Origin of the sequence: Limnohabitans sp. JirII-31 (assembly GCF_002778315.1) — a bacterium.
GTDB lineage: Bacteria > Pseudomonadota > Gammaproteobacteria > Burkholderiales > Burkholderiaceae_C > Limnohabitans.
The window spans coordinates 109,572-164,086 of sequence record NZ_NESA01000004.1; the positions used below are offsets into that span (position 1 = coordinate 109,572).

Annotated in this window: 58 protein-coding genes and 1 pseudogene (1 of these 59 only partly in view); 33 read left to right on the forward strand and 26 right to left on the reverse strand. The window is 59.3% G+C overall.

What is annotated here, in order from left to right; genetic code table 11:
- Window positions 1–350, forward strand: the 3' portion of a protein-coding gene (locus B9Z41_RS07115) for a hypothetical protein (protein ID WP_100146354.1). The gene continues 100 nt to the left of window position 1, outside the view; 350 of the gene's 450 nt are visible here — the last part of the coding sequence; the start codon falls outside the window, past its left edge; it ends in the stop codon at window positions 348–350.
- Between the two features lie 92 nt (window positions 351–442).
- On the opposite strand, the gene B9Z41_RS07120 is transcribed toward B9Z41_RS07115, so the two are convergent.
- Window positions 443–640 carry a hypothetical protein gene (locus tag B9Z41_RS07120; RefSeq protein WP_100146355.1) on the reverse strand — a complete coding sequence of 66 codons (198 nt, stop codon included), beginning with the start codon at window positions 638–640 and terminating at the stop codon, window positions 443–445.
- A gap of 38 nt (window positions 641–678) precedes the next feature.
- Between B9Z41_RS07120 and B9Z41_RS07125 the strand changes: the two genes are divergently transcribed.
- The 3 genes from B9Z41_RS07125 to ccmB are packed head-to-tail and all read left to right on the forward strand — an operon-like array spanning window position 679 to window position 2,928.
- Window positions 679–1,602: a GNAT family N-acetyltransferase gene (locus B9Z41_RS07125; protein ID WP_100146356.1), complete on the forward strand. Its 924-nt coding sequence runs from the start codon at window positions 679–681 to the stop codon at window positions 1,600–1,602.
- Between the two features lie 10 nt (window positions 1,603–1,612).
- Window positions 1,613–2,251: a cytochrome c biogenesis heme-transporting ATPase CcmA gene (gene ccmA / locus B9Z41_RS07130; protein ID WP_100146492.1), complete on the forward strand. Its 639-nt coding sequence runs from the start codon at window positions 1,613–1,615 to the stop codon at window positions 2,249–2,251.
- A complete protein-coding gene (gene ccmB / locus B9Z41_RS07135) occupies window positions 2,248–2,928 on the forward strand; it encodes a heme exporter protein CcmB (RefSeq protein WP_100146357.1) in 681 nt (226 codons plus the stop codon). Before ccmA ends, ccmB begins: the two co-directional genes overlap by 4 nt.
- 5 nt (window positions 2,929–2,933) lie before the next feature.
- Here ccmB and B9Z41_RS07140 read toward each other — a convergent pair whose 3' ends face one another.
- On the reverse strand, window positions 2,934–3,518 hold the full coding sequence (locus B9Z41_RS07140; RefSeq protein ID WP_100146358.1) for a hemerythrin domain-containing protein: 585 nt from the start codon (window positions 3,516–3,518) through the stop codon (window positions 2,934–2,936).
- A 248-nt stretch (window positions 3,519–3,766) separates the two neighbouring features.
- Here B9Z41_RS07140 and ccmC point away from each other — a divergent pair, with 248 nt between their 5' ends.
- Genes ccmC through ccmI form a run of 7 tightly spaced genes read left to right on the forward strand, consistent with a single transcriptional unit; the run spans window position 3,767 to window position 9,462 of the window.
- Window positions 3,767–4,525, forward strand: a complete 759-nt coding sequence (gene ccmC / locus B9Z41_RS07145) for a heme ABC transporter permease CcmC (RefSeq protein WP_233202575.1) — start codon at window positions 3,767–3,769, stop codon at window positions 4,523–4,525.
- Window positions 4,522–4,713, forward strand: a complete 192-nt coding sequence (gene ccmD / locus B9Z41_RS07150; RefSeq protein ID WP_100146360.1) for a heme exporter protein CcmD — start codon at window positions 4,522–4,524, stop codon at window positions 4,711–4,713. Before ccmC ends, ccmD begins: the two co-directional genes overlap by 4 nt.
- Window positions 4,713–5,165, forward strand: a complete 453-nt coding sequence (gene ccmE, locus B9Z41_RS07155; RefSeq protein WP_100146361.1) for a cytochrome c maturation protein CcmE — start codon at window positions 4,713–4,715, stop codon at window positions 5,163–5,165. The genes ccmD and ccmE overlap by 1 nt, the downstream gene beginning before the upstream one ends.
- The gene (locus tag B9Z41_RS07160; RefSeq protein ID WP_100146362.1) at window positions 5,162–7,090 is read left to right on the forward strand and encodes a heme lyase CcmF/NrfE family subunit; all 1,929 of its coding nucleotides are present in this window, start codon (window positions 5,162–5,164) and stop codon (window positions 7,088–7,090) included. The genes ccmE and B9Z41_RS07160 overlap by 4 nt, the downstream gene beginning before the upstream one ends.
- Window positions 7,087–7,665, forward strand: coding sequence for a DsbE family thiol:disulfide interchange protein (locus tag B9Z41_RS07165; protein WP_100146363.1), 579 nt, complete (start codon window positions 7,087–7,089; stop codon window positions 7,663–7,665). Before B9Z41_RS07160 ends, B9Z41_RS07165 begins: the two co-directional genes overlap by 4 nt.
- Window positions 7,662–8,132 carry a cytochrome c-type biogenesis protein gene (locus B9Z41_RS07170; RefSeq protein WP_100146364.1) on the forward strand — a complete coding sequence of 157 codons (471 nt, stop codon included), beginning with the start codon at window positions 7,662–7,664 and terminating at the stop codon, window positions 8,130–8,132. Before B9Z41_RS07165 ends, B9Z41_RS07170 begins: the two co-directional genes overlap by 4 nt.
- Window position 8,133: 1 nt before the next feature.
- Window positions 8,134–9,462 (forward strand): c-type cytochrome biogenesis protein CcmI, encoded by a 1,329-nt coding sequence (ccmI, locus tag B9Z41_RS07175; protein WP_100146365.1) that lies wholly within the window; start codon window positions 8,134–8,136, stop codon window positions 9,460–9,462.
- A gap of 69 nt (window positions 9,463–9,531) precedes the next feature.
- Here ccmI and B9Z41_RS07180 read toward each other — a convergent pair whose 3' ends face one another.
- Genes B9Z41_RS07180 through B9Z41_RS07225 form a run of 10 tightly spaced genes read right to left on the reverse strand, consistent with a single transcriptional unit; the run spans window position 9,532 to window position 17,685 of the window.
- Entirely contained in the window at window positions 9,532–10,128 is a 597-nt protein-coding gene (locus B9Z41_RS07180) for a LuxR C-terminal-related transcriptional regulator (RefSeq protein ID WP_100146366.1), read from the reverse strand.
- A 15-nt stretch (window positions 10,129–10,143) separates the two neighbouring features.
- Window positions 10,144–11,340, reverse strand: coding sequence for a tryptophan--tRNA ligase (locus B9Z41_RS07185; RefSeq protein ID WP_100146367.1), 1,197 nt, complete (start codon window positions 11,338–11,340; stop codon window positions 10,144–10,146).
- Between the two features lie 4 nt (window positions 11,341–11,344).
- Window positions 11,345–12,016, reverse strand: coding sequence for a site-2 protease family protein (locus B9Z41_RS07190; protein WP_100146368.1), 672 nt, complete (start codon window positions 12,014–12,016; stop codon window positions 11,345–11,347).
- 30 nt (window positions 12,017–12,046) lie between these two features.
- A complete protein-coding gene (locus B9Z41_RS07195; RefSeq protein ID WP_100146369.1) occupies window positions 12,047–12,685 on the reverse strand; it encodes an L-threonylcarbamoyladenylate synthase in 639 nt (212 codons plus the stop codon).
- Window position 12,686: 1 nt separating this feature from the next.
- Window positions 12,687–13,535 carry a DMT family transporter gene (locus B9Z41_RS07200; protein ID WP_233202577.1) on the reverse strand — a complete coding sequence of 283 codons (849 nt, stop codon included), beginning with the start codon at window positions 13,533–13,535 and terminating at the stop codon, window positions 12,687–12,689.
- Between the two features lie 35 nt (window positions 13,536–13,570).
- Window positions 13,571–14,428 (reverse strand): 3',5'-nucleoside bisphosphate phosphatase, encoded by an 858-nt coding sequence (locus B9Z41_RS07205; RefSeq protein ID WP_233202579.1) that lies wholly within the window; start codon window positions 14,426–14,428, stop codon window positions 13,571–13,573.
- Entirely contained in the window at window positions 14,425–15,255 is an 831-nt protein-coding gene (locus B9Z41_RS07210) for a TatD family hydrolase (protein ID WP_100146372.1), read from the reverse strand. Before B9Z41_RS07210 ends, B9Z41_RS07205 begins: the two co-directional genes overlap by 4 nt.
- 49 nt (window positions 15,256–15,304) lie before the next feature.
- Window positions 15,305–15,649 (reverse strand): J domain-containing protein, encoded by a 345-nt coding sequence (locus tag B9Z41_RS07215; protein ID WP_100146373.1) that lies wholly within the window; start codon window positions 15,647–15,649, stop codon window positions 15,305–15,307.
- Between the two features lie 55 nt (window positions 15,650–15,704).
- Window positions 15,705–16,424, reverse strand: coding sequence for a lipoprotein-releasing ABC transporter ATP-binding protein LolD (gene lolD / locus B9Z41_RS07220; protein WP_100146374.1), 720 nt, complete (start codon window positions 16,422–16,424; stop codon window positions 15,705–15,707).
- Entirely contained in the window at window positions 16,417–17,685 is a 1,269-nt protein-coding gene (locus tag B9Z41_RS07225; protein ID WP_100146375.1) for a lipoprotein-releasing ABC transporter permease subunit, read from the reverse strand. The genes lolD and B9Z41_RS07225 overlap by 8 nt, the downstream gene beginning before the upstream one ends.
- Window positions 17,686–17,727: 42 nt before the next feature.
- Between B9Z41_RS07225 and B9Z41_RS07230 the strand changes: the two genes are divergently transcribed.
- The 9 genes from B9Z41_RS07230 (at window position 17,728) to B9Z41_RS07270 (ending at window position 29,264) form a co-directional block, all read left to right on the forward strand.
- The gene (locus B9Z41_RS07230; protein ID WP_100146376.1) at window positions 17,728–18,756 is read left to right on the forward strand and encodes a phosphoglycerate mutase; all 1,029 of its coding nucleotides are present in this window, start codon (window positions 17,728–17,730) and stop codon (window positions 18,754–18,756) included.
- 4 nt (window positions 18,757–18,760) lie between these two features.
- On the forward strand, window positions 18,761–20,470 hold the full coding sequence (gene recJ, locus B9Z41_RS07235) for a single-stranded-DNA-specific exonuclease RecJ (protein WP_100146377.1): 1,710 nt from the start codon (window positions 18,761–18,763) through the stop codon (window positions 20,468–20,470).
- Window positions 20,471–20,491: 21 nt separating this feature from the next.
- Window positions 20,492–21,250 carry a spermidine synthase gene (locus tag B9Z41_RS07240; RefSeq protein ID WP_100146378.1) on the forward strand — a complete coding sequence of 253 codons (759 nt, stop codon included), beginning with the start codon at window positions 20,492–20,494 and terminating at the stop codon, window positions 21,248–21,250.
- Between the two features lie 131 nt (window positions 21,251–21,381).
- The gene (locus B9Z41_RS07245; protein ID WP_100146379.1) at window positions 21,382–21,867 is read left to right on the forward strand and encodes a tripartite tricarboxylate transporter TctB family protein; all 486 of its coding nucleotides are present in this window, start codon (window positions 21,382–21,384) and stop codon (window positions 21,865–21,867) included.
- Between the two features lie 17 nt (window positions 21,868–21,884).
- Window positions 21,885–23,396 (forward strand): tripartite tricarboxylate transporter permease, encoded by a 1,512-nt coding sequence (locus B9Z41_RS07250; protein WP_100146380.1) that lies wholly within the window; start codon window positions 21,885–21,887, stop codon window positions 23,394–23,396.
- Window positions 23,397–23,494: 98 nt separating this feature from the next.
- Window positions 23,495–24,769 (forward strand): DUF3422 family protein, encoded by a 1,275-nt coding sequence (locus B9Z41_RS07255; protein WP_100146381.1) that lies wholly within the window; start codon window positions 23,495–23,497, stop codon window positions 24,767–24,769.
- 21 nt (window positions 24,770–24,790) lie between these two features.
- The gene (locus tag B9Z41_RS07260; protein ID WP_100146382.1) at window positions 24,791–25,762 is read left to right on the forward strand and encodes a tripartite tricarboxylate transporter substrate binding protein; all 972 of its coding nucleotides are present in this window, start codon (window positions 24,791–24,793) and stop codon (window positions 25,760–25,762) included.
- An 8-nt stretch (window positions 25,763–25,770) separates the two neighbouring features.
- Window positions 25,771–27,393, forward strand: a complete 1,623-nt coding sequence (locus B9Z41_RS07265; protein ID WP_100146383.1) for a gamma-glutamyltransferase family protein — start codon at window positions 25,771–25,773, stop codon at window positions 27,391–27,393.
- Window positions 27,394–27,431: 38 nt separating this feature from the next.
- A complete protein-coding gene (locus B9Z41_RS07270; RefSeq protein WP_100146384.1) occupies window positions 27,432–29,264 on the forward strand; it encodes a gamma-glutamyltransferase family protein in 1,833 nt (610 codons plus the stop codon).
- Here B9Z41_RS07270 and B9Z41_RS07275 read toward each other — a convergent pair whose 3' ends face one another.
- The gene (locus tag B9Z41_RS07275; protein WP_100146385.1) at window positions 29,265–30,206 is read right to left on the reverse strand and encodes a DMT family transporter; all 942 of its coding nucleotides are present in this window, start codon (window positions 30,204–30,206) and stop codon (window positions 29,265–29,267) included.
- Window positions 30,207–30,254: 48 nt separating this feature from the next.
- The gene (locus B9Z41_RS07280) at window positions 30,255–32,012 is read right to left on the reverse strand and encodes a cation:proton antiporter (protein ID WP_100146386.1); all 1,758 of its coding nucleotides are present in this window, start codon (window positions 32,010–32,012) and stop codon (window positions 30,255–30,257) included.
- A 95-nt stretch (window positions 32,013–32,107) separates the two neighbouring features.
- Between B9Z41_RS07280 and B9Z41_RS17035 the strand changes: the two genes are divergently transcribed.
- The 3 genes from B9Z41_RS17035 to B9Z41_RS07290 are packed head-to-tail and all read left to right on the forward strand — an operon-like array spanning window position 32,108 to window position 33,990.
- Complete coding sequence (locus B9Z41_RS17035) at window positions 32,108–32,284, forward strand: hypothetical protein (RefSeq protein ID WP_158236149.1); 177 nt, start codon at window positions 32,108–32,110, stop codon at window positions 32,282–32,284.
- 3 nt (window positions 32,285–32,287) lie between these two features.
- Window positions 32,288–33,196, forward strand: coding sequence for a DMT family transporter (locus B9Z41_RS07285; RefSeq protein ID WP_100146387.1), 909 nt, complete (start codon window positions 32,288–32,290; stop codon window positions 33,194–33,196).
- On the forward strand, window positions 33,196–33,990 hold the full coding sequence (locus tag B9Z41_RS07290; RefSeq protein WP_100146388.1) for an SDR family oxidoreductase: 795 nt from the start codon (window positions 33,196–33,198) through the stop codon (window positions 33,988–33,990). Before B9Z41_RS07285 ends, B9Z41_RS07290 begins: the two co-directional genes overlap by 1 nt.
- A 52-nt stretch (window positions 33,991–34,042) precedes the next feature.
- On the opposite strand, the gene B9Z41_RS07295 is transcribed toward B9Z41_RS07290, so the two are convergent.
- On the reverse strand, window positions 34,043–34,951 hold the full coding sequence (locus B9Z41_RS07295; RefSeq protein WP_100146389.1) for a DMT family transporter: 909 nt from the start codon (window positions 34,949–34,951) through the stop codon (window positions 34,043–34,045).
- A 111-nt stretch (window positions 34,952–35,062) separates the two neighbouring features.
- Between B9Z41_RS07295 and B9Z41_RS07300 the strand changes: the two genes are divergently transcribed.
- A complete protein-coding gene (locus B9Z41_RS07300) occupies window positions 35,063–36,046 on the forward strand; it encodes a quinone oxidoreductase (RefSeq protein ID WP_100146390.1) in 984 nt (327 codons plus the stop codon).
- Window positions 36,047–36,119: 73 nt separating this feature from the next.
- A complete protein-coding gene (locus B9Z41_RS07305) occupies window positions 36,120–36,512 on the forward strand; it encodes a type II toxin-antitoxin system HicB family antitoxin (protein WP_100146391.1) in 393 nt (130 codons plus the stop codon).
- Window positions 36,513–36,526: 14 nt separating this feature from the next.
- On the opposite strand, the gene lspA is transcribed toward B9Z41_RS07305, so the two are convergent.
- The 3 genes from lspA to B9Z41_RS07320 all read right to left on the reverse strand — a co-directional run bounded on the left by lspA (window position 36,527) and on the right by B9Z41_RS07320 (window position 40,973).
- Window positions 36,527–37,015 (reverse strand): signal peptidase II, encoded by a 489-nt coding sequence (gene lspA / locus B9Z41_RS07310; RefSeq protein ID WP_100146392.1) that lies wholly within the window; start codon window positions 37,013–37,015, stop codon window positions 36,527–36,529.
- A 23-nt stretch (window positions 37,016–37,038) separates the two neighbouring features.
- Entirely contained in the window at window positions 37,039–39,891 is a 2,853-nt protein-coding gene (gene ileS / locus B9Z41_RS07315) for an isoleucine--tRNA ligase (RefSeq protein ID WP_100146393.1), read from the reverse strand.
- Between the two features lie 104 nt (window positions 39,892–39,995).
- The gene (locus tag B9Z41_RS07320) at window positions 39,996–40,973 is read right to left on the reverse strand and encodes a bifunctional riboflavin kinase/FAD synthetase (protein WP_100146394.1); all 978 of its coding nucleotides are present in this window, start codon (window positions 40,971–40,973) and stop codon (window positions 39,996–39,998) included.
- Between the two features lie 114 nt (window positions 40,974–41,087).
- Here B9Z41_RS07320 and B9Z41_RS07325 point away from each other — a divergent pair, with 114 nt between their 5' ends.
- Window positions 41,088–41,645 carry an HNH endonuclease gene (locus B9Z41_RS07325; protein WP_100146395.1) on the forward strand — a complete coding sequence of 186 codons (558 nt, stop codon included), beginning with the start codon at window positions 41,088–41,090 and terminating at the stop codon, window positions 41,643–41,645.
- 1 nt (window position 41,646) lies between these two features.
- On the opposite strand, the gene purN is transcribed toward B9Z41_RS07325, so the two are convergent.
- The gene (purN, locus tag B9Z41_RS07330; RefSeq protein ID WP_100146396.1) at window positions 41,647–42,234 is read right to left on the reverse strand and encodes a phosphoribosylglycinamide formyltransferase; all 588 of its coding nucleotides are present in this window, start codon (window positions 42,232–42,234) and stop codon (window positions 41,647–41,649) included.
- 82 nt (window positions 42,235–42,316) lie between these two features.
- Between purN and B9Z41_RS07335 the strand changes: the two genes are divergently transcribed.
- Window positions 42,317–43,537 (forward strand): acyl-CoA dehydrogenase family protein, encoded by a 1,221-nt coding sequence (locus B9Z41_RS07335; RefSeq protein ID WP_100146397.1) that lies wholly within the window; start codon window positions 42,317–42,319, stop codon window positions 43,535–43,537.
- Window positions 43,538–43,546: 9 nt separating this feature from the next.
- Window positions 43,547–44,662, forward strand: coding sequence for an acyl-CoA dehydrogenase family protein (locus B9Z41_RS07340; protein WP_100146398.1), 1,116 nt, complete (start codon window positions 43,547–43,549; stop codon window positions 44,660–44,662).
- A gap of 57 nt (window positions 44,663–44,719) precedes the next feature.
- Here the strand turns inward: B9Z41_RS07340 and B9Z41_RS07345 are convergent, their stop codons facing one another.
- A complete protein-coding gene (locus B9Z41_RS07345; protein ID WP_100146399.1) occupies window positions 44,720–44,956 on the reverse strand; it encodes a DUF1653 domain-containing protein in 237 nt (78 codons plus the stop codon).
- A gap of 19 nt (window positions 44,957–44,975) precedes the next feature.
- Between B9Z41_RS07345 and B9Z41_RS07350 the strand changes: the two genes are divergently transcribed.
- On the forward strand, window positions 44,976–46,331 hold the full coding sequence (locus B9Z41_RS07350) for an RsmB/NOP family class I SAM-dependent RNA methyltransferase (protein ID WP_100146400.1): 1,356 nt from the start codon (window positions 44,976–44,978) through the stop codon (window positions 46,329–46,331).
- A gap of 35 nt (window positions 46,332–46,366) precedes the next feature.
- Complete coding sequence (locus tag B9Z41_RS07355) at window positions 46,367–47,578, forward strand: acyl-CoA desaturase (RefSeq protein ID WP_100146401.1); 1,212 nt, start codon at window positions 46,367–46,369, stop codon at window positions 47,576–47,578.
- 68 nt (window positions 47,579–47,646) lie between these two features.
- On the opposite strand, the gene rpmG is transcribed toward B9Z41_RS07355, so the two are convergent.
- From rpmG to trxB, 3 genes are all read right to left on the reverse strand, one after another.
- On the reverse strand, window positions 47,647–47,817 hold the full coding sequence (gene rpmG, locus B9Z41_RS07360; protein WP_100131508.1) for a 50S ribosomal protein L33: 171 nt from the start codon (window positions 47,815–47,817) through the stop codon (window positions 47,647–47,649).
- A 70-nt stretch (window positions 47,818–47,887) separates the two neighbouring features.
- The gene (gene rpmB, locus B9Z41_RS07365; protein ID WP_100146402.1) at window positions 47,888–48,121 is read right to left on the reverse strand and encodes a 50S ribosomal protein L28; all 234 of its coding nucleotides are present in this window, start codon (window positions 48,119–48,121) and stop codon (window positions 47,888–47,890) included.
- Window positions 48,122–48,270: 149 nt separating this feature from the next.
- Window positions 48,271–49,227 (reverse strand): thioredoxin-disulfide reductase, encoded by a 957-nt coding sequence (gene trxB / locus B9Z41_RS07370; RefSeq protein WP_100146403.1) that lies wholly within the window; start codon window positions 49,225–49,227, stop codon window positions 48,271–48,273.
- Window positions 49,228–49,331: 104 nt separating this feature from the next.
- Between trxB and B9Z41_RS07375 the strand changes: the two genes are divergently transcribed.
- From B9Z41_RS07375 to B9Z41_RS07385, 3 genes are all read left to right on the forward strand, one after another.
- Window positions 49,332–51,680 carry a DNA translocase FtsK gene (locus B9Z41_RS07375; protein WP_100146404.1) on the forward strand — a complete coding sequence of 783 codons (2,349 nt, stop codon included), beginning with the start codon at window positions 49,332–49,334 and terminating at the stop codon, window positions 51,678–51,680.
- Between the two features lie 124 nt (window positions 51,681–51,804).
- Window positions 51,805–52,446, forward strand: a complete 642-nt coding sequence (gene lolA / locus B9Z41_RS07380; RefSeq protein ID WP_100146405.1) for an outer membrane lipoprotein chaperone LolA — start codon at window positions 51,805–51,807, stop codon at window positions 52,444–52,446.
- A gap of 36 nt (window positions 52,447–52,482) precedes the next feature.
- Entirely contained in the window at window positions 52,483–53,019 is a 537-nt protein-coding gene (locus tag B9Z41_RS07385) for a DNA-deoxyinosine glycosylase (protein WP_100146406.1), read from the forward strand.
- Here the strand turns inward: B9Z41_RS07385 and B9Z41_RS07390 are convergent.
- The 3 genes and pseudogenes from B9Z41_RS07390 to B9Z41_RS17215 all read right to left on the reverse strand — a co-directional run bounded on the left by B9Z41_RS07390 (window position 53,003) and on the right by B9Z41_RS17215 (window position 54,307).
- Window positions 53,003–53,404 (reverse strand): GNAT family N-acetyltransferase, encoded by a 402-nt coding sequence (locus B9Z41_RS07390; protein WP_100146407.1) that lies wholly within the window; start codon window positions 53,402–53,404, stop codon window positions 53,003–53,005. The two genes, B9Z41_RS07385 and B9Z41_RS07390, sit on opposite strands and share 17 nt — an antisense overlap.
- Window positions 53,405–53,418: 14 nt before the next feature.
- Window positions 53,419–53,556, reverse strand: a pseudogene (locus B9Z41_RS16930) (RidA family protein); the annotation flags it as partial.
- Window positions 53,557–53,581: 25 nt separating this feature from the next.
- Window positions 53,582–54,307 carry a helix-turn-helix domain-containing protein gene (locus B9Z41_RS17215; RefSeq protein WP_233202581.1) on the reverse strand — a complete coding sequence of 242 codons (726 nt, stop codon included), beginning with the start codon at window positions 54,305–54,307 and terminating at the stop codon, window positions 53,582–53,584.
- Between the last annotated feature and the right edge of the window lie 208 nt (window positions 54,308–54,515).

Genomic DNA, 54,515 nt, shown 5'->3' on the forward strand with positions numbered 1-54,515 from the left:
TGCCCTGCCAGGTGGAGGGCGTCATTCCTGCATTGGACGACCGCAAGATCCCACCTGAAAAGGTGGAGGTGGAAATTCAGTCCTTGGGCAAAAACATTTTCCTCAAGGTCAATGGCTCCAAGCTCTACCAAGTGCAAGCCAGCAGTTTGACCACCGATGACTTTGCGGGCAAAAACCTCACCAGCTCCAAGCAAATGGGGGCACAGCGCAAACACCAGCTCACCGGCTTGATGTCAGAAATTCGGATTGAGCGCGAGACGGTGACGCTGTACGCCTTCAACGACATCATCTACCGTGGCAAAACGGTACGTCTTCAGTTTGAGGGGCCGTGCACGGTGCCTGCACAGTGAGGTCAGACGTCGTGTGCGATCATTCCTGTCGTTTCAATCGACCTTGTCAACACACCGTGCCGTTCACTCCCCGCAGGTGGGTCCCAGCCCGCTCACAGCCCACACCAAAAGCCCGTGCAGTGGCCGGTGATGGCTTGTATCAGCAGGTCAATCAAGGTGCCCAACGCCAACAACGGCAGTCCCAGGTACACCAGCGCCCACAACACGGCTTGCAGCGTCAGACGGGGCTCTTCCAGACGGTGACCCATCACGGTTTGTTTCTTTCGGCGTTCGCGCAGGAAGTTCAGCATGGGTGTGGGTGTGACAAGCGTGTGAGGATTCTAGAGGCATGAACGTTCAATGGGATCAGGTGGACATGGCCTTTTGGGATGCCCAGCACGCCCGTGCGGCGGCACCCTTGCAGCAAGACTGGGCCTATGGCTCCACCATGAAAACTTTGGGTGTGCCTGTGTTGCGCGCCTGTGTCAGTCAAGATGGCAAGCCTGTGGCTTTGGCGCAGTTCATCGTGCGTCGATTCTTGGGGCAAATGGCGGGCATGGCGCTGTGCTCGCGCGGTCCGGTGTGGTTGCAAGATTTGAATGGAGGCGACAAAAGCCGTGTGTACCAAGCCTTGCGTCGCACCATTCCTTTGAGCAACTTGCGTTTGGTGGCCATCACGCCAGAAGAGCCTGAGGGACCTGAGTTGGGTCTCTCCAGCTGGCGTCGTGTGATGACAGGGCACAGCACGGTCATGCTCGATCTCACGCCATCCATGGACGTGTTGCGTGCACAACTCGACAAACGTTGGCGTCACCGTCTGGGCGGGGCCGAGGCCTCGGCCTTGACTGTGCACCGCGTCGGCACCAATGCGGGCCAGTACCGCTGGCTACTAGACGCTGAAATGCAGCAACGCGAGCAGCGTGGTTTGCATGGTTTGCCTTTGCCGTTTTTTGATGTGTATGTGCCTTCGCGTCAGCAGCCCAGCAAAACCATGCTGACGGTGCGAGCCGATGTGGGCCGTGACCGTGTGGCGGGCATGATGTTTTTGATCCACGGCGAAGCCGCCACCTACCACGTGGGGTGGACCAGCGATGCGGGTCGTGACCTGCATGCCCACAACCTGATTTTGTGGCGTGGCATCGAAGCCTTGCGTGAACGCGGTGTGCGCCTGCTGGACTTGGGTGGCGTCAACACCATCCGCAGCGCGGGCATTGCGCGTTTCAAGATGAGCACTGGCGGACGCGTGATCACCTATGCTGGCACTTTCATCTGAGCGCATGCACATGTTGACTTTGTCTCAGCTCTCTTGCACCCGTGGCCACAAACCTTTGTTTGCTGAGGTGAACTTGGACCTGCACGCCGGCCAAGCCCTGCACTTGGAGGGTGATAACGGCGTGGGTAAAACCAGTTTGCTGCGCATCGTTTGCGGTTTGTCGCCGGCTGATGCCGGCGAGGTGCGTTGGATGGGCCACCCCACCCGGGACGACCCCGCTGCCTTTCGCGCCGCCTTGTTTTATTTGGGGCATGCGCTCTCACTCAAAGAAGAACTCACCGCCTTGGAAAACCTGTTGTCCGATGCGGCTGTTGCCGGGCGTGCGTTGAGCCAGACCGACGCACTGTCTGCGTTGGCCCGCATGGGTTTGCGTGGGCGTGAGCATTTGCCATTGCGTGTCATGTCGCAGGGGCAAAAACGTCGCACGGCCTTGGCCCGTTTGTGGGCCAGTCAGGCCCCGCTGTGGGTGCTGGACGAACCTTTTGTGGCCCTGGATATCAAGGCGGTGGATGCGTTGCGGGTGTTGATGGCCGAGCATGTGACCCAAGGCGGCATGGTGTTGTTCACCAGCCATCAGGCGGTCAATCTGGTGCGCACCGATGGCACGCCGGTCGATGTGCAGCGTTATCGCTTGGAGGCTGCTCCATGAGTTCGACCACGGGGGCCGCTTTTGCTGCGGTGCTACGACGGGACTTGCTGCTGGCCATGCGCCGCAAAAGCGAAGTCTTGACCGCTGTGTTTTTCTTTGTCGTCGTGGCGGCCTTGTTTCCGTTGGGCATTGGCCCCGAGCTCAACACCTTGCGTCTGGTGGCACCGGGTGTGTTGTGGGTGGGCGCGCTGTTGTCGAGCATGCTGGCCTTGCAGCGTTTGTTTGAGGCTGACTACCGAGACGGCACCTTGGAGCAAATGGCTTTGTCACCCACACCTTTGCCGGTTTTGGTGAGCGCCAAGATGCTGGCGCACTGGTTGGTCTCCGGACTGCCCTTGGTACTTCTGGCACCGGTGCTGGGTTTGCAGTTTGATCTGTCCGCAGATGCTTTGCTCACCCTCACCTTGGCCTTGTTGGTGGGCACGCCCATTCTGTCGTTGGTGGGGGGCATTGGTGCCGCGTTGACGCTGGGTGTGCGCGGAGGCGGGGTGTTGTTGTCCTTGCTGGTCTTGCCCTTGTTCGTGCCAGTGTTGGTGTTTGGCGCGGGCGCTGTCGAGGCGCAGGCCAGTGGCTTGGGCAGTCAGGCCCATTTCTCGATTTTGATGGCCATGTTGTTGCCCGCCACCTTCTTCAGTCCCTGGGCCTGTTCCGCCGCCTTGCGCATTGCGTTGGAGTGAGGGGGTCAACCGCGGCCCAGTCCAATGGTTTCGGGGGCGTTCATGGTGATGCGGGTGAACAGGCGGTCGTACAAGGGCTCGCGTGGGTATTTGCCGGTCAAGGGGTCGCAGTTTTTCTCAAACGCTGCATCGAGTTTTTCCCAGTCTTGTGGGCTGAGCACCTGGAGTGCTGCGGGAATGACAGCTGTTTCTTCCAACTGCATGTGCTGCATGTAGAAGTCAATGAAGCGATTGGTCGCCAACTCGAAAGCGGTTTGGCGCGAATTGCCCAGCAGTTCCCAAGCCAGCAGCAGGTGCTGCAACTCACGTACGTTGGCTTCGCCTTTGGTGTGGTCGCGCTCGAGTTGCTGGATCACCTCTTTGCACTGCGGTGATTTTTCGGCCACAGCCGGAAACAGCAAGGCCGATTCTTTGGTGTGGTGCAAGCGTTCGGGAAATTCGTCGATGTAGAACAGCATGCTGCGCAGCACATCAAAGAATCTTTCTGGCGCATCTTTGGGGCCGCGCTGGAGCATCATGCGCAGCGACTGCAGCATGGCCGACAAGGCTGCGTGTTCTTCTCGGATGATGCGGATGCTGGGGTGTGTCATGGTCTTGCCTCTTGGGTACGAAATGTTGTGTTCGCAGGATGTCATACCAAGCCTCATGACCGCTTGACCCACATCAAAAGAAGAAGCTGAGGGCTAAGGCTGAGGGCTGTCTGGGGCGGCGCTTAAAATCAAGGCCTCGCGCGAATGGGGCCTGTGAGCTCCGTGATGACCTTATAGACCATGGACCGATGGGCTGTTTGGTATTCTGTGCCGTTAGCTGTTTTTGCGCATTGCGCTGTAATCAATTGGTGATCAATAAGTCTCGCTCCGGCACCCCCTGGTTTTATTATGCGGCCCCGCAAACTTTCTATGGTTTGGCGGGTCGCTGGTGGCCGTGGTTGGCCGTGTTGGCATCGGTCTTGTTGTGGGCTGGGCTGTGGTTGGGCTTCATGGTGGCTCCCACCGATTTCCAGCAAGGCGAGGGCTATCGCATCATCTTCGTGCATGTGCCCGCGTCTTGGATGTCGATGGTCATATACCTGGCCATGGCGTTTTGGAGCGTGTTGGGTTTGACCTTCAACACACGCTTGTCGGGCATGATGACGCGTGCGCTGGCACCCACGGGCGCTTTGTTTGCGTTTCTGTCGTTGTGGACCGGTGCCTTGTGGGGCAAGCCCATGTGGGGCGCCTGGTGGGTGTGGGATGCGCGCCTGACTTCAGAGTTGATCCTTTTCTTTTTGTACCTCGGCTACATCGCCTTGACCTCGGCCATTGACGACACGCGACGTGGTGACCGAGCCGGCGCCTTGGTGGCCATCGTGGGCGCCATCAATGTGCCCATCATTTATTTCTCAGTGAAGTGGTGGAACACTTTGCACCAAGGTGCTTCTGTGTCGTTGACCAAATCGCCCACCATGGCGGCGGTCATGCTGTGGGCCATGTTGTTGATGGCCTTGGCGTTTTGGTTTTACACCTTGGCGCTGGTGCTGTACCGCGTGCGTACCTTGATCTTGCAGCGTGAGCGCCATGCAAGCTGGGTCAACGAGTTGCCGGAGGTGCAGTCATGACCTGGAACAGTTGGGCTGATTTTTGGGCTATGGGCGGCTATGCCGTTTATGTGTGGGGCAGCATGGGGGTGACTTTTGGCCTGTTGGCGCTGGAAGTGCTGCAAGCGCGTGTGGCGCGTCGCCAGGTGCTGGCGCAGTTGCGTGCCGAACGTGTGTTGGCCGAATTGCCGGCAGAGGATATGTCGTGATGAAACCCAGAACCAAACGCTTTGCCCTGATTGCCGCAGGCATCGTGGTGCTGGCCGCCGCTGCGGCCTTCGTGTTGAATGCTTTCCAAAGCAACTTGGTGTTCTTCTTCACGCCGACCCAGGTCAGCCAGGGCGAGGCTCCCAAGGGGCGTACCTTCCGTGCGGGTGGCATGGTGAAAGACGGCAGCTTGCAGCGCGATGGCAACACCGTGCGTTTTGTCATCACCGACACCGCGCAAGACATGACCGTGACCTATGTCGGTCTGTTGCCCGACTTGTTCAAAGAGGGCCGCGGCGTGGTGGCCCAAGGCAAGCTGGGTGACGACGGTGTGTTTGTGGCCAGCGAGGTATTGGCCAAGCACGACGAAAACTACATGCCACCGGAAGCCAAACATGCGCTCGATCAAGCCACGGCTGCCAAAGCCGCTCAATCTCTGAAAGCTACCCCATGAACGCTGAGTTCGGACATTTCGCGCTGATCTTGGCGGCGGTGGTGGCGCTGCTACAAGGCGTGCTGCCCTTGCTGGGCACGTATGTGCGCGGCACGCAGATGCAAGTCAGCTTGCAGAGCCTGGCGCGTCCCACGGCGGCCTTGCAGTTCGTGTTGGTGGCGCTGGCTTTTGGTGCCTTGGCATCGTGCTTTTTGAACAACGATTTTTCTGTGCAGTACGTGGCACAACACTCCAATTCTTTGTTGCCCAAGCCCTACCAGTTTGCTGCGGTGTGGGGCGGCCATGAAGGCTCGCTGCTGCTGTGGGTGTTGTTGCTGGCGCTGTGGTCGGTCTCGGTGGCGCTGTTTTCGCGCAGCTTGCCGCTGGACATGGTGGCGCGGGTGCTGGGTGTGCTGGGGTTGATTTCGGTGGGCTTTTTGCTCTTCATCTTGACCACCTCCAATCCGTTTGAACGTTTGTTGCCTGCGGCCTTGGATGGCCGGGACTTGAACCCCTTGTTGCAAGACCCCGGTTTGGTGATTCACCCGCCCATGCTCTACATGGGCTATGTGGGCATGTCGGTGGCGTTCGCGTTTGCGGTGGCTGCTTTGCTCAGTGGTCGTTTGGATGCCGCCTGGGCGCGTTGGTCGCGCCCATGGACGGTGATTGCCTGGACCTTCCTGACCTTTGGCATTGGCTTGGGTTCGTGGTGGGCGTATTACGAATTGGGCTGGGGCGGTTGGTGGTTTTGGGACCCGGTCGAAAACGCTTCGCTCATGCCCTGGCTGGTGGCTACGGCCTTGATCCATTCCCTGATGGTGACCGAAAAGCGCGGCAGCTTCAAAGCCTGGACGGTGCTGCTGGCGATTGCGGCGTTTTCGCTCTCGCTGTTGGGCACGTTCTTGGTTCGCTCGGGCGTGCTGACCTCGGTGCATGCCTTTGCGTCAGACCCCAAGCGCGGTATTTTTGTGCTGATCTTCCTGGCTGTGGTGGTGGGGTCGTCGCTCACCCTGTTCGCTTGGCGTGCCCCGCGTGTCACCTTGGGTGGGCGCATGGCCTTGGTGTCGCGCGAGTCGTTCTTGCTGGCCAACAGCGTGTTGCTGGTGGTGGCTACGGCGGCTGTGTTACTGGGCACCATCTACCCCTTGATCATCGATGCCTTGAACTTGGGCAAGCTGTCGGTGGGCCCGCCCTATTTCAATGCCGTGTTTGCACCGCTGCTGGTGCCGGTGGTGTTCTTGATGATTCCGGGTTCGATCTCGCGCTGGCGCGAGGCGCGCGTGGCGGAAATGGCGCACCAGTTGCGCTTCACGGCAGCGGCTGCGTTGGCGGTGGCCTTGGTTTGGCCCTACTTTTTGGGCGGTTGGTCTGCGGGCACCGTGCTGGGCTTGTTCTTGGGCGCTTGGGTGGCATTGGGCACGGCGCAGCAAGTGTTGGCGCGTGTGCGCAAGCCAGGGCGCATTGGCTTGTCGTTTTGGGGGCAACAAGTGGCCCACTTTGGCATGGCCGTGCTGGTGATCGGTGTCACAGGTGTCAAGTCTTACGAGGTGGAGCGCGATGTGCGCATGCACGTGGGCGATGTGGTGACGATTGCGCCATATACCTTCCGCCTGGACAAACTGGCCGAAGTGCTGGGGCCCAACTACAAGGCGGTGCGTGCCGATGTGCAAGTGCTGCGCGAGGGTCAGGTGGTCGAGGTGTTGCAGCCCGAGAAGCGGCGTTATTTCTCGTCGGCCATGCCCATGACCGAAGCGGCCATTGATTCAGGCTTTATGCGTGATTTGTATGTGTCCTTGGGCGACGCGTTGGACGATGCGCGCACCGAGTGGAGCATGCGCGTGTACTACAAACCCTTTGTGCCCTGGTTGTGGGGCGGGGTGTTGCTGATGGTGTTGGGCGGTGTGTTGGCCGCTTTGGACCGCAGATACCGCAAGGCTGTGTCATGAAGAAGTTTCTGATTCCTTTGGTCTTGTTTCTGGGCTTGGTGATTTTTTTGGCCATTGGCTTGAACCGTGACCCGCGTGAAATCCCGTCGCCGCTGATCAACAAACCGGCGCCTGAATTCAGCCTGCCTACCTTGAACGGTGACACGCCGTTCTCGCCCGCCGACATGCGTGGCAAGGTGTGGATGTTCAACGTCTGGGCCACCTGGTGTGTGGCGTGTCGCGAAGAGCATCCCGTGCTGGTGGCCTTTGCACAAAAGTACAACGTGCCCATCGTGGGCTTGAGTTACAAAGAAATTCAACCGCAAGACGAGGCTGCCAAACAAAGCCTCGACATCAAGCTGCAAGTCGCGCGCGAGCGCAGCCAGGTGTGGCTCAAACGCCATGGCAACCCCTACATCAATTCGGTGATGGACCTGGATGGTCGTGTCGGCATTCACTATGGGGTCTATGGCGTGCCCGAGACTTACATCATCGACAAAACCGGCGTGATTCGCTTCAAGCATGTGGGTGCGGTGACCCCTGCCTTGCTGGCTGAAAAAATCATGCCGCTGATTGACACGCTGAATAAATCATGAGCTGGCTACAACATTTTTGGCTTTGCATGGCCTGTGGTGTGGCCGCTCTGAGTGCACACGCACAAACAGGGCCTGAGGCAGCACCGCTGGCACAAGACCCGGTGGTCGAAGCTCGACTGGTCGGCCTGTCACAAGAGCTGCGTTGCTTGGTGTGTCAAAACGAATCACTGGCGTCGTCGCACGCCGAGTTGGCCGATGACTTGCGCCGCGAGGTGCGTGACTTGATTCGACAAGGCAAGACCGACCAAGAGGTGAAAGATTTTCTGGTGGCGCGCTATGGTGACTTTGTGCTGTATCGCCCCGAAGTCAAACCCCTGACGTGGGTGCTGTGGTTTGGCCCCTTTGTATTGCTGTTGTTGGCGGTTTTATTCTTAGGCCGTTATTTGCAGGCGCGCCGTGCCCAGCTCAACCCCCAAGCACTCAGCGACGAAGATCGTGCACGTGCTGAGCAACTGTTGAAAGATTGATGTGACGCCAGCGCTTGCTTTTATCTTTGCTGCCACAGGCTTGACCTTGTTGGTGGTGGCTGTGTTGTGCATGGCGCTTTGGCGTGGTGCGTTGCGTGGCGCACGTGCCACGTTGAACGCTGCCCAGGCGCTGGACCATCCCGCACAAGCCAATGCCGCGGTGTATCGCGACCAGTTGGCCGACTTGCAGCGCGAACACGCCTTGGGCAATTTGAACGATGAAGAGCTGCAAGCCGGACGCGACGAGTTGACCCGGCGCTTGTTGGACGACGTGGGGCCTGAGGCTTTGGCCCAACCGCAAGCGCTGTCTGAGGAACGCGTGTCTGCGTCCACCTCAGCGGTTGTGGCAAGCATGCGCAAACCATGGGCGTTGATGTTTGCGGTGATCTTTTTGGTGCCAGTTTTGTCGATGGTGATGTACGGTGTTTTGGGGCAACCCCAGGCCTTGGATCCCTTGGCGTTGCAACAAGGCGCAGACACAGAAGGCGATGTCACCCCGGAAAAGCTCGCTTCCATGGCCAGTGCCTTGTCACGTCGCTTGCAAGATGAGCCCAACAATGTGGACGGTTGGGTCATGCTGGGGCGCGTACAGCGTGCCTTGGGCCTCTTGGGAGAGGCTGACGAGGCCTTGCGCAAGGCGCTCGAACTCAGCCATGACGACAACGTGCTGATTGAGCGCGCTGAAGTGCTGGCCCAAAAGAATGGCGGTAACTTCACCGGTGAGCCTTGGGCCATCATTCAGCGGGTGTTGACAGCCGATCCGCATCAACTCAATGCCCTGCTGCTGGCGGGCAGCGCCTCCTACGCCGAAGAAAACTTCCGTTCTGCCTTGCGTTTTTGGGAACGTGCCCGCGAAGAGGTGTCTCCTGACTCACCCGATGCACCCGAACTGGACCGTGCCATTGCGCAGGCTCGCAGCAAGATGGGCTTGCCGCCCATCCCACCGCGTGCGGACAGCGTGAGCGAGCGCGATGCAGCGCTTCAAGCGTCAAGCATCAGTGGTCGCGTGAGTTTGGTCAGTGAGTTGGTGGGCAAGGTGGCACCTACGGACACCGTGTTTGTGTATGCCACACCTATCACCGGTTCGCGCATGCCTTTGGCCATTGTGCGCACCACAGCGGCCAAGTTGCCGTTTGACTTTGTGCTCGATGACAGCACCGCCATGAACCCGGCAGCCAAACTCTCGGGTGCTGACGAAGTGACGGTGCGCGTGCGTATCTCCAAGAGTGGCCAAGCCGTGGCACAGCCTGGAGATCTGGGGGTCAGCGTGACGCCAGTCAAACCAGGAACCACGGGCTTGAACCTGATGGTGAGAGACACCTTGCGTTGAGGCTGGTGTTGGTGAAGTCATAAAAAAATCCCCCAGTGCTGGGGGATTTTTTTGGGGCCAAGAAGCTGTTTACAGCAAGCCGTTCATGCGTGCAAAGTGCAGCGTCTGGGTGCGGCTCTTGACGTTCAAACGACGGAACAAACGCCACAGGTGAACTTTCACCGTGTGTTCGCTGATGTCGAGCTCAGTGGCAATGTCGCGGTTGCTCAAGCCTCGGTCGAGCATGATGATCAGCTGCTTTTGACGCTTGGACAACTTGGTGTCGCCGGCCACCACGACTTCTTCGTCCGGGTTGCCGTCAGTTGCCGCAAACAGGCCCTGAATGGCTGCCGAGATTTCGTTCGCAGGGGTTGATTTTTCGATGTACAGGTCAGCACCTGCTTCGATGCAGGTTTCTTCGGCTTCACCAGCGGGCATGGACGAGATGACCACCAGAGGCACTTCGCCGTACATGCCTTTGACTTCGCTCACCGCAGACGTGCCCTTGACGCCGGGCAACAGCAAGTCGAGCACGAACAGTTCGGGCGTGCCGTTCTTGATGATGGCGGCTTGCAGCTCGCTGAATTTTTCCAGCTCCACCACTTTGGCTGCTGGTTTCATGCGGCGCAGCAACATGGCTATCGCTTGGCGAACCAGTGGGTGGTCATCGATGATGTACAAACTCATTTTCTTCTCCTGCTTTCAGTAGTTCAGACCGATGGCCTCGCGCACATCGCGCATGGTTTCTTTGGCGGTGACACGTGCTTTTTCAGTACCTGCGTCAACGATATCACGAACTATTTTAGGGTTCTTCATATAAGGTTCCGCGCGTTCGAGCATCGGCTGCTGTTCGCGCAAGATGGCATCGATGATCGGTTGCTTGCATTCCAGGCAGCCAATGCCTGCCGTGGTGCAGCCTTGCGACACCCATTGACGCTGTGCTTCGTTGCCGTAGACCACATGAAATTGCCAGACAGGGCACTTTTCAGGGTTGCCGACGTCAGTGCGTTTGACGCGCGCCGGGTCGGTGGGCATGCGTTTGACTTTTTGCTCGATGGTGGCACGGTCTTCACGGATGGCGATGGCGTTGTTGTAGCTCTTGCTCATCTTGGCGCCATCCAGTCCAGGCAATTTACTGGCCTCAGTCAGCAGGATCTGGGGTTCAGGCAGCACGATCTTGCCCGTGCCCTTGAAGTAGCCTTCCAGGCGTTCACGGTCTTCGACCGAGAGCTCAGGTGCCGAGGCGATGTAGCCCAGCGCACCTTCCATGGCCTTGGTGTCGCCAGTTTCTTGGTAAGCCTTGCGTGATTTTTCCAAACGTTTGACGCTGTCTTTGGGCAATTTGGCCAGGCTGGCTTCAATCTTGGCCTCGGCGTTGATTTCACGGCCATACAGGTGGTTGAAGCGGCGCGCGGCTTCACGCGTCAATTCGACGTGGCTGGCTTGGTCTTCGCCCACGGGCACGTATTTGGCTTTGTAGATCAAGATGTCCGCCGCTTGCAGCAGCGGGTAGCCCAGAAAGCCGTAGGTGGTCAGGTCTTTGTCCTTGAGCTTTTCTTGTTGGTCTTTGTATGTGGGGACACGTTCCAGCCAACCCAGCGGTGTGCCCATGGCCAAGAGTGTGAACAACTCGGCATGTTCGGGGATGCGGCTTTGCAAGAACAGCGTGCATTGTTCGGGATCGAGCCCGGTGGCCAGCCAGTCGATCACCATCTCATAGACGTTCTTCTCGATCACCTCACGGCTTGCGTAGTGGGTGGTCAATGCATGCCAGTCGGCCACGAAAAAGTAGCAGTCCATCTCGGACTGCAGACGCACCCAGTTTTTCAAGGCGCCGTGGTAATGGCCCAAATGCAGAGCACCCGTGGGGCGCATGCCGGAGAGAACGCGTTCTTTCATGAGATCAAGGCTTCAACAAAAATTCCAAAGGACTGAGCAACAGGCTCAGCAACTCAAAGGTGAGGGTCATCAAAGGGGCCATCCACAAGCTGTTGATGACGCCCATCACGACCAAGGCCATCACGATGTAGAAACCCCAGGGTTCCACTTTGGACAGCCAAACGGCTTGCTTCCAAGGCAACAGGCCGACCAAGATGCGGCCACCGTCGAGCGGCGGCAGGGGAAACAGGTTGAAGGCAAACATCACGGCATTGACCTTGATGCCCGCTTTGCACACTTCCAGCACAAAGCGCTCGTTCACGCCCATGCCAACGCACAGATACAAAGCGATACCCCACACCAGGGCTTGTGCCAAATTGATGGCAGGACCAGCCAAGGCCACCCACACCATGTCGCGTTTGGGATGGTTGAGGTTGCCAAAGCGAACGGGCACGGGGCGCGCATAGCCAAACAAAAAATTGCCGCCCGTGGCGAGGAACAACAACACCGGCATCACCAGAGTGCCCATGGGGTCGATGTGTGGAATGGGGTTCAAGGTGACGCGACCCATCATCCAGGCCGTGTTGTCACCCAGACGGTGAGCCACATAGCCATGCGCGGCTTCATGCAAGGTGATGGCAAAGATCACCGGCAAGGCATAAATCAGAACGGTTTGAATCAGGTCAGAAAAATTCACACACTCATTGTCGCATCGAACACTTGCGTGTTAATCCATTCCCAACGTGCTCAACGGCCCACGCCCTTGTCGGATCAAGGTGGGGTCACCCCCGCCGTCCATCGAGGTCAGGTCCACCACGGTGGTAGGGGCCAAGGGGCAGGCCCCTGCATCGATGACGGCGGCCAGATCGTGCTCAAAACGATCGCGAATCGCTTCGGCGTCGTTCATCGGGTCGCTGTCACCTGGGGCAATCAAGGTGGTGGCCAGCAAAGGCGCGCCGTGCAGTGCCAGCAAGTCGAGCAGGGTGCGGTTTTGCGGCACCCGCAGGCCAATGGTTTTGCGCTGTGGGTGGCTGACCCGACGAGGTACTTCCTTGGTGGCTTCCAGGATGAAGGTGTAGGCCCCAGGGGTGGCGGCTTTGAGCAGGCGGTATTGACGGTTGTCGACCCGTGCGTAGTTGGCCAATTCCGACAGGTCGCGACACATCAGCGTCAGGTGGTGTTTGTCGTCGACTTGGCGCATGCGGCGCATGTGTTCAACGGCGGCTTTGTCATCGAGGTGGCACACCAAGGCATAGCTGGAGTCGGTGGGAACGGCCACCACGCCTCCGCGTGTGAGCAAGGCCACCGCTTGTTTGAGCAAGCGTGCTTGTGGGTTGTCGGGGTGAACTTGAAGAAACTGGGCCATGTCAAACCGATTGGTGTTCACGCTGGCTGAGCCAAGCTGCGCCCAAGCCACACAAGGCAATCAGCAGCATGCCCATGCGTGCCCAATGATCAGGCACATGGGCAAACACCAGCCAGCCAGCAAAAGTGGCGAAGGCGATGCCGCTGTAGAGACAAGGGGTCACGTTGGCCGCTGGCGCGCGCGAGAACGCCAGAATCAAGAGGTAGTGACCCAAGGTGCCAGCGCACCCAATCAGACACATCAGGGCCCATTCAAACGACGTGAGGTCCGTGGTCCACGCCCCCAGGCCCACCAACCCAGAAGCAATCACCGCACCGACCCAGCCCGTGTAGAGGTGCATGGTGACGGGGCTTTCGCTTTTGGCCATGTGGCTGGTCAAAATTTGAAATACAGCGTTCGAGACCACCAGACTCAATGGCAACCATGCATGGCTGGTGTCCATGCTGCCGCCGGGGCGCACGATGAGCAAAGCTCCGAGCAAGCCCCCGCTGACAAACAGCCAGCGCAACACCGACACCTGTTCTTTCATGACAAAGCGCGCCAAGGCCGTGACCACCAAAGGCGTGAGCATGATGAAGGCCGTGAATTCGGCCACGGGCATGTATTTCAAACTGGCAAAACCCAACACACTGCACATCAGCAGCAACAGACCGCGCACGATTTGCAAGCGGAAATTCTGGGTTTGGAACATGGTCATGCCACTGCGCGGCCACAGCATGGCGGTGCTCGCCACCGCCTGAAAGGCGTAACGGAACCACAGCACCATCAACAGCGGCACGCTGGCAATCAAAAATTTGTTGGTGGTATCGAGCACGGCAAAACAAGCCATCGCCAAAATGGCGTAGGTCATGCCTGCCAATGGCACACGGGAATGAACGCCTGCCTTCATTGGATGCGGTGGGCCAGCAACTCCCACACGGGTGTGAGCTGGCCAGGCAACCAAGGCAGGGTGCCTAAGTCGATGCGGCTTTCATCGGGACTGTGGAAATCGCTGCCACGCGAGGCGACCAAGTTGAACTCACGCGCCATGTCGGCGTATTTCACGTACTCGGGCGGTGTGTGGCTGCCCGTGACCACTTCGACACCTTGGCCGCCGTGTGCCTTGAATTCGGTGAACAACGCGTACTCTTCGTTGGCGGTGAAGTTGTAGCGGCCTGGGTGCGCAATCACCGCCACGCCTTGGCAGTCGGTGATCCATTGCACGGCATCTTTGAGTGCGGCCCAGCGGTGTGGCACAAAACCGGGCTTACCTTCTGTCAGGTAGTGGCGAAATACCTCAGAGGTGTCCTGGCACACGCCGGTCTCCACCATGAAGCGGGCAAAGTGCGTGCGCGAAATCAGCTCGGGGTTGCCCACGTACTTGAGCGCCCCTTCATAGGCTCCGCGAATGCCAACCTTGGCCAAACCTTCGGACATTTCCTGGGCGCGTTCACTGCGCCCACCGCGTGTACGGCGCAGGCCCTCGACGATGCGTGCGTCTTCGGCGTCAAAGCCCAAGCCCACGATGTGCACGGTTTGGCCAGCAAAGGTGACAGAAATTTCGGTGCCCGTGAGGTACTTCATGCCGTGCGCTTTGGCAGCGGCTGCGGCGCGTTGTTGGCCACCGACTTCATCATGGTCGGTCAAGGCCCACAACTCCACACCGTTGGCATGTGCCCGCGCGGCCAGCGCTTCGGGTGTGAGCGTGCCGTCCGACACCACGGAGTGGCAGTGCAAATCAGCGTTCAAGATGGAGGTGCTCACGTGCTCAATTGTAGGCGTGGCAGTGCGGCACATGCATTGGCACGGGTGGCATGTGCCAGCTCAGCCAAAGGCATGCCGCGCAAGTCGGCCAGCACTTGCGCAATGCGTGGCAACTCAGCCGGCGTGTTGCGACCTTGTGGCTGGCCGGCGCTGCGTTGGGCTGCGGTGGCATACAGCCAGTGCGGTGGAATGTCGGGTGCGTCTGTTTCGAGCACGATGGCCGACAGCGGCAACTCGGTGGCCAAGCGGCGCAACTGCAAGGCGCGGTCAAACGTGAGCGCGCCGCCAAAGCCCAATTTAAACCCCAGATCGATGAAGGCTTGCGCTTGTTGCAGGCTGCCGTTGAAGGCATGGGCAACGCCACCCACCACGGGGATGTCGCGCAGGCTCTTGAGCAAGCTGTCTGCCGAGCGACGCACATGCAAGATCACCGGCAGTTGGTGGCGTTGCGCGAGCTTGAGTTGTGCGCGGTAAAACAGCAGCTGTTTTTGCCAAGCTTCTGGCGTGTTCAGTGTGGGTACAAAACCGTCCAAGCCGATCTCACCCACAGCCACCAAACGACAGTCGTCACGTTGGGCATGCAGGCACTGGTCAACTTGTTCGAGATCGCTCAGCGTGCTTTGTGGCGTGTAGAGGGGGTGAATGCCCAGCGCGTATGCGTCGCTACCTTGATGTGACAACGCGCGCACAGCGTCAAAGTCAGCGGCTTGTACGGCGGGAATGACGCAACATGTCACGCCTTCCTCTCGTGCGCGAGCCCGAACCAGAGCGCGGTCAGTGGCGAATTCCGCAGCGTCAAGGTGGCAGTGAGTGTCGATCCAGAACATGGCCTTTGATTATCGAGGCCAAGCGCATAGCGCAGGTGCGGAGGATCGCTCAGATGTAGGCGTGCAATCGACCCCGACGGTCGTAGGTGGTCAACACCCCGTGGTGGTCTGACAGGGCATGCGGGTCGTCAGCGTGGGCAGCGGGCTGGAGGATGGCACGAGGCCCCTGCACCTGGCGCAACCATTGGTCATAGGCGTAGCGCCGCTCAGGCGAAGACAGGGTGGCATAAGCGGCATTGAGTTCGGCCATGTGCTCACCACTGGCAGGCAGTTGGCCTGTCGTGCGGTCTGGGTGGTAACGCTTGGCCAAGGCGCGATAAGCCGCACGAATGACGTCGGGCTCCGCCGTCGGTGCCACGCCTAGCAATGCGTAATGGTCTTGAAATCCGTCCATGTGGCGGATTGTATAGAAAAACCAATAAAAAGTATTACAAATTAACAGAAGTGAATTATTTGATTGAATTCAATTCGTCTTCGAGCTGGCCTTGGTTCAACTGCAATTGGCGGCTACACCGTGCGGCCAGTGCGGTGTCATGGGTCACCAAGATAAAAGCGGTGCCTTGCTCTCGGGCCAGTTGCAGCATCAAGCCAAACACTTGGTCGGCGGTGCTGCGGTCCAGGTTGCCGGTGGGCTCGTCGGCCAGCACACAGGCGGGACGTGTGACCAATGCACGGGCAATCGCCACGCGCTGGCGTTCACCGCCAGACAGCTCGGCAGGACGGTGGTGCAAGCGCTCCCCCAGGCCCACAGCACGCAAGATGGCTTGGGCCTGTACCGTGGCCGCTTCGCGGTCTAGGCGACGAATCCACAGCGGCATGGCCACGTTATCGAGGGCGCTGAACTCGGGCAGCAGGTGGTGAAACTGGTAGACAAAGCCCAGGTGTTGGTTGCGTAACACGCCCAACTGGGTCACGCTGAGTCCTTGCAGTGGCTGCCCTGACCAAGACACGGTGCCTGAGGTGGGAGCATCCAGGCCACCCAGCAAATGCAGCAGGGTGCTTTTGCCAGAACCTGATGCGCCCACGATGGCCAAGGTTTCGCCTGCATGGACCGTCAAGTTGACGCCTTGCAACACGGTCACATCCAAAGGGCCTTCGCGAAAGCGTCGACCCAAAGCGCGTGCCACCAGCACGGGGTCTGATGGGACGATCTGGCTGTGTTCACTCATAGCGCAGCGCCTCGGCAGGGTTGATGCGGCTGGCGCGCCAGCTCGGGTACAGCGTGGCCACCAGTGCCATGGCCAGTGAGAGCAACACAATGGGCCAAATGTCGGCCGATTGCGGGTCGCTGGGCATGCGGCTGATCAGGTAAATGTCGCGCGGCAAAAAGCTCGCCCCCAAGGCGTTTTCGATGGCGGGCACGATGACGTCAATGTTGAAGGCCACGCCCAAGCCCAGCAGCAAGCCCGCCAAGGTGCCGAGCACGCCCACGGTGGCACCTTGCACCACAAAGATGGTCATGATGCTGCGCGGGCTCGCACCCAAGGTGCGCAAGATGGCAATGTCGGCCCGCTTGTCGGTCACCGTCATCACCAGGGTGGTGACCAGGTTGAACGCTGCCACCGCCACGATGAGTGTGAGGATGATGAACATCATGCGTTTCTCCACCTGCACGGCCGCAAACCAGTTGCGGTTTTGTCGGGTCCAGTCGCGCACGATCACATTTGGTCCCAGTTGCGCTGCCAAGTCAGAGGCCACACTGCGGGCTTGTTGACTGTCTTTGAGTTTCAGGCGCACGCCACTCGGCGAGGTCAAGCGAAAGATGCGCTGTGCATCGTCAATGTGCAGCAGCACCAGCGTGGCGTCGTATTCGTAGTGGCCTGAGTCAAACAGCCCGGCCACGGTGAGTTGTTTCAGGCGTGGCATCACGCCTGCGGGGGTGACCTGGCCGCCGGGTGCCACCAGCGTCACGCGGTCACCCACTTGCACGCCGAGTGCGCGTGCCAACTCGCCACCCAGCACCACGTTGAAGCTGCCGGGTTGCAAGGCATCGCGTACCGACGGAGGCAATTGCAAGGTGAAGTCAGTGACCTGGGTTTCCAGTTCAGGCGCAATGCCACGCACCATGGCGCCGCGCATGTCGTCACCACGCGCCATAAGCGCTTGCTGTGCCACAAAAGGCGCGGCTGCCAGCACCGAGGGGTGTTGGCGCGCTTGGGCCATCAAGCCCGTCACATCCGCAAAGCCTTCACTGTCGGTGGCCAGTAATTCGATGTGGGCCACCACAGCCAACATGCGGTCACGCACTTCTTTTTGAAAACCGTTCATCACACTCAACACAATGATCAGCGCGGCCACACCCAGGGCTATGCCCAGCATGGACACACCTGAGATGAACGAGATGAAACCATTGCGTCCGCTGGAGCGGCCAGCGCGGGTATAGCGCCAACCAATCAGCAGCTCATAAGGAATTCGGGAGGGGGCAGTCATGTCAGGCGCGATTGTGTCATCACATCACAGACAATCACGCCCATGCCTTCTGTTTTGCCTGCGTCAGTTGCCCCTCTCACTGTGTTGCCCTATGCCTTGTGGACCGTGCACGAGAGTGAACAAGCCGCGTTGGCGCAAGTTCTCAATGCGCTGCCCCTGCCCAATCTGCGCGCTTGGGGTTCGCAGTCGCAACGCCGTGTCGTGGTGCAAGAACCGCCGACAGGGTGGGCACCCGCTGCGTTGTCGTTGCCGCACGAGCGCCTTCAGGCCCAAGCCCTGGGCTGGCCCGTGGTCGATGGCTGTCTGCCTTGGGCTGCGCAGCGCGCCGCTGAACTTGGGCTACAGGTCGCCTCGTCTGACACGGGGGCGCCCGCCGCCTGGGGCTTCATCAGCTTGTGCAATTGGCAAGTGAGCAATGGTCAAGTCACCCTGGGTCACCCGGCACAGCTGGCGCTCGATGACGGCACCGACTCGGCGCTGTTCAACGCCATGGCCCCATTTTTTGCCGAAGACGGCTTCACGCTCCACCGCGATGTCCCGGGACGTTGGCTGGTGCACTCGCCTGTGTTGGCCGATGTGCCCACGGCCTCGCTCGAGCGCGTGATCGGTCGCAACATCGACCCCTGGCTGGTGGGCGGTGACGCTCCGAGCGGGGTGGCCAAGTTGCTGCGACGTTTGCAAAACGAGATGCAAATGTTGCTCTACACCCATGCGGTCAACGCGCACCGTGCGGTGAGCATCAACTCGTTTTGGTTGCATGGCACCGGTGCGTTGCCTGTGTCGTTGGCACACCAGCCCGTACCCATGCACTTGGTGAACCACTTGCGCGACAGCGCGATGCAACAAGACCTGATGGCCTGGCTAGAGGCCTGGCAGCGCGTGGACGCGGAGGTCATTGCACCCTTGCTGGCTGCGGTGTCCCAAGGGCAGACGCCCCAGTTGGTGCTGTGCGGCGAGCATGAGCACCATGTGTACGACAGCGCCAAGCCAGGCTTGTGGCAACGTTTACGTGGCCACTTCAAGCCCCTCATCTTAGACACTGTGTTAGCGGTGACTGCCCCGAAAGAATGACCCCATGCAATTGATTCCACGCGATATGCCGCCTCGCAGTGTCTGGGCTTTGGAGCAAGCAGGCCTGCACCCACTGCTGGCGCGTCTGTATGCCGCACGTGGCGTGAGCGATCCGCACGCCATGGACGTCTCGCTGGCGCATTTATTGTCCCCTGACGGATTGAAGGGCATTCAACAAGCGGCGGTGTTGTTGGCCGACGCGGTGGCTGCCGACCGACGGCTGTGCATCGTGGCCGACTACGACTGCGACGGGGCCACCGCTTGTGCCGTGGCGCTGCGTGGGCTGCGCATGTTGGGGGCACGTCATGTGTCGTACATCGTGCCCGATCGCGTGGTGGATGGTTATGGCCTGACGCCACCGATTGCCGAGCGCGTCAAGGCCAGTGGTGCGGATGTGTTGATCACCGTGGACAACGGCATTGCCAGTGTGGACGGCGTGGCCACGGCCAAAGCTCTGGGTCTGCAAGTGGTGGTGACCGACCACCATCTGCCTGCTGCGGTGTTGCCGCAAGCCGACGCCATCGTCAACCCCAACCAACCCGGCTGCACCTTTGCCAGCAAATCCCTGGCCGGGGTGGGCGTGATGTTTTATGTGCTGTTGGCACTGCGGTCTGAGCTGCGCACGCGTGGCGTGTTCGCCTTGGCGGCGCAGCCCAAGCTTGACAGTTTGCTGCCTCTGGTGGCGCTGGGCACTGTGGCCGATGTGGTCAAGCTCGACGCCAACAACCGCCGTTTGGTGGCGCAAGGTTTGGTGCGTGTGCGCAAAGGCCACATGCCAGTTGGCATGACGGCTTTGTTTGTGGCAGCAGGCCGACAGAGCGCGCAATGCACCTCGCAAGACTTTGGCTTTGCCTTAGGGCCGCGCATCAACGCTGCGGGGCGTCTGTCGGACATGACCTTGGGCATCGAGTGCTTGAGCACCGACGACGTGGCGCGCGCCACCGAGCTGGCCACCCAGCTCGACCGCATCAACCGAGAGCGCCGTGACATCGAAGGCGACATGCGTGAACAAGCGTTGGCCTTGGCGCAAGACATGTTCGACCCCGAGGAAGAACCGCCGTCGGCCTTGTGCGTGTTTGACCCCGACTTTCATGAAGGCGTGGTGGGCATCGTGGCCTCCAAGCTCAAAGACCTGCACCATCGCCCCACCTTTGTCTTTGCCCCCAGCCAAGCGAATGGCAAAAGTCATGAGCTCAAAGGCTCGGGCCGTTCCATTCCAGGTTTTCATTTGCGCGATGCCTTGGACTTGGTGGCCAAACGCCACCCCGGTGTGTTGCTGCGTTTTGGTGGACACGCCATGGCCGCGGGTTGCACGCTGGACGAAGAACACCTGGCCACCTTCGAAGAAGCCTTGCAACAGGTGGCTCAGGAGTGGCTCGATGCCGCCACCTTGCAACGCCGCCTGGAAACCGATGGCCCCTTGCTGCCTGAGTACCGCCGCCACGATGTGGCCCATACGTTGGCGCGTGAGGTTTGGGGCCAAGGTTTTGCGGCACCCACCTTCAGCGAAGAAGTCGAGGTCTTGGGTCAGCGGCTGGTGGGCGAGAAACACTTGGCCTTGAAGTTGCGCCACCAAGGCCAACTGGTGGACGGCATATGGTTTGGCCGGGTTGACCCTTTGCCCTCTCTTGCCCATTTGGCTTTTCGCCTGGAAGCCGACGAGTGGCAGGGCAACCAACGCGTGCGCTTTGTGGTGGAAGCCATGGGCGAATAAACCGACACATCCGAGATACCCATGGCGACCCATAAAAAGCAGCAGCTCCCCGACGTGAATTTTTCCGAGTACGGACCCGTGCGCTATTTGCACCTGGGCACCGAGTGGATTCAAGGCTCGATGCTGATTGACAAGCCGTTCGACATTGAGCTGGAGTACGTGCAGCGCATGATGGCGTGGCTGCTGTTTGTCGAGCCCGACCGCGTGGCCAAACTGCATGCCATGCAACTGGGCTTGGGGTCTGCGGCGCTGACCAAGTTTTGCCACAAACATTTGCGCATGAAGACCACGGCCATCGAGCTCAACCCGCAGGTCATTGCGGCGTGCCGCCTGTGGTTCAAGCTGCCCGCTGACACGGCCAAGCTCAACGTGGTGTTGGGCGATGCGGCCGAGGTGGCCAAGCATGCCCATTGGCAAGGTCAAATCGATGCCTTGCAGGTGGATCTCTACGACCACGAAGCCGCCTCACCCGTGCTCGACAGCGCCGAGTTTTATGCCGACTGCCGCCGCTTGCTGACCGACGACGGGTGCATGACGGTGAATTTGTTTGGTCGCAGCTCCAGCTTTGCCCAGAGCGTGGAAAAAATGGCACAAGCCTTTGGCGCCGATGCCTTGTGGGCTTTCAAGCCGACACGCGAGGGCAACACCATTGTGTTGGCGCAACGCACGCCCAAGGTGGTGAAGCGGGCCGAGTTGATGGCCCGGGCGGAAGCCATCCAAGCCCGTTGGCCATTGCCTGCGACCAAATGGGTGCGTGTCTTCAAACCCTTGAGCCCCTGAGCGCCAAGCCGCACCAGATCAGGGTTTACCCGGTTTCCCGACGTGACAGGGCGTAGGTGGAACCCACATCATGTGTAAGCACTGTGACCCGCACAATTCGCGCCATGTTCGCTGTTCTTTGAGGAGAAGAAATGATCAAAAGTCAAAAAGACTTTTTCTCCGGCCTAATGTTCACATTGGTCGGTGGTGGTTTTGCTGTAGGTGCCATGAATTACTCCGTGGGTACCGGTGCTCGCATGGGCCCTGGGTACTTCCCGTTGTTGTTGGGCATCGTGCTGGCCGTGTTGGGTGCCTTCATCATCTTTTATTCGCTGGTAGAGCACGCCGAAGACGGTGACAAGGTGGGCAAGTTCGCTTGGCGGCCTATCTTTTACATCTTGGGCTCTAACTTGGCGTTTGGTGTGTTGTTGGGTGGTCTGCCCAGCATCGGTCTGCCAGCCATGGGCTTGATCATGGCGATTTATGCCTTGGTTTTGATTGCCAGCAAAGCGGGTGAAAACTTCGTCCTCAAAGACGTGTTGGTTCTTGCAACCATTCTGTCGGTTGGCAGCTACTTGGCGTTCATCGTTCTGCTCAAACTGCAGATGCCGGTGTGGCCTACCTTCATCACTGGTTGAGTCGGGAGAATAAAAAAATGGATCTGCTTTCAAACCTTTCTTTGGGTTTTGGCGTGGCCTTCACGCCCATCAACCTGATGTACGCCTTGGTCGGTTGTATCTTGGGCACGCTGATTGGCGTGTTGCCAGGCATCGGCCCAGTCGCCACCATCGCCATGTTGTTGCCTGCCACCTATGCGCTGCCCCCTGTGTCAGCGCTGATCATGTTGGCCGGTATTTACTATGGCGCCCAGTATGGTGGTTCGACCACCGCGATTTTGGTGAACTTGCCGGGTGAGTCGTCGTCCGTGGTGACCACCATTGACGGCTACCAAATGGCTCGTAAAGGCCGTGCGGGCCCTGCACTGGCTGCTGCTGGTCTGGGTTCGTTCTTTGCTGGCTCCGTGGGTACTTTGATCTTGGCTGCGTTCGCACCGCCTTTGACCGAGTTGGCCTTCAAGTTCGGTCCTGCCGAGTACTACTCGCTCATGATCTTGGGCTTGGTGGGTGCTGTGGTGTTGGCTTCGGGTTCGTTGCTCAAAGCCATTGCGATGATTGTGTTGGGTTTGCTGATGGGCCTGATTGGCACCGACGTGAACTCTGGCGTGGCGCGCTTTAGCTTTGACATTCCTGAGTTGACCGACGGTGTGGGCTTTGTGGCTGTGGCCATGGGTGTGTTTGGTTACGGCGAGATCATCTCGAACCTGTCGCAACCCGAAGACGAGCGTGAAGTGTTCACTGCCAAGGTGGAGGGCTTGTTCCCCACCAAGGAAGACTTCAAGAACATGATTCCTGCGGTGCTGCGTGGCACGGCTTTGGGTTCTATTCTTGGCGTGTTGCCAGGTGGCGGTGCTTTGCTGGCAGCGTTTGCGGCTTACACGATTGAGAAGAAAACCAAGCTCAAGCCTGGCGAAGTTCCTTTCGGTCAAGGCAACATCCGCGGTGTGGCGGCACCTGAGTCGGCCAACAACGCCGGTGCACAAACCTCCTTCATTCCCTTGCTGACCTTGGGCATTCCACCCAACGCTGTGATGGCCTTGATGGTGGGTGCCATGACGATTCACAACATCCAGCCGGGTCCTCAGGTGATGACCAGCAACCCTGAGTTGTTCTGGGGTCTGATTGCCTCGATGTGGATTGGTAACCTGATGCTCGTGATCTTGAACCTGCCTTTGATTGGCATGTGGATCAAGCTGTTGTCGGTGCCTTACCGCTTCTTGTTCCCCGCCATTGTGTTGTTCTGCGCCATTGGTGTGTACTCGACCAACAACAACACCTTCGACATCTGGTTGGTGGCAGCCTTTGGTTTCATCGGCTACCTGTTCGTGAAGTTGGGTTGCGAGCCTGCGCCTTTGCTGCTGGGTTTCATCTTGGGCCCCATGATGGAAGAGAACTTGCGTCGTGCCCTGCTGCTGTCACGCGGTGACTGGTCGGTGTTCGTGACCCGTCCTCTGTCGGGTGGTCTGTTGGCTGCTGCACTCTTGCTGCTGATCATTGTGCTGTTGCCATCGATCCGCTCCAAACGCGAAGAAGCCTTCGTGGAAGAGTGATCAGGGCTCACGCCTTGTCTTGAAACGGCACCTTCGGGTGCCGTTTTTCATAGGGCTTGAGTTTTGCGACACAATCTTTCTAAACAGAAAGGCTGCCCATGATGGATCACTCGCAACGCCTCGCATTGCACAACGAAGTTCATGCACGCCCGCCTGAACCTATGCACGCACCCTTGGCGATCTCGCACGTGGTGATGTGGGTTGACCGTGACACGGCCCAAGCCAGTCGGGCCCATTTGGCGCGTTTGCTGCGAGATCACCATTTGCCAGCACCCGACGTGCACACCAACCACGTGCGCATGGACCTGGGGGCCTTTCGCCTGCGCTGGGAATTGCACACCGAGTTCGTGTCGTGGACGTTCATGCGAGCGGGGTCCTCGCAGATGTTGACGCAGAGCAACCTGGTCACGGCGATTGAAGGCGTGCCCCAGCAGTGGTTGTCCGATTTGCCGGGTCAGTGTTTGGCCCGCTTGCATTTGTGGTTGCTTGCCACCGGCGGTCACGACATGCATGACATGTTGCCGCGCATGCTGCACGAGGACACCTTGGTCGCATCTACCGTGGCCGAAGGCCATGGCGAGGTCTACACCGACTTTCAGTTGCACCCCGATGGGTATTCCCGCATCGTGTTGCTGGCGGGCTCTTTGTCGCCCCGTCGCCAAGGACGTTTGGTGCAGCAACTGCTGGAGATCGAGACCTACCGCATGGCGGCCTTGCTGGGTTTACCGGCGGCCCGTGAGGCATCTGCGGCCTTGGCCGATGCCGAGCGTGAGCTGGCAGCCTTGGCCCACGCGGTGCGTAGCGCCCAGACCCAGCACGAGGCAGGTCTGTTGGACCGATTGACCCGTTTGGCGGGTGAGGTGGAAGGTCAATACGCGGCCACCCATTCGCGCTTCTCGGCCACCCGCGCTTATTTTGAGTTGGTCGATCGCCGCATCCGTGACATTGCCGAATCGCGCATGCCTGGCATGCAAACCATCGGCGAGTTCATGGAGCGACGTTTGTCTCCTGCGCGCAGCACTTGCGACTGGGCGGCGCGGCGACAAACGGCGTTGTCCGAGCGGGTCTCGCGTATGAGCAACTTGTTGCGCACGCGGGTGGACTTTGAGCAGCAAGAAAGCAGCCAAGCGCTGCTGGCAGCCATGAACCAACGCCAAGGTTTGCAACTCAAGTTGCAGTCCACGGTGGAGGGTTTGTCGGTGGCCGCTATCACGTACTACATCACGGGCTTGGTGAGTTATTTAGCCAAGGGCGCGGTGCATTCTGGCTGGCCTTTTTCACCCGATTTGACGGCGGCTTGTGCGTTACCGTTGGTGGCTGCTGCGGTGTGGTGGTCGATGCGCCGTCTGCACCACAAGGTCTTTCAAGCTTAAGCACATACAGGATTTGCGATCATGACTCTTTCACGTTGGGTGCGACTGTGCACCGCACTGGCGCTGGCTGCATGCGCCCTACCTAGCCTGGCACAAATCTACCCGAACAAACCGATCCGTCTGATCGTGCCGTTCCCGGCGGGCGGCGCCACCGACATTTTTGCGCGCGCTTTATCGATCAAGTTGCCGGAGAAATTAGGTACCTCGCTGGTGGTGGAAAACCGCCCAGGCGCTGGCGGCACCTTAGGTACCGACTTGGCCGCCAAAGCGCCCGCCGATGGCTATGTGTTGCTGCTGGCCACCACCAGCACCCACACCATCGGGCCAGCCTTCAACGCGCGCTTGCCGTATGACGCGGTGCGCGACTTCACGCCCATTGTTCATGTGGGCAATGCGCCCAGCATCATGCTGGTGCCCAACAGCTCGCCCGCACACAGTGTGAAAGAGTGGATCGCCTATGCCCGCGCCAACCCCGGCAAACTCAATTACGCCTCCAGTGGCAACGGCACCATCGTGCAGCTCACGGCCGAGCTGTTCAAGGCGGAGACCGGTTTGTTTGTGGTGCACATTCCCTACAAAGGCACGGCCTTGTCGATTCCCGATTTGGTGAGCGGCAAACTGGATGTGCTGTTTGACTCTTTACCCAGCGGTATTCCCCATGTGCGTGATGGTCGCTTGCGCGCTTTGGGCGTGACCAGTGCCAAGCGCACGCCTTTGGCACCCGATTTGCCCGCCATCTCCGAGACCGTGCCGGGTTACGAATCGAACACCTGGTTTGGCTTGTATGGCCCCAAAGGCTTGCCCGCCGAGGTGGTGGCCAAAGTCAATGCGGCCGTGAACCACACCTTGGCAGACCCAGAAGTCAAAGACAAGTTGTTTCGCCTAGGCATCGAACCCGTCGGGGGCACACCCGCAGAGTTCAGCGCCATGCTGGCACGCGAATCCACCAAGTGGCGCAAGATCATCGTCGACAGAAAAATCACCGCAGAGTAAATAGAAAAATGAACTTCAATTTCAACAACCCCTACACCTCCACCCGTTTGCCCGTGTTCGCCCGCAATGTGGTGTCTACCTCTCATCCCTTGGCTGCCCAGGCCGGCTTGCGCATGCTGTGGCAAGGTGGCAATGCGGTGGACGCGGCCATTGCAGCGGCAGCCGCCATCACCTTGACCGAGCCGGTGAGCAACGGTTTGGGGTCGGACGCGTTTTGCATTTTGTGGGATGGCAAAGAACTGCATGGTTTGAACGCCTCTGGTCGTGCGCCGCAAACATGGACGCCTGAATACTTTCAGCGCAAATACGGCGCTGATGCCAAAACGCCGCCCAAGCGCGGCTTTGACTCGGTCACCGTGCCCGGTGCCGTGGCCAGTTGGGTGGCGATGAGTGAGCGCTTTGGCAAGCTGCCCTTTGAAGACCTGCTGCAACCCGCCATCGAGATTGCCGAACGTGGCTACTTGCTGCCCGTGGTGGTGCAACAAAAGTGGGCCGCCGCCACGCCCGAGCTGCAAGGCTTGCCCGGCTTTGCCCAAAACTTTTTGCCCTGGGGCCGTGCGCCCCATGTGGGCGAGTTGTTCAAGTTTCCCGCTGCGGCCAAAGGCCTGCGTGCCATTGCGCAAACCAAAGGGGCGGCTTTTTATGGCGGTGAGATCGCACATGCGATTGAGAAATTTGCCGCCGCCAACGGTGGCAGCATCACCGCCCGTGACTTTGCAGACTACAAAGCCGAATGGGTCACGCCCATTGCACAAAACTACCGTGGCTACACCTTGCACGAGATCCCACCCAATGGCCAAGGCATTGCAGCGCTGATTGCGCTGGGCATCTTGGAGCACTTTGACGTGGCCAGTTTGGCGGTGGACGGTGTGGACTCACAGCACTTGCAAATCGAAGCCATCAAGCTCGCGTTTGCCGATGTGTACCGCTACGTCGCCGAGCCCCAGCAGATGGAAGTCACCCCGGCCCAAATGCTGGACCCCGCGTACTTGAAGAGCCGCGCCCAACTCATCCACATGAAGAAGGCGCAAGACTTTGGTGCTGGCAACCCCGTCAAAGGCGGCACGATTTACCTCAGCACCGCCGACGAAAACGGCATGATGGTCAGCTTCATCCAGAGCAACTACATGGGCTTTGGCTCGGGCTGTGTCGAGCCCAACTTTGGCATCAGCTTGCAAAACCGCGGTCACGGCTTCAGCCTGGATGCGCAGGGCCTCAACCCCGCCAACTTGGTGGCCCCTGGCAAGCGGCCCTTCCACACCATCATCCCGGCCTTCCTCACCCAAAACGGCCAACCCGTGATGAGCTACGGCGTGATGGGCGCCAACATGCAACCGCAAGGCCACATGCAGACCTTGGTGCGCATGCTGGACTACGGACAAAACCCGCAAGCGGCGTGCGACGCGCCGCGCTGGCGCTACAACGCGGGGCTAGAGATCAACGTCGAGTCCAGCCTGAACCACGACACCGTGGCGGGCTTGCAGGCACGCGGTCACCGCGTGGAGGTGATCAACGACAGCTACCAAGACTTTGGGGCCGGTCAGTTCATCTGGCGCGCTGGCGACCCCAAGGTCGAAGGCTATGTGGTGGCCAGCGACGCACGCCGTGACGGTTTGGCCGCAGGCTTTTAAGCCCATCACACAAGCTCACATTGCCAACGCCCCACTGCATGCATGCTTTGAGCGGTGACAGCCCGTGTCAGCTCAGCCCAACGTGGCGTGCCCTGGGTGTTGGCTGGTTGGTGTGCTTGCTGTGTGTGGGCGCTGCACCCGCCGCGCTGGCGCAAGCGCCTGAGCAACCAGAAATCGCCACCGGCTTGCAACACAAGACCGAGGTGGTTCGTGCGCATTGGGCGGTGGCGGCGGCGCACCCGCTGGCCACACAGGCGGGTTATGACATCTTGCAAGCCGGTGGCTCTGCGGTGGACGCGGCGGTGGCCGTGCAAATGGTGTTGGGTTTGGTCGAACCGCAGTCCAGCGGTTTGGGCGGTGGCGCTTTGTTGCTGCACAGCCAAGGCACACAGGTGGAGGCCTTCGATGGCCGCGAAACCGCCCCTGCCACAGCGAGCGAAGATCTGTTTCTCAATGCCCAAGGGCAGCCCCTGCTTTTTTACCAAGCGGTGGTCGGCGGCCGCGCGGTAGGCACACCGGGTGTGTTGCGCATGCTGGCGCTGGCACATGCACGTCATGGCCAGTTGCCCTGGGCGCGTTTGTTTGAACCTGCGATACGTTTGGCGCAGCAAGGCTTTGCCATCAGCCCGCGCTTGCATGCACAACTCAAAGCCGATGCTTACCTGCGCCTGGACCCGGTGGCCCGCGCTTATTTTTACCAAGCCCATGGCGCGCCTCACCCCGTGGGTCATGTGCTGCGCAACCCGGCCTTGGCGGCTTTGCTGCAACGCATTGCCACCGAGGGGCCCCAAGCGTTTTACACCGGTGAGGTGGCGCAAGCCATGGTGCGCAAAGTGCAGCAGCACCCCAGCAACCCAGGCCGTTTGAGCCTGCAAGACTTGGCGCAGTACCAAGCCCTGGAGCGCGAGCCTGTGTGCTTTGCGCACCTTGCCATGCAACGCCGCTACCGCATTTGCGGTTTTCCGCCGCCGAGTTCTGGCACCTTGGCCATTGGCCAAATCTTGGGACTGTTGCAGCACACGGCCGTGTCCGACACGCCCTTGCGCGATGGCCTGCCCACACCAGAGTGGCTGCATGCTTACAGCGAGGCCTCTCGCCTGGCCTACGCTGACCGCGCGCAGTATGTGGCAGACCCTGCGTTTGTTGCGGCACCCGGCGGCGATTGGCGGCACATGCTCAAGCCCACTTACTTGCGCGAACGTGCAGCCTTGATTGGGCCCACACGCATGCCCCAGGTCACCTACGGCAACCCCGTGCGGGACGAACACACCCAGTACGCGCCCAGCCCAGTGCAGCCCGAGTACGGCACCTCACACCTGAGCATCGTGGACGGGCAGGGACGTGCCGTGGCCATGACCACCACCATTGAGAGTGCGTTTGGCGCGCGCCAGATGGTGCATGGGTTCTTGCTCAACAACGAACTCACCGATTTCACTTTTGTGCCGCGTGATGTCCAAGGTCGCCCGGTGGCCAACCGGGTCGAGCCACGCAAGCGGCCACGCTCATCCATGTCGCCGTTGCTGGTGTTCGACCAAGACACGGGTGCGTTGGTGATGAGCCTGGGCAGCCCCGGTGGCGAGATGATCATTCATTTCACCGCCAAGGTGTTGCTGGGGGTGCTGCACTGGGGGCTCTCGCCGCAGCAGGCGGTGGACTTGCCCAACTTTGGCAATCTCGGTGGCCCCATGGTGTTGGAGACACAACGCTTCAGTGCTGCCAGTGTGGAGGCTTTGCGCGCACGCGGCGGTGACGTGCAAACACGCGACCTCACCAGTGGCACTCAAATCTTGCAGCGCCAGACGCGCGAGGGGCGTGCGGTGTGGGTGGGCGCGAGTGACCCACGCCGCGAAGGCGTGGTCATGGGCCAGTGATCAAGGCTCGGGCGCGGCGATGGGCTTGCGTTGCCCTTCGCGTCGGGCAATCCACAGCGTGGACAGCAAGATCACCGAGGCACCTATCCAGGTGGTTTCGCTGGGCACCTCGGTGAACACCCACCACCCCATGAGTGACGACCACACTAAGTCCAGGAACCGCATCGACTGCGTGGCCGAGATGTCGGCTACGTGGAAGGCGCGCGTCAAGCAGTAATGGGCGACAGTGCCCATGATGCCTGCGGCAAAAAAGTTGGCCCATTGCCAGGCGCTGGGATTTTTCCAGTGCAACACGGCCATGGGCAAACTGAAGATGGCCACTGTGATGGCTTGCCACAGCACGATGACCCCAGGGCTTTCGTAACGGGTCAAGGCTTTGGTGATCAAGAACGAGGCCGCAAACACCGGCGCTGACGACAGCATGACCAAGTGGTACACCCCGCCATTGTTGGAGAGGTGCGGCAGCAGCACCACCAAAACACCTGCAAAGCCAAACAATGCGGCAATCCAACGGTCACGGTGCATGCGTTCGCCCAAGAACCAGGCTGCGCCGATCATGATGAAGATGGGGCCAGTGAAGCTGATGGCCGTCATGTCGGCCATGGGAATATGCGGCAGGGCGATGAACCACAGCATCAGGCCCGCCGCATGCACGCCGCCGCGCCAGAACTGACCTTTGATGTCTTTGGGCCAATAGGCTGCAGCCCCCGATCGCCACACCACAGGCAGCAACACCAGCAGGCCACAGAGATAGCGCAAGAACTGGGTTTCAAATGCATCGAGCTCGATGGACATCTTGCGTGAAATCACATTGAGCATGGAAAACATCATGCCGCCGGCCATCATCCAAAGCATGCCCTGCAAGGGGCGCGGCAGTCTGCCTGCGGCGCGGTGAGTGCGGTGTTGGGCCAGGCGCAAGCGCCGTCCGAAAAATTGGGTCATGTGGAAAAAAAGGTGAGGGTGGTCGCTAGGGCAGACACTGGGTGTACGTTAAGGTGCAGCGTCATCCTGAGGCTTGGGACTCTCGCGCATCAGGGCATAGCGGCTCATTCGCTGCGCTTGCACCAAGCGGAATACCCGCTTGAGGGGCGTGCCGATCAGGGCCAAGGTCTGGCTGGCCAGCATCAGGCTGCCTTCAATCACTTCAGGCACCACCTCGGCAGCGCCTGCGGCGCGCAGTTGTTCTAAGTCTTTGTCGTCATGGGTGCGCACCACCACCGGCACATGGGGCGCGTGCTCTTTGACCCACGCCAGCACTTTGAGTGCAGACGCGGTGTCGGGGTAGGTCACCACCACCGCCGCGGCGCGGGCCAAGCCCGCAGACATCAAACTGGTGAAGCGCGTGGCATCGCCAAACTCCACATGGTGGCCCATGTTGCGGCCGCTTTGCACTTTGTCGGGGTCGCTGTCGAGCGCTACATACGCGACGCCTTCCAGACTCAACAGGTCTACCAAGTTGTGGCCGCTGCGCCCGTAGCCACACACAATGACGTGGTTCTCCGTCTGCAAGGTGCGCTGCGCCATGCCGGTGAGGGCCAACGATTGTTCGAACCAGTCGGTGCTGACTAAGCGGCTGACGATGCGGTCAGCATTCATCACCAAAAAAGGTGTGGCAATCATCGACAGCACCATCGACGCCAAGATAGGGCTGATCCAAGCCGATGGGATCAACCCGTGGCCTTGACCCAAAGACAGCAACACAAAGCCGAACTCACCCGCCTGGGCCAAATAAATGCCGGTGCGCAAGCTCACACCAGCCGTTGCGCCGTGCAGCCGCGCCAACACAAACACCACTGCGGCTTTCATCACCACCGGCACCAGGGTGAGCCCTAGCACCCAGGCCCAGTTGTCGACCACCACCTCCCAGTCCAGCTTCATGCCGATGGTGATGAAGAACAGGCCCAGCAGCACATCGTGGAAGGGGCGGATGTCGGCTTCCACCTTGTGCTTGAAATCGGTTTCGGCAATCAACATGCCGGCCAAGAAAGCTCCCATGGCCAGCGACAAGCCAGCCCACTCCGTCAACCAAGCCAGCCCCAATGTCATGAACAACAGGTTGAGCATGAACAACTCGTCGCTCTTGCGCCGCGCCACCAGCATCAACCAATGGCGCATCACGCGCGGGCCGCCCCACAGCAGCACACCCACCAACACAGCGGCTTTGAGCGCGGCGATGGACAGGGCGCGCCACAAGTTGTTGTCGCCCATGTCGGCCAACGCAGGAATCAGCACCAGCAAGGGCACCACAGCCAAGTCTTGAAACAGCAACACGCCCATCACCCTCTGGCCGTGTGGCGATTCAAGCTCCACCCGGTCAGCCATGAGCTTGACCACAATGGCCGTGCTCGACATGGCCAGCGCACTGCCCATCGCCAAGGCGGTTTGCCAACTCACATGCCAGGGGCGGGCGAGTTGTGTCATCAACCAAGCAATGCCCAGGTTGAGCACCCAGGTGCCCAGCAAGGTCAGCACCACTTGGCCGAGCCCCAGCCCAAACACCACCTTGCGCATCTTGTTGAGCTTGGGCAGGTTGAACTCCAGCCCGATCACGAACATCAAAAACACCACACCAAATTCGGCCAAGTGCTCAACGGCAGTGGAGTCTTTGGCCAGCGCCAAAGCATTGGGGCCAATCACCAAACCTGCCAGCAAGTAGCCCAGCATGGCCGGCAAATTCAGCAAGCGACACCCCACCACGCTGACGACTGCGGCGCAGAGATAGAGCAGGGTCAGTTCGAGGGAAGACATAGGTGAATGGTATCAACCGCCCGAATTGACCTCGACACAAACCGGTCATCCCCAGGCCATTAAACTTGAGGGCCATCGAACCCAAGGAACCGTTGATGTTGTTTCAAACCATCATGCAAACCAGTCTGCGCAAGCTCAGGGCCAAGTTGCATTTGTCGCCACGTCCTGTGGTGACGTCCAACGAGCCCGCGCCCAAACACGGCCTTTGGTTGTTCATCGCCGTGGTGTTGGCAGCCTTGGCTTTGGCGGTGGTGTTGTCGCGTTTTTTCTGAGGCATGCCACACACCATCAAACCCAGCGTACCGGGGCTCTTGCTGGCATCTGCAGGTGCCATTGCCTTCAGTGGCAAAGCCATCATCGTCAAGCTGTCTTACCGTTATGGCGTGGATGCGGTCACCATCATCATGTACCGCATGCTGTTTGCCTTGCCGTTTTTCTTATTGCTGGGCTGGTGGTCTGAGCGCCAGGCGCATGCCCGTGCCAACCCGCTGACCCGTGCCGACGCTGCGCGCATTGCTGCACTGGGTTTTGTGGGGTACTACCTGTCGAGCTACCTCGATTTTTTGGGGTTGCAATACATCACCGCCAGTTTGGAGCGTTTGATTCTGTACCTCAACCCCACCCTGGTGGTGTTGATCGGTTGGCTGTTGTACAAAAAACCCATTCAACCCATCCGCATGTTGGCCATGGCAGTGAGTTACAGCGGCGTGTTGCTCGTGTTTGCGCATGAACTGTCGTTTGCGGGTGCCGATGTGCTGCTGGGCGGCAGCTTGGTGTTTGCCAGTGCACTGACCTATGCGATGTATTTGATTTACAGCGGTCAGTGGGTGCAACGCATTGGCGCCATGCGCTTGGTGGGATGGGCCACCAGTGTGGCCTGTGTGTGTTGCATCGTGCAGTTTGTGGTGCTGCGCCCTTGGTCGGCAGCCGATGTGCCCGTGGATGTGTTGTGGCTGGCGGGCTTGAATGCGGTGGCTTGTACCGTGGCTCCGGTGCTGATGGTGATGATGGCCATTGAGCGCATTGGTGCCGCCTTGACAGCGCAAACTGGCATGATCGGCCCCATGGCCACCATTGCCCTGGGCGTAATGGTGCTGGATGAACCACTCAATCTGTGGATTGGGTTAGGAACCCTGCTGGTGTTGAGTGGTGTGTTTATCGTTTCAAAGTACGGAGCAAAGTGATGGATTTAGGTCTCAAAGGTAAGTGGGCGTTGGTGGGTGGTGCAAGCAAGGGTCTGGGCTTGGGCTGCGCGCAATCGCTGGCGCGAGAAGGCGTTAACGTGGTGATCGTGGCGCGTGGTGCAGAGGCGCTGAACGCGGCTGCAGTGGAGCTGCGTAAATTTGGCACCACCATTTTGACCGTGCCCATGGACATCACAACCCCTGAGGGGCGTGAAGCTGTTTGGTCGGTGGCGGGTGGCCCTGGCAAAAGCTTTGACATCGTGGTGACCAATGCTGGTGGGCCACCTCCTGGCGACTTTCGCAACTGGGAGCGTGAGGATTGGGTCAAAGCTTTGGACGCCAACATGCTGACCCCGATTGAACTGATCAAAGCCACGGTAGACGGCATGGCCGAGCGTGGCTTTGGCCGTATCGTCAACATCACGTCGGGCGCGGTGAAGGCACCGATCGATGTGTTGGGCTTGTCCAACGGCGCACGTTCGGGCCTGACTGGTTTTGTGGCGGGTTTGGCGCGCCAGCCTAAATTGGCGTCACGCAACGTCACCATCAACAACTTGTTGCCAGGTGCCTACGACACAGACCGCATCCGCACCACCTTGAAAGGCGCGGCAGAAAAAACGGGCAAGTCGATTGAGGAAGTGGCTGAAGCACGCAAGAAAACCATTCCGACGGGGCGCTTTGGCCACCCTTCGGAGTTTGGCGACACCTGTGCGTTTTTGTGTTCGGCACAGGCGGGGTACATCACGGGACAAAACGTGTTGACCGATGGCGGGGCCTACAGCGGCACGTTCTAAAGAAACCTGCTCGACCCACAGCCCTTGATGCGCCTAAGCATCAGGGGCTTTTTTATCGCCGCGACGACACCACGATGCCGCCCACAATCAGCGCGAATGCGGCCATGTGGTACCAAGCGGGCAACTCACCCAAGGTCAAGACAGATAGCAGGGCCGCAAACAAGGGCGTGAGGTTGGCAAAGAAACCCGCGATGTTGGGCCCGACTTGTTGCACACCCAGACCCCAGCAGCGGTAGGCCAGCATGGCCGGGCCCACGGCCACAAACACCAACGCAGCCACCAGCGGCCAGCTCCACAGAATGTGCGCGTCGGTGATGGCCCATTCACCTGCGGTGAACAGCCCTGACCACACCAGCCCCAATGCGATTTGTGCCATCAAGAAGTTGGCCCAATCGTTTCGCACCTCGGTGGGCTCGGTGGTTTTTGCCAGCAGCCAGCTGTAACCCGCCCATGAGGCGGTGGCGATGAGCACGAACACATCGCCCATCACCAACTGCACTTGCAGCAAGGCTTGCCAATCGCCTCGGCACAACACCAGCAACACGCCGGTGATGGACAACAAGGCCCCAACAATTTGTCGTTTGCGAACGGTTTGTTTGAAAAAGAGGGCGCCAATGCCCAGCATGAACACCGGGTTGCTAGATGCCACCAAGGTGACGTTGATGGGGGTGGAGGTTTGCAACGCCAAATACTGCAAGCTGTTGTAGCAGCCGACGCCCAAGAAAGACAGCACGGCATAGCGCTTCCAGTGCGACCACAAGGGGCTGTGACGCCGCAACACCTGGTAGGTAAAGGGCAAGAGCAGCAGCCCGGCCAAGACCCAGCGCACAAAGTTGAGCGTCATCGGCGGGATCATCGCGTGGATCATGCGACCCACGATGACGTTGCCGGCCCAAAGGAGTGGAGGTATCAACAAAAGCGCCGCAGAGCGCGGCGTCAGGGCTTGGGCAGAAAAATGCATGGGCTGGACTCTAACCGAGCATGAATAACCGAGGTGACACCCGAGGTACGGCGTTTCATGGCAGGATGCCGAACCTTAAATTTTTTGCCATTCCCCTCAGGAGCTCATCCCATGACCCAAGCAGTCATCATTGAAAAACACGGCGGTCCCGAAGAAATGAAATTGGTCGATGTGACCGTGGGCGAACCAGGCCCCGGTGAAATCCGCATCCGCCACAAAGCCATTGGCTTGAACTTCATCGACGTGTACCAACGCATTGGCTTGTACGCCGCGCCCATGCCACTTCGCTTGGGCATGGAAGCTTCCGGCATTGTGGAAGCCGTAGGCGAAGGCGTGACCCATTTGAAGGTCGGTGACCGTGCAGCCTACGCCAGCCACCCCTCGGGCAGCTACTGCGAAGTGCGTGTGATGCCTGCCAAGTGCGTGTGCAAATTGCCTGACGCCATTTCGTTTGAAACCGGTGCCGCCATGATGCTCAAGGGCTTGACGGCCCAGTACCTGCTCAAGCGCACTTTGCCCCAAGGTGGCTTGAAAGCTGGTGACTTCATCTTGTTCCACGCCGCCGCGGGTGGTGTGGGCTTGATCGCCTGCCAATGGGCGCGTGCCCTGGGCTACCAACTGATTGGCACCGCAGGCAGCGAAGCCAAATGCAAGCTGGCCAAAGACAACGGCGCGGCCTTTGTGATCAACTATTCCACCGAGGACTTCTTGGCTCGCGTGAAAGAAATCACCGGCGGCAAAGGCGTGAAAGTGGTCTATGACTCGGTGGGCAAAGACACCTGGGACAAATCGCTCGACTGCATCGCCCCCTTTGGTCTGATGGCCAGCTTTGGCAATGCATCGGGCCCCGTGCCCCCATTTGCCCCTGGCATCTTGGGCAACAAGGGTTCGATCTATGTGACCCGTCAAACCTTGTTCAGCCACATCGTGACTCGCGAGAGCACGCAAGAAATGGCCGACGATTTGTTTGAAGCCGTCACCAGCGGCAAGGTCAAGATCCACATCGACCAAACCTACAAGCTGGCCGACATTGCCCAAGCGCACCGCGACTTGGAAGCACGCAAGACCACCGGTTGCACCATCATCACGCTGTGATCTGATTGTTCAACCTGAGTTGGTAAAAAGCCCTGCTGGTGACAGCAGGGCTTTTTTAAAGCGAGAACACACCATGAAGTACCCGATTGCCATTGAACCTGAAAACGCCACGACCTCGTGGGGCGTTGTGGTGCCCGATTTGCCGGGCTGTTTTTCTGCCTCTGATTCCGGCATGGATGAGGCCATTGAAAATGCCAAAGAGGCGATTGAGCTTTGGATTGAAACAGCGTTGGATTTGGGACAAACCATTCCTGCTGCGAGTTCGATCACGCAGTTGCAAAGAAAACGTGAATTCAAAGGCTGGGTTTGGGCTGTGGCAGAGATTGATCCGGCCTTGTTGTCCGACGAGATCGAGCGTGTGAATATCACGCTGCCCAAGCGTGTGCTGGCCCGTTTGGATGCCAAGGCCAAGGCATTTGGCGAGTCTCGTTCAGCCTACATCGCGCACTTGGCCATCAGCGCTTGATGGCGTGCGTGGGTTCAATGCCCACGTCGCACCCGCAACACCTCATCCAGCACCAAACAGGCGGCGCCCAAGGTGATGGCGCTGTCGGCCAGGTTGAACGCTGGAAAGTGGATGCCTGCGTGGTGAAAGTCCAAGAAGTCGACCACATAGCCGTAGAGCACGCGGTCGATCACATTGCCCACCGCACCACCCAAGATGCAGGACAAGGCCAAGCCAAACAGTTGTTGTCCGGGATGTTTTTTCAGCATCCACACGATCACGCCTGCCGAGACCAGCCCGAGCCCGGTAAAGAACCAGCGCTGCCAGCCGCCTGCGCTGGCTAAAAACGAAAACGCAGCACCTTCGTTGTGAACACGCACGATGTTGAAAAAATCGGTGACTGCAAAGCCCTCACCCAAGCCATAGCGGCCCACGATCAACACCTTGGTGAACTGGTCGGCCAGCACCACCACCAAGGCCAAGCCGAGCCAAAGCCAATGGGACGGGGTGTGGTGGCGTGTCATATGTCAGGTGTGATTGAAAGGCTTCAAGCGCAGTGGCGTACTTCGCCGTCGCCATACAGGTTGCTGGTGCAGCGACCACACAAGGTGGGGTGTGCTGCGTCGTGACCCACGTCGTCGCGGTAGTGCCAGCAGCGCTCGCATTTGGCATCGGAGCTCACGCTCACTTGGGTGGCCAGGGCTTCGCCTTGTGTCAAGACAATGGCGGAGGTGATGAAGACAAATTTCAAATCTTCACCCAGACTGCTCAACAGGGTGTAGTCGCTCGCGTTGGCTTGCAACGCGATGTTGGCTTGCAGCGACGAGCCCAATTTGCCATCAGCACGCACGGTCTCGATGTCTTTGTTGACTGCGTTACGAATCTCGCCAATGCGTGCCCACTTGGCCAGCAATGCGGTGTCGGCCTGACCCAAATCTACAAAGGTTTCCAGGAAGATGGATTCGGAGTTGCCAAACAAACCCCACGCCTCTTCGGCGGTGAAGCTCAAGAACGGTGCCATCCAGCGCAGCATGGCGTGGGTGATGTGGTGCAACGCGGTTTGCGCACTGCGGCGTGCCAGCGATTTAGGTGCTGAGGTGTACAGGCGGTCTTTGAGCACGTCCAGGTAAAACGCTCCCAAGTCTTCTGAGCAATAGACCTGCAATTTGGACACCACGGGGTGGAACTCGTACACATCAAAGTGCGCACGGATATCGGCTTGCAGTTGCGCGGCGCGTGACAGCGCGTACTTGTCAATCTCCAGCAAATCGTCAAACGCTACCGCGTCTTGTGCCGGGTCAAAGTCGCTCACGTTGGCGAGCAAAAAGCGCAAGGTATTGCGAATGCGGCGGTAGGCGTCGACCACGCGGGCCAAGATTTTGTCGTCGATGTTGAGGTCACCCGAGTAGTCGGTGGAGGCCACCCACAGACGCACAATTTCTGCGCCCATCTTCTCTGTGACTTCCTGGGGCGCGACCGTGTTGCCCAGGCTTTTGCTCATCTTGCGGCCTTGACCGTCGGTGGCAAAGCCGTGCGTCAACAGGCCTTTGTAGGGCGCGCGGTCATACAAGGCGCAGCCCAACAACAGCGAGCTGTGGAACCAGCCCCGGTGCTGGTCGTGGCCTTCGAGGTACAGGTCGGCTTCGGGGCCTTCTGCGTGGAAAGGCGCGCGGTCATAGGCGTTTTTGTGGCTACCGCGCAGCACGTGTTGGAAGGTCGAGCCCGAGTCAAACCACACCTCCAAGATGTCGGTGCTCTTGGTGTACTGGGCTGCGTCGTCGCCCGCTTGGTTCAAGATGTCTTCCACCGTCACGCGGCTCCAGGCTTCGATGCCGCCTTGTTCCACGATGTCAGCCGCTTGGTCCAAGATGGCCATGGTGCGTGGGTGCAACTCGCCACTGTCTTTGTGCAAGAAGAACGGCACCGGCACGCCCCAGCTGCGTTGGCGCGAGATGCACCAGTCGGGGCGGTTGGCAATCATGTCGCGCAAACGCGCTTTGCCGTTTTCTGGGTAGAACTGGGTGTGTTCGATCGCGTCGAGTGCGAGTTGGCGCAGCGTCTTCGGGGCTTTGTCGGTGGTGAAGACACCTGGGCCTTCGTCCATGCGGATGAACCATTGCGCTGCGGCGCGGTAGATGACGGGCGTTTTGTGCCGCCAGCAATGCGGGTAGCTGTGGGTGATGGTTTGTGTGGCCAGCAAACGTCCGGCACTTTTCAAGGTTTCCAAAATCACAGGCACAGCTTTCCAGATGTGCAGGCCACCGAACAAGGGGAAGTCAGCGGCATACGCGCCGTTGCCTTGGACCGGGTTCAAGATGTCGGTGTACTTCATGCCGTGCGCCATGCAGGAGTTGAAGTCATCCACGCCATAAGCCGGGGCGCTGTGCACGATGCCGGTGCCGTCGTCGGCGGTGGCGTAGTCGGCCAGGTACACCGGTGCGGTGCGTTGGTAGCCTGCGTCCACGTGTGACAGCGGGTGGTGGAATGCGATGTGGTCGAGTGTTTTACCCAAGGTGGTCGCAACGACGGCGCCGCTGAGTTGCCAGCGCTCCAGACATTTCGCCACCAAGGACTCGGCGCACATCAACAAACCACGTTCGGTGTCGACCAAGGCGTAGGTCAACTCTGGGTTGAGGTTCAAAGCCTGGTTGGCAGGAATGGTCCATGCGGTGGTGGTCCAGATCACGGCATAAGCGTCTTTGTCGAGCTTGGGCAGTCCGAAGGCTGTGGCGAGCTGGTCGGGTTGGGCGCATTGGAAGGCCACATCCAGGGTTTCGCTTTTCTTGTCGGCGTATTCAATTTCAAACTCGGCCAAAGACGAGCCGCAGTCAAAGCACCAGTAGACGGGCTTCAAGCCACGGTAGACAAAGCCACGCTCGATCACGCGTTTGAAGGCGCGCAGTTGGCCCGCTTCGTTGGCTGGGTCCATGGTGCGGTAGGGGCGCTCCCAGTCGCCCAGCACGCCCAGGCGTTTGAAGTCCTCGCGCTGTTGCTCAATTTGTTCGGTGGCAAAGGCGCGGCTTTTGGCTTGCATGTCATCGCGGCTGAGCTTGCGTCCGTGCAGTTTTTCAATCGCGTTTTCAATCGGCAGGCCATGGCAGTCCCAGCCGGGGATGTACTGCGCGTCAAACCCCGCGAGTTGCTTGGACTTGACGATCATGTCCTTGAGCACTTTGTTGAGCGCATGGCCAATGTGCAGTTTGCCGTTGGCGTAGGGCGGGCCGTCGTGCAACACAAACAAGGGTGCGCCTCGGCGCGCCACACGCAGCTTTTTGTACAAACCTTGTTCGTTCCACTGCTTGACCCAACCGGGCTCGCGCTTGGGCAAATCGCCACGCATGGGGAATGGCGTGTCCATCATGTTGATGCGTGTGTCGGGGGAGGCGGTTTTGTCGGTCATGGCAGTTTCAAATCGGGCAAGGCGGGTTGGGCGAAGGCTCGCTGAAGGGGCGGGCTTAGGGCTTCAAGGACAGACGCGGGGCAAGGTGCGTCGGGCGTGCCCCGTCAAATTCGGGCGCTGAGGGCCCAGGCACGCGCGTCCTCACAGTCTTGGCGTATGCCTTGTTGCAAGGCTTCCAGACCGTCGTATTTGCGCTCGTCGTGCAATTTATGTAGCAGTTCCACGCGGATGATTTTACCGTAGCCCCCTTCGTCGCCTAGGCGAGTCGGCCAGTCCAGGCAATGGGTTTCCAGCAGCACTCGGCCCCCGTTCACATCGTTGGCGTCAAGCGAGGGTCGAATGCCTAAGTTGGCCACCCCGGTCAAGGTGGTGTCGCCCAGGCCATGGACGCGCACCACGAAGATGCCACTGGCAGCAGGTTTCCAGTGCGAAAAGCGCAAGTTCAGGGTGCGGCAGTTGAGTTCGCGTCCGAGTTTGCGCCCATGCACCACATGGCCTGAGATGGCGTAGGGACGCCCCAGCAACTGAGCCGCTGCGTGCATGTCGCCCCGCGCCAAGGCATCCCGCACGGCTGAACTCGATACGCGCAAGCCATGTACCTCGTAGCTGTTCATGCGTGCCACGTCGAAGCCCAGTTTCGCCCCTGCGGCATCGAGCATGGCGTAGTCGCCCGCACGCTTGGCACCAAAGCAGAAGTCGTCGCCGACCAGCACGTACTTCACGCCCAGGCCTTGGCACAGCACGTCCTGGATAAAAGCTTCAGGTTGTTGAGAAGCGAAGGCGTGGTTGAAAGGCAGCACCACGCATTGGTCGACGCCGCAGGCCCGTAATTCGTTGAGTTTGTCGCGCAACGTGGCGATGCGCGCAGGCGCCAGTTCGGGCTGTTGAAAGCGTTGGGCGAAGAAGTCGCGTGGATGCGGCTCGAACGTCATCACGCAACTGGGCACGCCCCGGTGGCGGGCTTCGTTTTGTAGCAAGGCCAGCATGGCCTGGTGGCCTCGATGCACACCGTCAAAGTTGCCGATGGTCAGGGCGCAGGCAGGTGCGAGCGCACGGTGGTGAAAACCTCTGAAAACTTGCATGGTGCTGAATAGTTGGTGCGTGACAAGGACTTGACACGCAATCGCTGTATATTGTCCTTGATAGACGTGTGCATTCCGAATCGGTGTTTTGAACTCGAATGATGGAGGTGTGTTGTGAAGGTCTTGAAACTCTCGGCCCAGGGGCTGCCCCAATCCTGGATCTCGCTGGAAGAAGCGGTCATCCATTACGCAGCGGGAGACGTGCGCTGGGAGTCTGGCGGCGAGGTGGCGGTGTTTCATGGCGGTACCAATGCCATCACGGGCGAGTTGTCGGTGATTGCTGTCAACAGCATCATCGGCACGCGAGGTGTGCCCAACATCAACCCTTTTGATTTAAAGCCCGGCCTGACCAACGCCAAGTTGTTTGCCCGTGATCGCAATATTTGTGCTTACTGCGGCGACCATTTTCACGACACCGAACTCACGCGTGAGCACATTCGGCCCTTTGGCCAACAAGGCATGGACCACTGGATGAATGTGGTCACGTCGTGCAAGTCATGCAACCACCGCAAAGGCAACCGCACGCCGGAACAGGCGCATATGCCTTTGCTGTATGCCCCTTACGTACCCAGCCTGTGGGAAGACTTCATCTTGCGCAACCGCCGCATCCTGTCCGATCAGATGGAGTTTTTGATGGCGCATGTGCCCAAGAGCTCTCGGCTCTTGGCTTGAGTTATTGCAGCAGTTGCGCCACTGTTTTCGGGTACATCACATGCTCTTGCGCCAGCACGCGCTCGGCCAAGGTGTCTGGGGTGTCACCGACTAATACGGGCACCACCGCTTGCGCCAAGATTTCCCCGTGGTCTAACTCTGCGGTCACGCGGTGCACGGTGGCCCCAGCGAATTTGCAACCGGCTTTCAGCGCACGTTCGTGGGTGCGCAGTCCCGTGAACGCGGGCAGCAGCGAAGGGTGAATATTGATCAAACGCCCGGCGTAATGCGTCACAAATCCAGGGGTCAGGATGCGCATGAAACCCGCCAGCACCACCAGATGCGGTTGATAGGTGTCGATCACGGCCATCAAGGCGGCGTCAAAGGCCTCACGTGGTTGCGCGTGTGCGGCAAAAGCGGTGTGCTCGACCACTGCGGTGGCAATGCCTTGGGACTTGGCCAAGGCCAAGCCGGGCGCGTTGGGGCGGTTGCTGATGACGGCGCTGATGCGCGCGTTCAGGTGCTTGGCCCATTGCTCGGCTTGTGCGGTTTGCACGATGGCAGCCATGTTGGAGCCGCTGCCAGAAATCAGGATCACGATATTTTTCATCTGGTCCGAATTATCCAGGGGTAAAAAATCGCACGGTCGTGCTAAAAACGAGGAATCACGTTTTGGCGAAGGAAGTACCACGATGGATTTGGCTTTTACCCCCGAAGAAGAGGCGTTTCGTCAAGAAGTGCGTGCATGGGTGCACGCCAATTTGCCGCCTGACATTTCGCACAAAGTGCACAACGCCTTGCGCTTGACGCGCGACGACATGCAGCGTTGGGCCAAAATTTTGGGCCAAAAGAACTGGTTGGGTTACGGCTGGCCCAAGCAATTTGGTGGCCCAGGCTGGACAGCGGTGCAAAAACATTTGTTCGAAGAAGAGTGTGCGTTGGCAGGCGCGCCACGCATCGTGCCGTTTGGCCCGGTCATGGTGGCCCCGGTGATCATGGCCTTTGGCAATGCCGAGCAACAGCAGCGCTTTTTACCCGGCATCGCCAGCGGTGAGGTGTGGTGGAGTCAGGGCTACAGCGAGCCTGGCTCCGGCTCAGACCTGGCCTCGGTCAAAACGCGTGCCGAGCGTGTGGGCAACCACTATGTGGTCAATGGCCAAAAAACTTGGACCACCTTGGGTCAATACGGCGAGTGGATTTTTTGTCTGGTGCGCACCAGCAACGAGGGCAAACCGCAAACCGGTATCTCCTTTTTGCTGATTGACATGAAGTCGCCTGGCGTGAGTGTGCGCCCCATCAAGCTGCTGGACGGCGAGTGCGAGGTCAACGAGGTGTGGTTTGACAACGTGCAGGTACCCGTTGAAAACCTGATTGGCGAAGAGAACAAAGGCTGGACTTACGCCAAGCATTTGCTGGCGCATGAGCGCACCAACATTGCCGACGTCAACCGTGCCAAGCGTGAATTGGAACGCTTGAAGCGCATTGCCAAAGCCGAGGGCGTCTACGACCCGGCCACAGGCGGTGTGGAGGCCCTGCGTTTTCGCGATGAAATTGCCAAGCTCGAAGTGGATGTGGTGGCGCTGGAGATGCTGGTGCTGCGCGTGCTGTCCGCCGAGAAGTCGGGCAAACAAACGCTCGACATCGCTGGCCTGCTCAAGATCAAAGGCAGCGAAATTCAGCAGCGTTACACCGAGCTGATGATGCTGGCCGCTGGGCCTGCCAGTGTGCCGTTCATCGAAGAAGCGATGGAGGCGGGCTGGCAGGGCGACCCTGCGCTCAGTGGCTTGTGGACGGGCGGTGCCATGCATGCTGCGCCGCTGGCATCGAGCTACTTCAACATGCGCAAGACCACCATTTACGGTGGCTCCAACGAAGTGCAGCGCAACATCGTGGCCCAAGTGGTGCTCGGATAAGGAACAGACATGGACTTCAATTTTTCAGACGAACAAGAGCAACTGCGTGATGCGGTACGCAAGTGGGTCGACAAAGGCTACGACTTTGAGCGTCGCCGTGCGGTGGTGGCCGAGGGCGGTTTTTCGCGTGCCGCTTATGGCGAATTGACCGATTTGGGGCTGGGCGGCCTCTACATTCCTGAAGCCTTGGGTGGCTTGGGGATGGGGCCAGTCGAGGGCATGGTGGTGATGGAAGAGTTGGGGCGTGGCATCGTGCTCGAACCTTTGGCGCAGACCTTGATCGCCGGGGCAGTGCTCTCAGGCTATGCCCCTGCCGAGGTGCAAGCGGCATGGTGCGAGAAGGTGGCCACGGGTGAGGCTTTGGTGGTGCTGGCGCATCAAGAGCGCGCCGCGCGTTACCAATTGGCCCATTGCCAGACCACTGCCGAATTGCAAAACGGGCAGTGGACCTTGACTGGTGCCAAGAGCGTGGTGCCTGCGGGTGACCAGGCCGATGCGTGGCTGGTGCCTGCCATGGCTAAGGGCCAAATGGGGCTGTATTTGGTGGAGCGCAACGCCGCTGGCGTGGCGACCCGGGGTTACCTCACGCAAGACGGCAGCCGTGCGGCTGAGCTGAGCTTGCACCAAACGCCAGCCACCTTGGTGACCGCCGACGGCATGACGGCTTTGCTGCACGCGCAAGACATTGGCATTGCGGCTGTGTGTGCCGAGGCCGTGGGGGTGATGGACAAAACCGTGGCTATCACGGTCGAGTACATGAACATGCGCAAGCAGTTTGGTGTGGCCATCAGCAGTTTTCAGGCCTTGCGCCACCGCGTGGCCGACATGAAGATGCAACTGGAGTTGGCCCGCTCCATGAGCTACTACGCATCCCTCAAGCTCAACGCCCCGCAGGACGAACGTCGCCGTGCCATGGCGCGTGCCAAGTACCAGTTGGGCACGTCGATGCGCTTTGTGGGCCAACAGGCGGTGCAGCTGCATGGCGGCATTGGGGTGACCGATGAATACATCGTGAGCCACTACTTCAAGAAGCTCACGCAGCTTGAGCTGAGCTTTGGCGACACCCTGCACCACTTGGGCCAGGTCTCGGCGCAAATGCAAGACACCGCCGGCGTATTTGCCTGAAGGGCCTTGCCAGCCCCTCCGTTCGCCCTAGCGCAGGGCTTTCAGTTCAGGGCCTTTTCAGTTGGCGCGCTGAAAGCGCGGTTGCAGCAGGCCGTCGATCACCACCTGTTCGGTGAACATGGTGGCTGGACGTACCCACAAACCATGGGCACCATAGAGTGCGCGGTACACCGTCATGGGCTCTAGCGTTTCGCTGTGGCGCGCGGTGCCAATCACCTCGTACATGCCGCCTTTGTAGTGGCGGTACAGGCCGGTGGGGGTTTCTTCGAGAGGGGGTAGGTCTTGGTCGTTCATGGGTGGGACAATACACCCTATGCACCCAAAAGCCCTGTTAGAAGCTTGTACCGAGCTTGTTCGCCTCACCTTGAAGTTTGACCATCCGGCTGACGCCGTGGTTTCTAAGTTTTTCCGTGATTACCGTAAAACCTATGCCTTTGGCCCGCGTGAGCGTGCCGCTCTGGCCGAGACGGTTTACAACGTCTTGCGCTACAAATTGCGCTACGACCACTTTGCACCCTCAGGCTCTGGCCCCAAAGAGCGCCGCTTGGCCATTTTGGGCTTTGCGGAGCACTTAGACCAGCAAGCGCCGATGGCGGCAGGCGGTCCTGGCAACAAGCCTGCCCCCGGCAAGCGCAAAGCCGACAGCTCGGGTCCGCGCGACTTTTTGAAGAGCGCCCTGAGCGACCCAGAAATTGTCTGGCTCGACGCCTGTGCCCAAGTGCAAACGGCCGATTTGATGGAGCGCCATCGCCACAACCTGCCCGAGTGGCTGGTGGCCCCGCTCAAAGCCCAAGTGGGCGATGGGTTTTGGCCCTTGGTGGCGCGCCTCAATGGTTCCGCTCCGCTGGACTTGCGCGTCAACACTTTCACCGACAAACGCAGCGATGTGCAGCATGAACTCAAACTGGCAGGTATCAAGGCCGAGTTGACGCCTTATTCCCCCTGGGGCTTGCGCATTGACGGCAAACCAGCCCTGAGCCAACTCGATGCCTTTGCCCGTGGTGCCATCGAGGTGCAAGACGAGGGCTCGCAGCTCTTGGCTTTGTTGCTCGACGCCAAGCGAGGCGAAATGGTGGTGGACTTTTGTGCCGGTGCCGGTGGTAAGACCCTGGCCATTGGTGCGGCCATGCGCAGCACTGGACGGTTGTACGCGTTTGACACCTCCGCCCACCGTTTGGAAGCTTTGAAGCCACGCTTGGCCCGCAGCAAGCTCTCCAATGTGCACCCTGCGGCCATTGCCCATGAACGTGATGACCGGGTGAAACGCTTGAGTGGCAAGATTGACCGTGTGCTGGTCGATGCGCCTTGTTCGGGCCTGGGCACCTTGCGCCGCAACCCTGACATGAAATGGCGTCAGTCCCCGCAAGCGGTGGCCGAGTTGACCGTCAAACAAACGGCTATTTTGGCCAGCGCCGCACGCTTGCTCAAATCCGGTGGTCGTCTGGTGTACGCCACATGCAGTGTGTTGCCTGAAGAGAACGAAGCCATTGCCCAAGCTTTCAGCGCCGCCCACCCAGACTTTGTTCCGATGTCGGCAGCCCAGACCCTGGCCGAGCTGAAGGTGGAAAACGCCGCCTCTCTTTGCACGCCAGATGGCTTGTATTTGCGCCTTTGGCCCCATCTACATGCCACGGATGGCTTTTTTGCGGCCGCCTGGACCCGCAAGTAAAATTATCAAATATTCATTGAAACTGGAAACTTCGCATGTTGTTACCCAATTGGCCTTGGCTTGACGCAACCCTGTTTTGGTTGGGCCACGGCCTGCTTGACCTGACCTGGTGGCAAGTGGTGTTGGTGACCTTAGGGTTGACGCACATCACCATCGCCAGCGTGACGATTTATTTGCACCGTTATTCCGCACACCGTGCGCTGGACTTGCACCCCATCGTGTCGCACTTCTTTCGCTTCTGGCTGTGGTTGACCACGGGCCAAGTGACCAAAGAGTGGACCGCCATTCACCGCAAACACCACGCCAAGTGTGAGCAAGCCGAAGATCCGCACAGCCCCCATGTGTACGGCATCAAAACCGTGCTGCTGACCGGTGCTGAGCTGTACCGCAAAGAATCCAAAAATCTCGAGACCCTGGCACGTTATGGCCATGGCACACCGGACGACTGGATTGAGCGCAACGTCTACACCCGTTTTTCTTGGCAGGGCGTGGCCCTGATGCTGATCATCAATTTGGCCTTGTTTGGGGCCATCGGTCTGACCATTTGGGCCGTGCAGATGATGTGGATTCCTGTCACTGCCGCGGGCATCATCAACGGTGCGGCGCATTACTGGGGGTACCGTAACTTTGAGGCCCCTGACGCCAGCACCAACATTTCCCCCTGGGGCATCATCATTGGTGGCGAAGAGTTGCACAACAACCACCACACCTACCCCACTTCGGCCAAGCTGTCGGTCAAGCCCTATGAGTTTGATCTGGGCTGGGCGTACATCCGTATTTTGGAAACTTTCGGTTTGGCCACGGTCAAGAAAACGCCTCCTAAGCTGGCGTTTGGCGACATCAAGCCTGTGGCTGATGAGAAGACTCTGGAAGCCGTGATTGCCAACCGCTACGAAGTGATGGCCAATTACGCACGCCAATTGCGCAGTGCCATGCAGCAAGAGATTGCCAGCTTGCCAGCCAAGCCTGCCGAATCTGTGTTGGCTGCCGCCAAGCGCTGGATGCACCGTGATGCAGAGAAAATCCCTGCGGCGGTGGTGGCCCAACTCGCCCAAGCCCGTGCGGTGCTGCCTGTGGCAGACAAGATGGTGCGTATGCGCGAAGAACTGCGTCAGCTGTGGCTCAACACGGGCCACAACCGCGCCCAGTTGGCGCTGGACCTGCAAGCCTGGTGCAAGCGCGCTGAAGACAGTGGCATTGCTGCGTTGCAAGAGTTCTCTGTGCGATTGCGTGCCGTGCACGCTTAAGCGTCGCTCCTTCAAACAAAAACCCGCTGTTCTTGCGATCAGCGGGTTTTTTATTGGGCCAGTCTGAATTACTTCAGCTTGGTTTCCTTGTATTCCACGTGCTTGCGAGCTTTGGGATCAAACTTCATGATCAACATTTTCTCGGGCATGGTTTTCTTGTTTTTGCTGGTCGTGTAAAAGTGACCGGTGCCGGCTGTCGATTCCAGCTTGATTTTCTCGCGTCCGCCTTTGGATGCCATGATCGTTTCCTTAAATTGATTTAGTCAGTTGAGGACAGAGCTTGCAAGCTTCGGTCTGTCCCGCAAATCATCAAGCCTGACCGCGGGCGCGCAAATCGGCCAGCACAGAGTCAATGCCATTTTTGTCGATCAGGCGCAGAGCCGCGCTCGACACGCGCAAGCGCACCCAACGGTTTTCGGTCTCCACCCAGAAACGGCGGTATTGCAGGTTCGGCAAGAACCGGCGCTTGGTTTTGTTGTTGGCGTGGGAAACGTTGTTCCCCGTCATCGGGCCTTTGCCCGTTACTTCACATACGCGTGCCATGTGGACACTCCATGATTTTCTATACGGCAGCTCGTTGTCACGAGCGCCTCACCTCGCCAGAAAGGGTGGCGGTAACCCGACATTTGCAGCTTTGCCCCCATCTGAAAGACGGGGCCATATTCAACAAAGCCTGAAATTATAGCGTTTTATCAAACGCCTTCTTGTTCCAAGAAGCGTTGGGCGTCCAAGGCGGCCATGCAGCCCGTGCCGGCGCTGGTGATGGCTTGGCGGTACACATGGTCTTGCACATCACCTGCCGCAAAGATGCCGGGCACGCTGGTCATGGTGGCAAAACCCTGCAAACCGCCTTGGGTGACGATGTAGCCGTCCTTCATGGTCAACTGGCCTTGAAAGATGTCGGTGTTGGGTTGGTGGCCAATGGCAATGAAGCAGCCTTGCAGCGTCAGGTCACGGGTGCTGCCGTCTTGGGTGCTTTTCAGGCGCACACCGGTCACGCCTGAGGCGTCGCCCAACACTTCGTCCAGGGTGCTGTGGGTTTGCAACACGATCTTGCCTGCGGCCACTTTGTCCATCAGCTTGTCAATCAAGATCGCTTCAGCCTTGAACTTGTCGCGGCGATGGATCAGGTGCACCACGCTGGCGATGTTGGAGAGGTACAGCGCCTCCTCCACCGCGGTGTTGCCACCACCCACCACGCAGACCGGTTGCTCGCGGTAGAAAAAGCCGTCACAGGTGGCGCAACCCGACACGCCACGGCCCATGAAGGCCTCTTCAGAGGGCAGTCCCAGGTACTTGGCCGAAGCGCCGGTGCAAATGATCAGGCTGTCGCAGGTATAGACACCACTGTCGCCGGTGAGTGTGAAGGGGCGCTTTGAAAAGTCGACCGTGTGGATGTGGTCAAAGACGATCTGGGTGTTGAAACGCTCAGCGTGTTGCTGGAAGCGCTGCATCAGCTCGGGGCCTTGCACGCCATTCACATCGGCGGGCCAGTTGTCCACTTCGGTGGTGGTCATCAGTTGGCCACCTTGGGCCATACCCGTGATCAGCAGGGGCTTCAAGTTCGCGCGCGCCGCGTACACGGCGGCGGTGTAGCCCGCAGGGCCAGAACCGAGAATCAAAACTTGGGCGTGTTGGGGGGTAGACATCGTGACAACTCGATCGAAAGAGACAATAAAGACAAGATTGTAAGAACCCGGCCGAGGCCCTGCGTGATGTGGGGCCGTCCCTCGGGTAAGCTCTCCCATCTGACATGACCTATTCGCTCAACACCCTCAACAACGACCGTCGTCCGACCCGAGGCGACGACGACGCCAAACCCACCGGATTCAGGCGCTTTGCACAAGAAATCGCGCTCACCGCCGGTTTTGTGTTCATGCTGTTTTGGTTGCTGGCACTGCTCACCCATCACCCGCTGGATCCTGCGTGGACCACCTCAGGCACAGGCAACAGCGTGCGCAACTTCGGTGGCCGTTTGGGTGCCTGGTTGGGGGACATGAGCTTTTTCTTGCTCGGCTATTCGGTGTGGTGGTGCTATGTGGCTGCGCTGGTGGCTTGGCTGGCCTCCTTGGCCGAACGTTTGCGTGAAGACGATGCCCCGCCTACCGAGAACTTAGGCTGGCGCCATACCCGTTTTGCATTTTGGGCGGGGTTGGCCTTGTTGCTGGTCTCCAGCGTGGGCTTGGAGTGGACCCGTCTGTACCGCTTTGAAGATCGCTTGCCTGGGCATGTGAGCGGTGGCGTGTTGGGCTATTTGGTGGGGCCATTCAGCTTGAAATGGCTGGGCTTCAATGGCTCGGGCTTGATCTTCATCGTGTTTGGTGTGGTGGGTGCCTCTTGGGTGTTTCGTTTCTCCTGGGCCCAAACCGCTGAGAACATTGGGGCTTGGGTCGACGGCTGGATCGAGGCTTGGCGCGAGCGCCGTGAGCGCGAACAAGACGAGGCCTATGGCCAAGCCGCTGCCCGTGAACGCGAAGAAGTGGTGTTTGAAGAACGCGTCGAGATTGAAGAACACCACCCCGTGCCGGTGGTGATTGAACCTGAAATGGTCGAAGTGCCCAAGAGCGCGCGCGTGGCCAAAGAGCGCCAAAAGCCCTTGTTCACCGAGATGGTGGATTCGCGCCTGCCTCAGGTGGACTTGCTCGACGGCCCCTTGGTGCGTCAAGACACCGTGGCCCCCGAGACGCTGGAGATGACCAGCCGCATGATCGAGAAAAAGCTCAAAGACTTTGGCGTCGAAGTGCGGGTGGTGGCCGCATCGCCGGGCCCCGTGATCACGCGCTACGAAATTGAGCCCGCCACCGGTGTCAAAGGTTCGCAGGTGATGAACCTGGCCAAAGACTTGGCGCGCTCGTTGTCGCTGGTGTCCATCCGTGTGGTCGAGACCATTCCCGGCAAAAACTACATGGCGCTTGAGTTGCCCAATGCCAAACGCCAGTCGATTCGCCTGAGTGAAATTCTGGGCTCTGACATTTACAACGAAGCCAAGTCCATGCTCACCATGGGCTTGGGCAAAGACATCGTCGGCAACCCCGTCGTGGCCGACCTGGCCAAGATGCCCCACGTGCTGGTGGCTGGTACCACGGGCTCGGGCAAGTCGGTGGGTATCAACGCCATGATCTTGTCGCTGCTCTACAAAGCCGAAGCGCGCGACGTGCGCTTGTTGATGATCGACCCCAAGATGCTGGAGATGTCGGTCTACGAAGGTATTCCGCATTTGTTGGCACCGGTGGTCACCGACATGCGCCAAGCCGCACAGGGCTTGAACTGGTGTGTGGGCGAAATGGAGAAGCGCTACAAACTCATGAGCAAGCTGGGTGTGCGCAACTTGGCGGGCTACAACGCCAAGATCGACGAAGCTGCCGCGCGCGAAGAATTCATCTACAACCCCTTCAGCCTGACACCCGAGCAGCCTGAGCCCTTGCAGCGTTTGCCGCACATCGTGGTGGTGATCGACGAATTGGCCGACCTGATGATGGTGGTGGGCAAGAAGATCGAAGAGCTGATTGCCCGTTTGGCCCAAAAGGCCCGCGCCGCAGGCATTCACCTGATTTTGGCCACCCAGCGCCCCAGCGTGGACGTGATCACGGGCCTCATCAAGGCCAACATCCCGACCCGCATCGCCTTTCAGGTCAGCAGCAAGATTGACAGCCGCACCATCCTCGACCAAATGGGTGCCGAAGCCTTGTTGGGCATGGGTGACATGCTCTACATGGCCAGCGGCACCGGGCTGCCCATTCGCGTCCACGGCGCCTTTGTCAGCGATGAGGAAGTACACCGCGTGGTGAGCTACCTCAAGACCCAAGGTGAGCCCGACTACATCGAGGGTGTGCTCGAAGGCGGCACGGTGGATGGGGACGGCAATGCCAGCGGCCCCGACTTGTTTGGCGACGCACCCGCAGAAAAAGACCCGATGTACGACCAAGCCGTCGAAGTGGTGTTGAAGAACCGCAAGGCCAGCATTTCGCTGGTGCAGCGCCACTTGAAAATTGGCTACAACCGTGCCGCGCGTTTGGTGGAAGACATGGAAAAAGCCGGCATGGTCAGCGCCATGAGCAACAACGGCCAGCGCGAAATTTTGGTGCCCAAGCGTGATGAGTAGCGTCACACCTCCACCGCATGACAAACCTCAACTGTTCGCCATGAATAACCCAGCTCTTGAGGTGTCGCTCGCACAGACTCTGGGCAGCTTGAAGCGGTGGACACACGCGATCCTGCATGCGGTGATGGGGTGGGCTTTGGCTGGGGCGTGTGCGTGCGTCGGCGTGGCGCATGCCAACAGCCTAGACACCTTGGCTGTTTTCTTGAAAACCACCCAAAGTGGACGTGCCGACTTCACCCAGGTGGTGACGTCCCTGGCTAGGCCCGACCAAGCGGTGCGCAGCAAAACCTCGGTGGGCAGCTTTGCGTTTGTGCGGCCCTTGCGCTTTCGCTTTGATTACCAAAAACCATTTCCCCAAACCATCGTCGCCGATGGACAAACCTTGTGGTTGTATGACGCAGACCTGGCCCAGGTGACAGCCCGCAAGCAAGCCCAAGCCTTGGGCAGCACGCCCGCCGCCTTGATTGCCACTGCCGCCGATCTGGCAGCCTTGCAAAAAGAATTCACCTTGCAAGCCGAGCCCGACGCCAACGGCTTGCAGTGGGTGCAAGCCACACCCAAGAGTCGCGACAGTGCCTTGCAGTCGGTGCGCATTGGCTTGCGTGTGCAAGCACAGGGCACAGCCTTGGACAAGCTCGACATCTTGGACGCCTTGGGTCAGCGCTCGGTGCTGAGCTTTGAGCGCTTCGAGATCAACCCTGCCAATCTGGGTGTGGCGCAGTTCAACTTTGTGCCGCCCAAGGGCGTGGACGTGGTGCGGCCCTGAGCCCAGCCCAGCTTGGCCGTTGGTGGCCCTTTATCCATGACACGCCACCCGACGCCGCAGCCCACGCTGCAAGGCCTGCCGCCTTTGCTCAGCGCCAACACCCGCTTGGTCGTGTTGGGCAGTTTTCCGGGTGTGGCCTCGCTGCGCGCTCAGCAGTATTACGGCCACCCACAGAACCATTTTTGGAAAATCGTGGCCACCTTGTTATCGCCCGACCCAGCGGCTGTGCTGGCGCAGCACTACGACGCACGTGCTCAGTGGTTGCTCGCCCATGGCGTGGGCCTGTGGGATGTGTACGCCGCGTGTGAGCGTGAGGGTAGCTTGGACAGCCAAATTCAAAATGCCCAAGTCAACGATTTACCCAGCCTGCGCCAGCGTTGCCCGGCCTTGGCGGGCGTTGCCCACAACGGTGGCGAGAGCTTTCGCCATGCCCGCATCACGCAGGCTTTGGGACTGCCGGTGTACCGTCTGCCCTCCACCAGCCCGGCCAATGCCAGCTGGTCGTTCACGTGCAAGTTGGCTGCGTGGTGCGAGGTGTTTGAGGCGGTGGGCTTGATCAAGCCTGGCGCTTGATCACAAACGCGTTGTCTGCCGCTGTGAATCCCACCTTGGGGTAGTAGCCCATAGCCCCCGGAGCGGACAGCAAAATCAGCGACACCCCGTCGCCCATGGCGTGGCGTACCTGGGTGATCAAGGCGTCGCCGATGCCCTGGCGCTGGTAGGCATGGTCCACGGCCAGATCAGACAGGTAGCAGCAATAACAAAAGTCGCTCAATGCCCGCGCCACGCCCACCAAGTGGTCGCCGTCCCATGCGCTCACCACCACATTGGCGTTGGCAAACATCAGGGCGATGCGCGCTGCATCTTGCGTAGGGCGTGTGATGCCTGAGTTGTTGAAGACACGGATGATGTCAAATGTGTTCAACGCAGTGTTGAGTCGGTAGTCAATCTTCGGCATGGCTGGCCTTTCAGCTAAATCGCTGCCATCAAATCCAGTTCAACGGTCGCGCCCTTGGGCAACTGGGCCACGCCAACCGATGTTCGCGTATGACGGCCTGCTTCTCCCAACACCCGAAACAGCACGTCGGATGCGCCGTCGCTCACTTCACTGTGTAGCCTCATGGATGCATCTTGCTCACGCTGCCTTAGCGCGCGTTCGCTGGGGGGTAGTCTTCAAACGAATTTCCACCGTTCTTCCCACTGCGCTTGCCGCCTTGATCAAGGTGTCCAGCTGAATGGACAAGTTGCTCGGGTCAAGCACGCGGTCAAGCTGGGAGCGGCTGGTCGCCATCCGTTGCGCCATGCTGACTTTGCTGATCTTGCCGCTTTGCATGGCGTCGTCTAATTGCTCGGCCAATGCTCGCTTGAGTGCACGGGCCTGTACCTCTTCATAGATGCCATCCTCTTTGAGGAAGTCATCAAAACTGCTGCCCATATGGGGGTTCGGCTTAGTTGTCTTGGCCATGTTGCCACTCCTTGAATCGTTTGTTTGCCAACTCGATATCGGCTGGGTTGGTTTGCCGATCGGCCACTTGTACTGCACGTATGCAATGTCTTCCCCGATGCTCTGCCGATCTGATTTGTCCAGTCCCTTCAACCAGTCACGGACGGGTTCATCGCCACTCGCAGTGCAATAAAAAATTGCTGGAATTTTTCTATAAGAAGACACACTTAAATTGTACCTTATGAGGTTCTTTTTTTGGACATGTGAACCGCCAAGCATTACCCGCTTGAACCCCTTCGCTGCACTTTGGCTATCACCCGATTCCTCATTCCCAACCACATCCCCCTCGCTGAACGCCTGCGCCCAAGCAGCTTGGGCGAGGGCATGGCCTCTGAGACTTGCCTTCCAGTCAGGCAAACCGACAAGATCGCCCCCATCATTGGCCCGTTTAGACCTCCAACGACGATGGCAGCGACGATGGCAGCGACGATGGCAGCGACGATGGCAGCGACGGGTTGACTGCCGTTTCTAGGTTGAATCACTTAAACAAGGACGCAAGGGAATAATAATTTCCCGTTCGGGATTTTTTCTGACACGGCTTGCGTGAGTATTCACTTATATCCCT

Excerpts from the sequence above, each read along its gene's own strand:
- B9Z41_RS07200 (WP_233202577.1), bottom strand. The coding sequence starts at position 13,535 with ATGACCTACGCCATTTTGGCGATGGCTTGTTTTGCCGTGCTCGATACC.
- B9Z41_RS07290 (WP_100146388.1), top strand. The coding sequence starts at position 33,196 with ATGGATTTAGGTCTCAAAGGTAAGTGGGCGTTGGTGGGTGGTGCAAGC.
- B9Z41_RS07375 (WP_100146404.1), top strand. The coding sequence starts at position 49,332 with ATGACCTATTCGCTCAACACCCTCAACAACGACCGTCGTCCGACCCGA.
- ileS (WP_100146393.1), bottom strand. The coding sequence starts at position 39,891 with ATGACCGACAAAACCGCCTCCCCCGACACACGCATCAACATGATGGAC.
- B9Z41_RS07260 (WP_100146382.1), top strand. The coding sequence starts at position 24,791 with ATGACTCTTTCACGTTGGGTGCGACTGTGCACCGCACTGGCGCTGGCT.
- B9Z41_RS07255 (WP_100146381.1), top strand. The coding sequence starts at position 23,495 with ATGATGGATCACTCGCAACGCCTCGCATTGCACAACGAAGTTCATGCA.
- rpmB (WP_100146402.1), bottom strand. The coding sequence starts at position 48,121 with ATGGCACGCGTATGTGAAGTAACGGGCAAAGGCCCGATGACGGGGAAC.
- B9Z41_RS07285 (WP_100146387.1), top strand. The coding sequence starts at position 32,288 with ATGCCACACACCATCAAACCCAGCGTACCGGGGCTCTTGCTGGCATCT.
- trxB (WP_100146403.1), bottom strand. The coding sequence starts at position 49,227 with ATGTCTACCCCCCAACACGCCCAAGTTTTGATTCTCGGTTCTGGCCCT.
- B9Z41_RS07185 (WP_100146367.1), bottom strand. The coding sequence starts at position 11,340 with ATGAAAGAACGCGTTCTCTCCGGCATGCGCCCCACGGGTGCTCTGCAT.
- B9Z41_RS07120 (WP_100146355.1), bottom strand. The coding sequence starts at position 640 with ATGCTGAACTTCCTGCGCGAACGCCGAAAGAAACAAACCGTGATGGGT.
- B9Z41_RS07160 (WP_100146362.1), top strand. The coding sequence starts at position 5,162 with ATGAACGCTGAGTTCGGACATTTCGCGCTGATCTTGGCGGCGGTGGTG.
- B9Z41_RS07245 (WP_100146379.1), top strand. The coding sequence starts at position 21,382 with ATGATCAAAAGTCAAAAAGACTTTTTCTCCGGCCTAATGTTCACATTG.
- B9Z41_RS07225 (WP_100146375.1), bottom strand. The coding sequence starts at position 17,685 with ATGACTGCCCCCTCCCGAATTCCTTATGAGCTGCTGATTGGTTGGCGC.
- B9Z41_RS07390 (WP_100146407.1), bottom strand. The coding sequence starts at position 53,404 with ATGCCGAAGATTGACTACCGACTCAACACTGCGTTGAACACATTTGAC.
- B9Z41_RS07270 (WP_100146384.1), top strand. The coding sequence starts at position 27,432 with ATGCATGCTTTGAGCGGTGACAGCCCGTGTCAGCTCAGCCCAACGTGG.
- B9Z41_RS07170 (WP_100146364.1), top strand. The coding sequence starts at position 7,662 with ATGAGCTGGCTACAACATTTTTGGCTTTGCATGGCCTGTGGTGTGGCC.
- lolD (WP_100146374.1), bottom strand. The coding sequence starts at position 16,424 with ATGAGTGAACACAGCCAGATCGTCCCATCAGACCCCGTGCTGGTGGCA.
- B9Z41_RS07355 (WP_100146401.1), top strand. The coding sequence starts at position 46,367 with ATGTTGTTACCCAATTGGCCTTGGCTTGACGCAACCCTGTTTTGGTTG.
- rpmG (WP_100131508.1), bottom strand. The coding sequence starts at position 47,817 with ATGGCATCCAAAGGCGGACGCGAGAAAATCAAGCTGGAATCGACAGCC.
- B9Z41_RS07165 (WP_100146363.1), top strand. The coding sequence starts at position 7,087 with ATGAAGAAGTTTCTGATTCCTTTGGTCTTGTTTCTGGGCTTGGTGATT.
- ccmB (WP_100146357.1), top strand. The coding sequence starts at position 2,248 with ATGAGTTCGACCACGGGGGCCGCTTTTGCTGCGGTGCTACGACGGGAC.
- B9Z41_RS07230 (WP_100146376.1), top strand. The coding sequence starts at position 17,728 with ATGCCTTCTGTTTTGCCTGCGTCAGTTGCCCCTCTCACTGTGTTGCCC.
- purN (WP_100146396.1), bottom strand. The coding sequence starts at position 42,234 with ATGAAAAATATCGTGATCCTGATTTCTGGCAGCGGCTCCAACATGGCT.
- B9Z41_RS17035 (WP_158236149.1), top strand. The coding sequence starts at position 32,108 with ATGTTGTTTCAAACCATCATGCAAACCAGTCTGCGCAAGCTCAGGGCC.
- B9Z41_RS07240 (WP_100146378.1), top strand. The coding sequence starts at position 20,492 with ATGGCGACCCATAAAAAGCAGCAGCTCCCCGACGTGAATTTTTCCGAG.
- B9Z41_RS07345 (WP_100146399.1), bottom strand. The coding sequence starts at position 44,956 with ATGAACGACCAAGACCTACCCCCTCTCGAAGAAACCCCCACCGGCCTG.
- B9Z41_RS07195 (WP_100146369.1), bottom strand. The coding sequence starts at position 12,685 with ATGGCCCAGTTTCTTCAAGTTCACCCCGACAACCCACAAGCACGCTTG.
- lolA (WP_100146405.1), top strand. The coding sequence starts at position 51,805 with ATGGGGTGGGCTTTGGCTGGGGCGTGTGCGTGCGTCGGCGTGGCGCAT.
- recJ (WP_100146377.1), top strand. The coding sequence starts at position 18,761 with ATGCAATTGATTCCACGCGATATGCCGCCTCGCAGTGTCTGGGCTTTG.
- B9Z41_RS07125 (WP_100146356.1), top strand. The coding sequence starts at position 679 with ATGAACGTTCAATGGGATCAGGTGGACATGGCCTTTTGGGATGCCCAG.
- B9Z41_RS07280 (WP_100146386.1), bottom strand. The coding sequence starts at position 32,012 with ATGTCTTCCCTCGAACTGACCCTGCTCTATCTCTGCGCCGCAGTCGTC.
- B9Z41_RS07295 (WP_100146389.1), bottom strand. The coding sequence starts at position 34,951 with ATGCATTTTTCTGCCCAAGCCCTGACGCCGCGCTCTGCGGCGCTTTTG.
- B9Z41_RS07275 (WP_100146385.1), bottom strand. The coding sequence starts at position 30,206 with ATGACCCAATTTTTCGGACGGCGCTTGCGCCTGGCCCAACACCGCACT.
- B9Z41_RS07320 (WP_100146394.1), bottom strand. The coding sequence starts at position 40,973 with ATGCAAGTTTTCAGAGGTTTTCACCACCGTGCGCTCGCACCTGCCTGC.
- B9Z41_RS07335 (WP_100146397.1), top strand. The coding sequence starts at position 42,317 with ATGGATTTGGCTTTTACCCCCGAAGAAGAGGCGTTTCGTCAAGAAGTG.
- B9Z41_RS07210 (WP_100146372.1), bottom strand. The coding sequence starts at position 15,255 with ATGTTCTGGATCGACACTCACTGCCACCTTGACGCTGCGGAATTCGCC.
- B9Z41_RS07250 (WP_100146380.1), top strand. The coding sequence starts at position 21,885 with ATGGATCTGCTTTCAAACCTTTCTTTGGGTTTTGGCGTGGCCTTCACG.
- lspA (WP_100146392.1), bottom strand. The coding sequence starts at position 37,015 with ATGACACGCCACCACACCCCGTCCCATTGGCTTTGGCTCGGCTTGGCC.
- ccmA (WP_100146492.1), top strand. The coding sequence starts at position 1,613 with ATGTTGACTTTGTCTCAGCTCTCTTGCACCCGTGGCCACAAACCTTTG.
- ccmE (WP_100146361.1), top strand. The coding sequence starts at position 4,713 with ATGAAACCCAGAACCAAACGCTTTGCCCTGATTGCCGCAGGCATCGTG.
- B9Z41_RS07385 (WP_100146406.1), top strand. The coding sequence starts at position 52,483 with ATGACACGCCACCCGACGCCGCAGCCCACGCTGCAAGGCCTGCCGCCT.
- B9Z41_RS07180 (WP_100146366.1), bottom strand. The coding sequence starts at position 10,128 with ATGAGTTTGTACATCATCGATGACCACCCACTGGTTCGCCAAGCGATA.
- B9Z41_RS07350 (WP_100146400.1), top strand. The coding sequence starts at position 44,976 with ATGCACCCAAAAGCCCTGTTAGAAGCTTGTACCGAGCTTGTTCGCCTC.
- ccmD (WP_100146360.1), top strand. The coding sequence starts at position 4,522 with ATGACCTGGAACAGTTGGGCTGATTTTTGGGCTATGGGCGGCTATGCC.
- B9Z41_RS07340 (WP_100146398.1), top strand. The coding sequence starts at position 43,547 with ATGGACTTCAATTTTTCAGACGAACAAGAGCAACTGCGTGATGCGGTA.
- B9Z41_RS07140 (WP_100146358.1), bottom strand. The coding sequence starts at position 3,518 with ATGACACACCCCAGCATCCGCATCATCCGAGAAGAACACGCAGCCTTG.
- B9Z41_RS07215 (WP_100146373.1), bottom strand. The coding sequence starts at position 15,649 with ATGGACGGATTTCAAGACCATTACGCATTGCTAGGCGTGGCACCGACG.
- B9Z41_RS07265 (WP_100146383.1), top strand. The coding sequence starts at position 25,771 with ATGAACTTCAATTTCAACAACCCCTACACCTCCACCCGTTTGCCCGTG.
- B9Z41_RS07305 (WP_100146391.1), top strand. The coding sequence starts at position 36,120 with ATGAAGTACCCGATTGCCATTGAACCTGAAAACGCCACGACCTCGTGG.
- B9Z41_RS07300 (WP_100146390.1), top strand. The coding sequence starts at position 35,063 with ATGACCCAAGCAGTCATCATTGAAAAACACGGCGGTCCCGAAGAAATG.